The organism is Aurantimonas sp. A3-2-R12 (assembly GCF_036016755.1).
GTDB classification, from domain to species: Bacteria; Pseudomonadota; Alphaproteobacteria; order Rhizobiales; family Rhizobiaceae; genus Aurantimonas; species Aurantimonas coralicida_A.
In genome coordinates, this window is sequence record NZ_JAYXIH010000035.1 from 1 (window position 1) to 47,802 (window position 47,802).

The 47,802-nt window shown below is 65.3% G+C and carries 39 protein-coding genes and 6 pseudogenes; 21 read left to right on the plus strand and 24 right to left on the minus strand.

The features are described from left to right. Positions 1-190: 190 nt before the first annotated feature. Together VSX60_RS16465 and VSX60_RS16470 are read right to left on the minus strand one after the other, a co-directional pair. Complete coding sequence (locus VSX60_RS16465) at positions 191-802, minus strand: hypothetical protein (RefSeq protein WP_327625352.1); 612 nt, start codon at positions 800-802, stop codon at positions 191-193. Positions 803-968: 166 nt separating this feature from the next. Next, a complete protein-coding gene (locus VSX60_RS16470; protein WP_327625353.1) occupies positions 969-1,181 on the minus strand; it encodes a tautomerase family protein in 213 nt (70 codons plus the stop codon). 172 nt (positions 1,182-1,353) lie between these two features. Between VSX60_RS16470 and VSX60_RS16475 the strand changes: the two genes are divergently transcribed. Next, on the plus strand, positions 1,354-2,919 hold the full coding sequence (locus VSX60_RS16475) for a winged helix-turn-helix domain-containing tetratricopeptide repeat protein (protein WP_327625354.1): 1,566 nt from the start codon (positions 1,354-1,356) through the stop codon (positions 2,917-2,919). Here the strand turns inward: VSX60_RS16475 and VSX60_RS16480 are convergent. The 4 genes and pseudogenes from VSX60_RS16480 to VSX60_RS16490 form a co-directional block, all read right to left on the minus strand. Continuing rightward, entirely contained in the window at positions 2,914-3,276 is a 363-nt protein-coding gene (locus VSX60_RS16480; RefSeq protein WP_442873116.1) for a dimethylsulfonioproprionate lyase family protein, read from the minus strand. The two genes, VSX60_RS16475 and VSX60_RS16480, sit on opposite strands and share 6 nt — an antisense overlap. Beyond that, positions 3,257-3,382: pseudogene (locus tag VSX60_RS22605) on the minus strand (3-oxoadipyl-CoA thiolase); the annotation flags it as partial. The gene VSX60_RS16480 and the pseudogene VSX60_RS22605, both read right to left, overlap by 20 nt. A 107-nt stretch (positions 3,383-3,489) precedes the next feature. Then, complete coding sequence (locus tag VSX60_RS16485; protein ID WP_327625355.1) at positions 3,490-4,467, minus strand: CHAD domain-containing protein; 978 nt, start codon at positions 4,465-4,467, stop codon at positions 3,490-3,492. A 31-nt stretch (positions 4,468-4,498) separates the two neighbouring features. Then, positions 4,499-4,966, minus strand: a complete 468-nt coding sequence (locus VSX60_RS16490) for a CYTH domain-containing protein (protein ID WP_327625356.1) — start codon at positions 4,964-4,966, stop codon at positions 4,499-4,501. A 113-nt stretch (positions 4,967-5,079) separates the two neighbouring features. On the opposite strand from VSX60_RS16490, the gene lepA reads away from it, so the two are divergent. The 8 genes and pseudogenes from lepA to VSX60_RS16530 form a co-directional block, all read left to right on the plus strand. After that, positions 5,080-6,900 carry a translation elongation factor 4 gene (gene lepA, locus VSX60_RS16495; protein ID WP_442872980.1) on the plus strand — a complete coding sequence of 607 codons (1,821 nt, stop codon included), beginning with the start codon at positions 5,080-5,082 and terminating at the stop codon, positions 6,898-6,900. A 476-nt stretch (positions 6,901-7,376) separates the two neighbouring features. Beyond that, positions 7,377-8,669, plus strand: coding sequence for an Hsp70 family protein (locus VSX60_RS16500; RefSeq protein WP_327625358.1), 1,293 nt, complete (start codon positions 7,377-7,379; stop codon positions 8,667-8,669). Between the two features lie 81 nt (positions 8,670-8,750). After that, positions 8,751-9,746, plus strand: coding sequence for a DUF808 domain-containing protein (locus VSX60_RS16505; RefSeq protein ID WP_327625359.1), 996 nt, complete (start codon positions 8,751-8,753; stop codon positions 9,744-9,746). Between the two features lie 724 nt (positions 9,747-10,470). After that, positions 10,471-12,015, plus strand: coding sequence for a site-specific DNA-methyltransferase (locus VSX60_RS16510; RefSeq protein WP_327625360.1), 1,545 nt, complete (start codon positions 10,471-10,473; stop codon positions 12,013-12,015). Continuing rightward, positions 12,015-12,425 carry a DUF5681 domain-containing protein gene (locus VSX60_RS16515; protein WP_327625361.1) on the plus strand — a complete coding sequence of 137 codons (411 nt, stop codon included), beginning with the start codon at positions 12,015-12,017 and terminating at the stop codon, positions 12,423-12,425. Before VSX60_RS16510 ends, VSX60_RS16515 begins: the two co-directional genes overlap by 1 nt. A gap of 17 nt (positions 12,426-12,442) precedes the next feature. Next, entirely contained in the window at positions 12,443-13,960 is a 1,518-nt protein-coding gene (locus VSX60_RS16520; protein ID WP_327625362.1) for a hypothetical protein, read from the plus strand. A gap of 371 nt (positions 13,961-14,331) precedes the next feature. Further along, positions 14,332-14,415 (plus strand): annotated as a pseudogene (locus VSX60_RS16525) (IS6 family transposase); the annotation flags it as partial. Positions 14,416-14,561: 146 nt separating this feature from the next. After that, positions 14,562-15,080, plus strand: a pseudogene (locus VSX60_RS16530) (IS6 family transposase); the annotation flags it as partial. 131 nt (positions 15,081-15,211) lie between these two features. Here the strand turns inward: VSX60_RS16530 and VSX60_RS16535 are convergent. Next, positions 15,212-16,313, minus strand: a pseudogene (locus VSX60_RS16535) (IS5 family transposase). A 49-nt stretch (positions 16,314-16,362) separates the two neighbouring features. Here VSX60_RS16535 and VSX60_RS16540 point away from each other — a divergent pair. Continuing rightward, the gene (locus VSX60_RS16540) at positions 16,363-16,485 is read left to right on the plus strand and encodes a hypothetical protein (protein WP_327625363.1); all 123 of its coding nucleotides are present in this window, start codon (positions 16,363-16,365) and stop codon (positions 16,483-16,485) included. A 99-nt stretch (positions 16,486-16,584) separates the two neighbouring features. Here the strand turns inward: VSX60_RS16540 and VSX60_RS16545 are convergent, their stop codons facing one another. The 5 genes from VSX60_RS16545 to VSX60_RS16565 all read right to left on the minus strand — a co-directional run bounded on the left by VSX60_RS16545 (position 16,585) and on the right by VSX60_RS16565 (position 22,955). Continuing rightward, positions 16,585-18,678 carry an ABC transporter permease gene (locus VSX60_RS16545; RefSeq protein WP_327625364.1) on the minus strand — a complete coding sequence of 698 codons (2,094 nt, stop codon included), beginning with the start codon at positions 18,676-18,678 and terminating at the stop codon, positions 16,585-16,587. After that, entirely contained in the window at positions 18,678-19,718 is a 1,041-nt protein-coding gene (locus tag VSX60_RS16550; protein WP_327625365.1) for a quaternary amine ABC transporter ATP-binding protein, read from the minus strand. The genes VSX60_RS16545 and VSX60_RS16550 overlap by 1 nt, the downstream gene beginning before the upstream one ends. 92 nt (positions 19,719-19,810) lie before the next feature. Then, positions 19,811-20,788, minus strand: coding sequence for an ABC transporter substrate-binding protein (locus VSX60_RS16555; RefSeq protein ID WP_327625366.1), 978 nt, complete (start codon positions 20,786-20,788; stop codon positions 19,811-19,813). Positions 20,789-20,934: 146 nt separating this feature from the next. Further along, positions 20,935-21,975, minus strand: a complete 1,041-nt coding sequence (locus VSX60_RS16560) for a GlxA family transcriptional regulator (protein WP_327625367.1) — start codon at positions 21,973-21,975, stop codon at positions 20,935-20,937. A gap of 104 nt (positions 21,976-22,079) precedes the next feature. Continuing rightward, positions 22,080-22,955, minus strand: coding sequence for a cupin domain-containing protein (locus VSX60_RS16565; protein ID WP_327625368.1), 876 nt, complete (start codon positions 22,953-22,955; stop codon positions 22,080-22,082). A gap of 198 nt (positions 22,956-23,153) precedes the next feature. Between VSX60_RS16565 and VSX60_RS16570 the strand changes: the two genes are divergently transcribed. Both VSX60_RS16570 and VSX60_RS16575 read left to right on the plus strand, forming a co-directional pair. Further along, positions 23,154-23,333, plus strand: a complete 180-nt coding sequence (locus tag VSX60_RS16570) for a helix-turn-helix domain-containing protein (protein WP_327625369.1) — start codon at positions 23,154-23,156, stop codon at positions 23,331-23,333. Between the two features lie 454 nt (positions 23,334-23,787). After that, a pseudogene (locus tag VSX60_RS16575) lies at positions 23,788-23,985 on the plus strand (ATP-binding protein); the annotation flags it as partial. Positions 23,986-24,057: 72 nt separating this feature from the next. On the opposite strand, the gene VSX60_RS16580 reads toward VSX60_RS16575, so the two are convergent. The 4 genes from VSX60_RS16580 to VSX60_RS16595 all read right to left on the minus strand — a co-directional run bounded on the left by VSX60_RS16580 (position 24,058) and on the right by VSX60_RS16595 (position 27,940). Beyond that, complete coding sequence (locus VSX60_RS16580) at positions 24,058-25,419, minus strand: aspartate aminotransferase family protein (protein ID WP_327625370.1); 1,362 nt, start codon at positions 25,417-25,419, stop codon at positions 24,058-24,060. Between the two features lie 23 nt (positions 25,420-25,442). Further along, positions 25,443-25,907: an NAD(P)-dependent oxidoreductase gene (locus VSX60_RS16585; protein WP_327625371.1), complete on the minus strand. Its 465-nt coding sequence runs from the start codon at positions 25,905-25,907 to the stop codon at positions 25,443-25,445. A gap of 2 nt (positions 25,908-25,909) precedes the next feature. After that, positions 25,910-26,032, minus strand: a complete 123-nt coding sequence (locus tag VSX60_RS16590) for a hypothetical protein (RefSeq protein WP_327625389.1) — start codon at positions 26,030-26,032, stop codon at positions 25,910-25,912. 255 nt (positions 26,033-26,287) lie between these two features. Continuing rightward, a complete protein-coding gene (locus VSX60_RS16595; RefSeq protein ID WP_327625372.1) occupies positions 26,288-27,940 on the minus strand; it encodes a thiamine pyrophosphate-binding protein in 1,653 nt (550 codons plus the stop codon). A 290-nt stretch (positions 27,941-28,230) separates the two neighbouring features. On the opposite strand from VSX60_RS16595, the gene VSX60_RS16600 reads away from it, so the two are divergent. Next, positions 28,231-29,139, plus strand: a complete 909-nt coding sequence (locus VSX60_RS16600) for a VOC family protein (RefSeq protein ID WP_327625373.1) — start codon at positions 28,231-28,233, stop codon at positions 29,137-29,139. Here VSX60_RS16600 and VSX60_RS16605 read toward each other — a convergent pair. The 4 genes from VSX60_RS16605 to VSX60_RS16620 form a co-directional block, all read right to left on the minus strand. Next, positions 29,064-31,082: a TRAP transporter permease gene (locus VSX60_RS16605; RefSeq protein WP_327625374.1), complete on the minus strand. Its 2,019-nt coding sequence runs from the start codon at positions 31,080-31,082 to the stop codon at positions 29,064-29,066. The genes VSX60_RS16600 and VSX60_RS16605 overlap by 76 nt on opposite strands. A 78-nt stretch (positions 31,083-31,160) precedes the next feature. Continuing rightward, positions 31,161-32,189 carry a TAXI family TRAP transporter solute-binding subunit gene (locus VSX60_RS16610; RefSeq protein ID WP_327625375.1) on the minus strand — a complete coding sequence of 343 codons (1,029 nt, stop codon included), beginning with the start codon at positions 32,187-32,189 and terminating at the stop codon, positions 31,161-31,163. A gap of 85 nt (positions 32,190-32,274) precedes the next feature. Then, positions 32,275-33,972, minus strand: a complete 1,698-nt coding sequence (locus VSX60_RS16615; RefSeq protein ID WP_327625376.1) for a thiamine pyrophosphate-binding protein — start codon at positions 33,970-33,972, stop codon at positions 32,275-32,277. Further along, positions 33,969-34,718 (minus strand): GntR family transcriptional regulator, encoded by a 750-nt coding sequence (locus tag VSX60_RS16620; protein ID WP_327625377.1) that lies wholly within the window; start codon positions 34,716-34,718, stop codon positions 33,969-33,971. Before VSX60_RS16620 ends, VSX60_RS16615 begins: the two co-directional genes overlap by 4 nt. A gap of 74 nt (positions 34,719-34,792) precedes the next feature. Between VSX60_RS16620 and VSX60_RS16625 the strand changes: the two genes are divergently transcribed. From VSX60_RS16625 to VSX60_RS16645, 5 genes are all read left to right on the plus strand, one after another. Beyond that, positions 34,793-36,631, plus strand: coding sequence for a gamma-glutamyltransferase family protein (locus VSX60_RS16625; protein ID WP_327625378.1), 1,839 nt, complete (start codon positions 34,793-34,795; stop codon positions 36,629-36,631). A 16-nt stretch (positions 36,632-36,647) separates the two neighbouring features. Next, positions 36,648-37,430, plus strand: a complete 783-nt coding sequence (locus VSX60_RS16630) for an SDR family oxidoreductase (RefSeq protein WP_327625379.1) — start codon at positions 36,648-36,650, stop codon at positions 37,428-37,430. Positions 37,431-37,436: 6 nt separating this feature from the next. Beyond that, positions 37,437-37,751 (plus strand): hypothetical protein, encoded by a 315-nt coding sequence (locus tag VSX60_RS16635; RefSeq protein WP_327625380.1) that lies wholly within the window; start codon positions 37,437-37,439, stop codon positions 37,749-37,751. Between the two features lie 35 nt (positions 37,752-37,786). Continuing rightward, the gene (locus VSX60_RS16640; protein WP_327625381.1) at positions 37,787-38,482 is read left to right on the plus strand and encodes an IS6 family transposase; all 696 of its coding nucleotides are present in this window, start codon (positions 37,787-37,789) and stop codon (positions 38,480-38,482) included. Between the two features lie 103 nt (positions 38,483-38,585). Beyond that, on the plus strand, positions 38,586-39,815 hold the full coding sequence (locus tag VSX60_RS16645) for an MFS transporter (RefSeq protein WP_327625382.1): 1,230 nt from the start codon (positions 38,586-38,588) through the stop codon (positions 39,813-39,815). Positions 39,816-39,993: 178 nt separating this feature from the next. On the opposite strand, the gene VSX60_RS16650 is transcribed toward VSX60_RS16645, so the two are convergent. Together VSX60_RS16650 and VSX60_RS16655 are read right to left on the minus strand one after the other, a co-directional pair. Then, the gene (locus VSX60_RS16650) at positions 39,994-40,479 is read right to left on the minus strand and encodes a hypothetical protein (protein ID WP_327625383.1); all 486 of its coding nucleotides are present in this window, start codon (positions 40,477-40,479) and stop codon (positions 39,994-39,996) included. Between the two features lie 51 nt (positions 40,480-40,530). After that, entirely contained in the window at positions 40,531-40,788 is a 258-nt protein-coding gene (locus VSX60_RS16655) for a hypothetical protein (RefSeq protein ID WP_327625384.1), read from the minus strand. A gap of 362 nt (positions 40,789-41,150) precedes the next feature. On the opposite strand from VSX60_RS16655, the gene VSX60_RS16660 reads away from it, so the two are divergent. Both VSX60_RS16660 and VSX60_RS16665 read left to right on the plus strand, forming a co-directional pair. Further along, positions 41,151-43,346, plus strand: a complete 2,196-nt coding sequence (locus tag VSX60_RS16660; protein WP_327625385.1) for a glycosyltransferase family 4 protein — start codon at positions 41,151-41,153, stop codon at positions 43,344-43,346. Positions 43,347-43,349: 3 nt separating this feature from the next. Continuing rightward, on the plus strand, positions 43,350-44,417 hold the full coding sequence (locus VSX60_RS16665; RefSeq protein ID WP_327625386.1) for a glycosyltransferase family 4 protein: 1,068 nt from the start codon (positions 43,350-43,352) through the stop codon (positions 44,415-44,417). On the opposite strand, the gene VSX60_RS16670 is transcribed toward VSX60_RS16665, so the two are convergent. Beyond that, positions 44,418-45,472 (minus strand): IS630 family transposase gene (locus VSX60_RS16670; RefSeq protein WP_327625387.1). Its coding sequence is split into 2 segments (ribosomal slippage): positions 44,418-44,986 and positions 44,986-45,472, totalling 1,056 coding nucleotides; the frame shifts between segments, so codons are not numbered across the junction. Between the two features lie 115 nt (positions 45,473-45,587). On the opposite strand from VSX60_RS16670, the pseudogene VSX60_RS16675 reads away from it, so the two are divergent. Further along, a pseudogene (locus VSX60_RS16675) lies at positions 45,588-46,569 on the plus strand (IS5 family transposase). A gap of 17 nt (positions 46,570-46,586) precedes the next feature. On the opposite strand, the gene VSX60_RS16680 reads toward VSX60_RS16675, so the two are convergent. Next, a protein-coding gene (locus tag VSX60_RS16680) for an IS3 family transposase (RefSeq protein ID WP_327625388.1) occupies positions 46,587-47,695 on the minus strand; the annotation gives its coding sequence in 2 pieces (ribosomal slippage) (positions 46,587-47,491 and positions 47,491-47,695; 1,110 coding nt in all). Positions 47,696-47,802: the final 107 nt, after the last annotated feature.

Genomic DNA, 47,802 nt, shown 5'->3' on the forward strand with positions numbered 1-47,802 from the left:
GCCGGTCGCCGCCAACGAAACCGATACCTGGGAAGAGTTCTGACAAGGCCGCGAACGCGGCTGAAACAGCACAACATTCCCATGCCAATCAGGGCGGTCCGGTCAAACCAGGCCGCCCTTTTTTCGTGCCGAGGGGAAGGGATTTTCGGGCCGACACACGACCCAGGCTACGTTCCCAATATGAACCGCGCTATTTTTGCGCGACTTTTCGCTGATCCGGCCGTGCTCCCACAGGGATCATGACGTGGGCGTATGGGGTTCCGGACCACATCACGTAGGGGCCGTCGGTCTCCATGGTGACCGGCAATCCCTCGAGATCGGCCGGATCCGGCGATATCACCATGATATGCGGCCCCTCGACGACCCACTCGTTCTGCGAGGTGGGAGTGGCCGCAGCCGGGTCGATGTTGCTCGCACCGCCTTCCGGGCTGTCGCCTGCCATCATATAGGCAACACCGACCGATTTGGCGGTGAACGGCTTCTGGTTCATCCAGGCGTCCATCCAAGTCAGCCATTCGGCGTCCATGCACATGGGCCCGGCGATGCCGGTGGGGGCCGGAAAGCACGTGTAACCGCCACTGCCCTTGCGCAGGACCTTCCCCGCCAGATCCGAAACGGTGGCGGTCTCCGAAATGCCCGGAGGCGCAGCGCGCAGCGCATCCACGATCATTTCTTCGTCGCTTTGAGCAGCCGCGCCGACCGGCACGAATGCGACCGCCAAGAGCACTGCGGCACCGACTCCCCACGCGGTGGCTCGGAACCGGGTGGCTTCATTGGAACGGAATGACGAGATCGAAAACATGGCGGGGTCCTCCTGGGCATTGATCGAGTCGAGCACCGCGGACGGCGCGGTCGACCCTTTCGGCGATCGGCGCCGGGCCGGTTGGCGGGCTGTGCGAAAAATCTCGCCGCGGGCCGCGACCGAACGCGGCGACGCGGGAAGTCCTTGATGCGAGGGTCGCGGGCAATCAGGCTTGCAGGGCCTTGACGTCCTCGGTGGTCAGCGCCTTGCCGCCGATGCCCCATTCGCCGCTGGCGAGTTCCTGGACCCGCACCCAGGTGACGCCGCGCATGGCCTCGCCTTCGATCTTGACCATGGTGTCGGTGACCTTCTCGATCATTTCCTTCTTCTGCGCCGCCGAGAAGACGCCTTCGATCAGCTGAATGTCGACGAGTGGCATGATCTTGCTCCCTTGGTTTGAATCTGCCGGTCGCCCAGCATGTCCGGGCCGGCAATAATGGCGTAGCCCATTCCCTTGCGTGATGCTGGGAGGCCAGAGGGAGAGATCGGGGAGAATTCGTGGAGATATGCTAGGCTCGCCAGCGGAGCATGCGCTCTACGGCGGTTGGACGATGCTTTATGTTTTCGAACCCTTCGAACTGGACGCCAGCCAGGTCGAGTTGCGACACAACGGCACGGTCGTGCCGGTCGAGCCACAAGTCTTCGCCCTGCTTGTGCTGCTCGTCGAAAATCGCGAGCGCATGATTTCCAAGGACGAGATCGTCGAAAAGATATGGGACGGACGCATCGTGTCCGACTCTGCCATCACCAGCCGCATTAAATCCGCCCGCCGCGCGCTTGGCGACGATGGCAGGACGCAGTGCTTTATCCGCACCGTGCATGGTCAGGGTCTACGTTTCATCGCGGAGGTCAAGACCGTCGCGTCGCAAGGCTCGCGGCTACCCGCCTCACCTTGCCGGAACGAATGGCCGATCAAGATCGCGGACGACGCCCGCCCGTCGATCGCCGTCCTGCCCTTCCGGTTGCTCGGGGTCGCCGGATCGCATGGCGCCATCGCCGATGCCCTGCCCCACGACCTGATTGCCGCCCTGTCGCGGCTGCGCTGGCTGTTCGTCATTGCGCGCGGGTCCTCGTTCCGCTTCCGCTCACCCGATCCCGACGTCGGCGAAATCGGCGAGATTCTCAATGTCCGTTACTGCCTGTCGGGTATCGTCGAGATATTCGGGAACGCCACCACCGTCGTGGTCGAGCTCGCCGATACACGCACTGGCGGCGTCGTCTGGGGCGACCGCTTCGCCGCCAGGCTCGACGACATTCACGAGATCCGCTCCCAGATCGTCGCGAACATCATCGCCGCCCTCGAAATTCAGATTCCGCTCAACGAGGCCAATCTCGCCCGATTGGGGGCACCGGAAAATCTGGACGCGTGGTCCACTTATCACCTCGGGCTTCAGCATCTTTATCGGTTCAACAAGAAGGACAACGCGGTCGCCGCGGGCCTGTTCGAAAGTGCGATCGCCAAGGAGCCCCGCTTCGCGCGCGCCCATGCCGGCCTGTCCTCGACCGCGTTCCAGAACGCCTTCCTGCGCTACACGGACGACCCGCCGAGGGCCGTCGCGACGGCGCGCAAATTCGCCGAGCGCAGCGTCGAACTCGACCCGATCGACCCCTTCGCCAATTTCACCATGGGGCGGGCCTTTTGGCTCACCGGCGATATCGATGGCAGCCTGTCCTGGTTGGACCGGTCCACCGGGCTCAGTCCGAATTACGCGCAAGGCTTCTATGCCCGCGCCTGGGCGGACACGATTTGCGAACGCGACATGAAAGGCACGGAGAATGCCCGGATCGCTTTGTCACTCAGCCCGCTCGATCCGTTTCGCTATGCCATGCTGGGGACGCGGGCCTTCGCCTGCCTGATCCGTGGCGATACCGCCGAGGCCGTGGACTGGGCAGACCGGGCGGCGCGGTCGCCGGGCGCCCACGTACTGATCGCCATGATCGCCATCGTTGCCCATGCCTTGAACGGCGACGAGCGCCGCGCGGCGCTGTGGGCCGCGGATGCGCGCGCCCGCCGCGACGACATCTCGCAGACCCATTTCTTCAGTTCGTTTCCGTTCGCGGATGGCCCGCTCCGGCGCCGGATCTCGAAAACCCTCGCGGATCAAGGCTTCTCATAAGACAAAGGGGGCGTTTCGATCGGTGCGTGTCCCGGACGGCGCATAGCCCTTACGGACCGACTTGGAAAAGCGCATTTCCGGCGCGGCCAGTCGTTCCGCCGGCCCGAGCCAAGCATAAGCCAACAGACACGGGTCGAGACCGCCAACGGTCATTCTGTGTTCGTGGCCGGATCGATTCCGGATCGATGATCCGGGCGCATAGACGGCCACGTCGTTCTCCGACCGGGCACTCGAGACGGACACATAGCTCTCTTCAATTTCATGATGGCTGTGCTGGGGGTAGGTCGTGTTCGGCGCGAACAGGACGAGGCCGATGATGAGGGAATCAGTGCGGGCCGGGCCCTGCGGCCCCAGCAACTCGCATCGGCACCGCGCCGAGATCGTCGGCCCGCACCGACGCCAGCGCCCCGGCAAAGCACCCGAACGGGCTGCTGATGTAGTCGCAGATGAAGGCGTCGGTCATGGCAGACCTCCATTGGGCCGAACAGTTGTGCCGCGCGCGTCGCCGAAAGCAAATACTGCCTTCGGATGGTTTGCCGACAAGCGAGGGGCCAGAGCGTGTTGGAAATCTCAGCTGGCGGCGACACGCCGCCGGCCGGCCTCCGGGGCTTCGGCCGGGGCATCCGGATCACGGCCCGCGACCGTCGCTGCCGCCTTGACGAGACGCCGTATCCTCCGGCCGGCCGCCTCCGCTTCTTCCGCCAGAAGGCGGCGCGCGGCATCGAGCCCCGATTGCCGCAATTCGCTCTGGCGCCGGTCCATCAGCGCCAGCACCACCGAAAGTTCGGAGGACGACCCGAAGTCTGTGGGCGTCTCGGCCGCCTCCGCCCGGAAGACGGCGTAATCATGGTCGAGGCCGAGATCGTCGGCGATCGTCTTGGCGGCTTCCTGCAACGGCGCGAATGCCTCGGGCCAGACCGGAGCGAGCAGCCGCAGATGCATCCAGTGATATTTCACCCGCTTACGCAATTCGTGCAGGGATTCGGCGTCCCGACGCTTTTCGGCCTGTTTGAGGGCCTGTCGCGCACGCGCATAGGTCCGCCCGAACCCCTTGGCGGCCAGCGCCGCACCGTTCCCGTCGGGCCGCCGGACGACAAAGCCGTCAAGGCGCCGCCGCGCCTCGCCGAGACTGCTCAACGCCATCTCGACCGCGGCCCCCATTTCAGCCTCGCTAGCCGCCGCGGCGTCGCGCCGCTCGATCAGCCGGGCGTGGATCGTCGCGAAGGCCTTGGTCTCGACCTCCCCGGCAAAGCGCTCCTCCAGGGCGTCCAGTGCCTCGATCTGTGCCGCCGTATCGCGCACCGCCGACAGCTCCCGCGCGGTATCGCGGAACCGGGGATTTTCCTCGGCGTAGAAATCCGCATCCGCGTCGCGCACGAGGCGCAACAGGCCGCGCAGCTTCTTCAGCCGCTTGCGGGCGCTGTGGACGGCCGCGTGCCGGTCGCCGCCCGCCTCGCCCAACTCGCGCTCGGCCTTGCGGAGCTGTTCGCCGGCGATCCGGCGAAACTCCGCGTCGAGCGCCTGTCCCGGATCGATCCTGAACGCCATCCACTGTTCCCCTTCGCACCGTCGCCCACGCTCAAGCGTCGTCCGGCCGGCCGTCGATGGCAAGTCGGGCATTGGTGAAGCGCGCGTCGCCCGTCACCTCGCGGCCGAGATATGCCGGCAGCGTGGGCGCGTCGCTGGTGTCCTGAAGCTCGATCTCGGCCATCACCAGCCCGGCCAGCGCGCCGTCAAAGACGTCGATCTCGACCCGGAATGCGCCGAGCGGCACGATGTGGCGGGTCTTTTCGACCACGATCCCCACCCGGCTCGCCCGCAGCGCCTCGGCGTCGACGAGCGGAAAGTCATATTCGAACTCGCCGCGATCCATGCCGCTGCCGGTCTTGATCGTCAGCCGCGCGCTCGCCCCATCCCGGATTCGCACCCGCACCGAGGCATCCTCGCGCACGAACAGATAGAACTGCTCGAGACGATGCGTCTCGCTGACCTGGCCGCGCCAGTCCTCGCCGGTCACCCGGAATTTGCGTTCGATCTCGCGTCCCATACCAACAAAGACGCGCCCGCCGCCCGCCGGGTTCCGCCGCCGCCCGGCCCCATTGTCGCCGCGGCGCGAAACGGTGCTTCCAAGAACCGTTACAAGTCTCTATATCGCCGCCCATGAGCACCATGCCCGCGAACACGCCCCTCGACCACATCCGCAACTTCTCGATCGTCGCCCATATCGACCACGGGAAGTCGACGCTTGCCGACCGCCTGATCCAGTCGACCGGCGGGCTGGAGCTGCGCGACATGAAGGAGCAGGTGCTCGATTCGATGGACATCGAGCGCGAGCGCGGCATCACCATCAAGGCCCAGACCGTGCGCCTGCACTATACGGCGAAGAACGGCGAGACCTACGTCCTCAACCTCATCGACACGCCCGGACATGTCGATTTCGCCTATGAGGTCTCGCGCTCGCTGTCGGCCTGCGAGGGCGCGCTGCTCGTCGTCGACGCGGCGCAGGGGGTCGAGGCGCAGACGCTCGCCAACGTCTATCTGGCCCTCGACAACGATCTCGAGATCGTGCCGGTCCTCAACAAGATCGACCTGCCCGCCGCCGAGCCCGACAAGGTCAAGGAGCAGATCGAGGAGGTGATCGGCCTCGACGCCTCGGAAGCCGTGATGATTTCCGCGAAATCCGGCCTCGGCATCGAGGATGTGCTGGAGGCGATCGTCCACCGCCTGCCCCCGCCGAAGGAGGGCGACCGCGCCGCGCCGCTGAAGGCGATGCTGGTCGACAGCTGGTACGATTCCTATCTCGGCGTCGTCGTGCTCGTGCGCGTCATCGACGGCGAGTTGAAGAAGGGCCAGGTGATCCGCATGATGGGCACCGACGCCAAATACCCGGTCGACCGGGTCGGCGTCTTTACCCCCAAGATGGTTCAGGTCGACGCACTCGGCCCCGGCGAGCTCGGCTTCATCACCGCCTCGATCAAGGAAGTCGCCGACACCCGCGTCGGCGATACCATCACCGAGGACAAGCGCCGCACCACGACGATGCTGCCCGGCTTCAAGCCGGCCCAGCCGGTGGTCTTCTGCGGCCTGTTCCCGGTCGATGCCGCCGATTTCGATGATCTCAGAGCCGCCATGGGCAGGCTGCGGCTCAACGACGCCAGTTTCTCCTTCGAGATGGAATCCTCGGCCGCGCTTGGTTTCGGCTTTCGCTGCGGCTTCCTCGGCCTGCTCCATCTGGAAATCGTCCAGGAGCGGCTGTCCCGCGAGTTCGACCTCGACCTCATCGCGACGGCCCCGAGCGTCGTCTACGACATCAAGCTGACCGACGGCACGACCATCCAGCTGCACAATCCGGCCGATATGCCGGACATCATGAAGATCGAGCGGATCGACGAGCCCTGGATCAAGGCGACGATCCTCACCCCGGACGAGTATCTCGGCAACATATTGACGCTCTGCCAGGAGCGGCGCGGCGTCCAGATCGATCTCTCCTATGTCGGCAAGCGCGCGCTGGTGGTCTACGAGCTGCCGCTGAACGAGGTGGTGTTCGACTTCTACGATCGGCTGAAATCGATCTCCAAGGGATACGCCAGTTTCGACTACCAGATGACCGACTACCGCGAGGGCGACCTCGTCAAGATGGGTATATTGGTCAATGCCGAGCCGGTCGACGCCCTGTCGATGCTGGTCCACCGCAATCAGGCCGAGCGCCGTGGCCGGGCCATGTGCGAGAAGCTGAAGGAACTGATCCCCAACCACCTCTTCAAGATCCCGATCCAGGCGGCGATCGGCGGCAAGGTGATCGCCCGCGAGACCATCTCGGCGCTCCGGAAGGACGTCACCGCCAAATGCTACGGCGGCGACGCCACCAGAAAGCGCAAGCTGCTTGACAAGCAGAAAGAGGGCAAGAAGCGCATGCGCCAGTTCGGCAAGGTCGACATCCCGCAGGAAGCCTTCATCGCCGCGCTGAAGATGGACAGCTGAGCTTCCGCATCCCCGCGCGCAGCGTGTGGATGCGTGCCACTGCCTGCACCGAGACGAACGGAGCGCGCCCCTCTGGACGAGAGGGAACGGCCTTCATCCAAAGTCGTCATCCCGGCCTTGAGCCGGGACCCATTCCAAATCATCCGAGCCCCCAATCCGTCGCCGGACAGGATGGATAAAAGTCGCGGCATGGGTCCCGGCTCAAGGCCGGGATGACGAGGTTTCAAGGGCAGCGCGCTCCCAAGAAACCGCGCCGCCCAAAAAATCTCTCACCCCCCTCGTAACCTCGCGCATAATCCTCTGCCCGCTGGCCCATCCTGGGCGAGTCGATGGAACGGGCGCGGAAACGCGCGGTGATGCCTTCATCTTGCCCGCCGCTTCGGCTAAGCACCGCGGCTCCACATTCTCCCCGTCCCTTTCCATCTCCGGACGTCCTCGCCCGCCCGGCGCGTTCCGCCTGTTTCCAGAGCCTTTGCATGACGACGTTGTTTCCCGGCCTCGATTTCGGCACCACCAATTCCACCCTGGCGCTCGCCGCCCCCGGCGCGGCGCCGCGGCTGGTGCCGCTGGAGGACACCCATCTGACCATTCCCTCCGCGCTGTTCTTCAGTCTCGAGGACGGCGAGACCTATGTCGGCCGCGCCGCGGTGTTCGAATATCGCGACGGCGCCGAAGGGCGCTTCATGCGGGCGCTGAAGTCGATCCTCGGCACCTCGCTGATGGCCGAGACGACGCCCATCGGCCGCAGGCGCATGAGCTTCGAGGAACTGATCGGCCGGTTCCTCAAGCATCTGCGCGAGCGGCTGGAAGAGGCCGTCGGCGCCGATCCGGCCGTCGCCGGCGCCGCCCTCGATTCGATCGTGCTCGGCCGCCCGGTGCGCTTCGTCGACGAGGACGACGCGGCCGATCGCGCCGCCCAAGGTCAATTGGAGACAGCCGCCCGCGCGCAAGGGTTTCGTCATATCGAGTTCCAGTACGAGCCGGTCGCGGCCGCGCTTCATTACGAACGGACGGTCACGTCCGAGCAACTCGCCCTCGTCGTCGATATCGGCGGCGGCACGTCGGATTTCTCGCTCCTGCGCCTGGCGCCGCGCACCGCCGGTGCGGCCGCGAACCAGGTCGACCGCCGCTCCGACATTCTGGCCACCACCGGCGTCCATGTCGGCGGCACGGATTTCGACCGCCTCCTCAACATCGCGGCGGTGATGCCGCATTTCGGCCTCGGCTCGACCACCGCCGACGGCAAGCGGGCGATGCCGGTCTGGTATTTCAACGACATGGCCACCTGGCACCGGATCAACACGCTCTACACGGCCAAGAACAGCCGCGACATCCGTAGCCTGGAGCGCGAGGCGGCCGAGCCGGACAAGCTCGCCCGCTATGCCCATCTCCTCGCCCACCGTTCGGGCCATCGCCTCGCTGGCGCGGTGGAGGCGGCAAAGATCGCCCTGACCGAGGATACCCAGGCAGCCGTCACGCTACACGAGCCGGGGCTGGCGCTCGACCTGCCGGTGACCCGTGCTACCTTCGATGCGGCGACGGCCGAGCTCAACGGCCGCATTGCCGGCGCGATCGATGCGGCCCTCGCAAGCGCCCAGGTCGCGGCCGGATCGATCCAGACCGTGATTCTCACCGGCGGCGGCGCGCTGGTGCCGGCGGTGCGCGCCGTCGCCACCCGGCGCTTTCCCGGCGCGGCCATCGCCCAGGCGGACGAATTCGGCAGCGTCGGGCTCGGGCTGGCCGTCGATGCCGCCCGGCGGTTCGCCTAAGCGGCGTTCGCTAAACGGCACGCGCGACCTATAACGTTTCGAATGGCGGATTGACGCTGGGCTGAACCAAAGGACCGGATCGTGAGCATCGGACTGATCGCGCTTCTCGACGACATCGCGGGCCTCGCCAAGGTGGCGGCCGCCTCTCTCGACGACGTCGCCGCGCAGGCCGCCAAGGCGGGCACCAAGGCCGCCGGCGTCGTCATCGACGACGCCGCGGTGACGCCGCGCTACGTCACCGGCTTCAAGCCCGAACGCGAGCTGCCAATCATCTGGCGGATCACCCTTGGATCGCTCAAGAACAAGCTCGTCTTCCTGTTGCCGGGCGCGCTGTTGCTCGGCTATTTCGCGCCCTGGGCGATCACCCCGCTGTTGATGCTCGGTGGGCTCTATCTCTCCTACGAGGGCGCCGAGAAGGTCTACGAGGCGCTGTTTCCGCACAAGGCCCATGCACATGAGGCCAAGCTTACCGGCGCCAAGACCGATCCGAAAGCGCTGGAGAATCAGAAGGTCGCAAGCGCCGTCAAGACCGATTTCATCCTCTCGGCCGAGATCATGGCGATCACCCTTGCCGGGCTTCCGCAGGGTGGCCTCGCCATGCAGGCGGCGGTTTTGGCGATCGTCGCGGTCGGCATCACCGCGGTCGTCTATGGCGGCGTCGCGCTGATCGTGAAGGCCGACGACGTCGGCCTCGCCATGGCCAAGAGCGACACTCCGTCCGTCGTTGGCTCGGCGATCCGGGGAATCGGCCGCGGCCTCGTTATCGGCATGCCGGTCTTCCTGAAGGTGCTGGCTGTCGTCGGCACCGCAGCGATGATCTGGGTCGGCGGCGGCATCATCGTCCACGGCCTCGAGGAATACGGCTTCACCACCATCGGCCACACGATCGAGGTCGGCGCCGAGGCAGCCGTCCATGCGATCGGCGAGTTCGGCGGCTTCGTCCATTGGCTGGTGGCGGCGGCCGGCGCGGGAGTCGTCGGCCTCATCGTCGGCGCGGCGCTTATCCCGCTCGTCGGGGCGGTCGTCGCGCCGCTCTGGAATGCCGTCAGCGGCAAGAAGGACGCGCCGGCGCATTGAGAGATCGGCGGGAGCCGCGCGGCCCGGCTTTTTGCCGCAGCTGGCGGAAACCAGAACCCAGGCCACCGCCGTCTTCCAGCTGGAGATCCCGGCAGTCCTCGCGCTGGTCGGCCTGCACGGTGCTGGTCGGCCTGCCCGCATCGTCATCAAGAAATGAGCAGACGTGGCTGTGCTGGCAGTCTTGCGCGAACCCGTCTCAGGCCTCGCGTCGTTTTCCCTGCAAACAGCGACTTTAACAGCGAAAGCCCGGGTCGGAGAGTGGATTTTTCCGCTCTGTAAGTGAGCCAAGTCCCTGCATCCGCTACTAATTTCTGTCTTGGTCAGGCGATACCATCTCGCTTGGAACAGGGAATTACAGCGAAGCAGATGTGTAAGCTGAGTATCATTGCGGCGGTATCGACGGTAATCAGCGCAGCTGATTCGGGTTGGATGGTCTCCCGATCCCACCTGTCAAGTGCCCCGGTTTCGGCGCGCATCCGGGCAGAATTTCGCGATCAGAGCCCCCGGTCTTACAACTGGACCATCCTGCCGCCAGCCCCTTGCAAACTCAGCGAGCGCATTGCACCTTGGCAATCGGACGCTTCCGCTTTCGGGCTGAGGTCGTCCAGGCGAGCCGGAAGCCATGGAGGGCAGAAGTCGGCGGCGCTTTCGATGCCTCGACGCTACGCAGCACGCATGCTGCGTAGCGTCGAGGCGGCTGGAGCGCTGAAGACACTGCCCTCGCTTGGCGATCGCTTCTCCGACGATGGACGCGCCCGTCCTTTATCATCGGAGACAGCCGGTCATGCCAAAACACTCTTCATCGCGCCGCGGTCAGATAACGCCCGCCACGGGAATATTTCCTGAGCTTCAGGAGAAATCACGCATTCGCCGTGAGACCCAGCGCACCTTGACCGCCTTGCGGGATGTCGTGCCACCACCGCGCAATGATCTCCAGCCCTCCTTGCAGATCGAGTATGTTCCGATCGAAAGCGTGAAGCCCGCCTCTCGCCGGGTGCGGCGGGCGGAGGTGGCGCAGGCTGCCCGTTTGGATGCGAGCTTTCGACGGTTTGGACTGTGTGAGGCGATCCTGGTCGACGAGGATCGTCGGATCGTACACGGCCACGGCAGGTGGGAAGCCGCGCGCCGGGCCGGGCTGACCGAGATGCCGGTCATCGAGATCACTCACCTCGATCCGGCCGAGCGTCGTGCCCTCTCAATCGCGCTTAACCGCCTGGGCGAGACGGGGAACTGGGATGAAGACGCCCTGAAGCTCGAGGTTGTTGAACTCATGGACCTCGGCGAGGACGTGCTCGTCACCGGTTTCGACGCGGCGGAGATCGACGCGCTGCTGCTCGACGATGAGGGTGAAGCAAGTGATGAGGAGGCGCTCCCCGAACTGCCCACTCTTGCTGTCTCGCGCTCTGATGATCTCTGGGCACTTGGCGATCACCTGCTCCTGCAAGGCGACGCCCTCGAAGCAAGATCTTACGAGAGGCTGCTGGAGCCGACAGAGCACGTGCGCCTGGTGCTGACCGATGTGCCCTATAACGTGCCGAACAAGGGCCATGTCACCAGCCAGGCACACCATCGCGAGTTCGCCATGGCGCATGGCGAACTGTCGCGGGATGAGTTCGCCGACTTCAACGTCGCCTGGATGAGGCATGTGGTGGCCCGTCTCGGCAATGGTGGGCTCCTGGCCACCTTCATCGATTGGCGAAGTGTAGAGCTCGTACTGGCCTGTGGCCGTGAGCTCGATCTTAACCTCCTGAACGTCGTCGTCTGGGCCAAATCGAACGGCGGCATGGGTAGTCTCTGGCGATCGCAGCATGAGATGCTGCCTGTCTTCAAGAAGGGCAAAGGTTCTCACATCAACAATGTGGCGCTCGGCCACCATGGCCGTTGGCGCTCGAACCTGTGGACATACGCTGGAGGCTCCAGCCTCGGATCGGATGCGCGCGAGGCATCGGCGGACCATCCGACCGTTAAGCCCAAGGCACTTCTCGAAGATGCGCTGCTCGACGTGACGAATCGGGGCGAGACGGTGCTCGATCCTTTTGTCGGATCAGGCAGCACCATCCTGGCGGCTGAGAGCACCGGACGGGTATGTCTGGCGATCGAGATCGACGGACGCTACTGCGATGTCGCGATCAAACGCTGGGAATCCCAGACCGGCGAGGCAGCCGTGCTGGTCGAAAGCGGCGAGACGTTCGAAGAGGTAGCCCGGCGACGCGAGGCCGAGGCTGAGGCCGAGAACCAGAATGAGAACGACATCAAGGGAGGCGCGTGATGGCGAAGAGCCCGAAGCACTCCTCAGGCGGCAGCACCGCCGTTGGGTATCGTAGGCCACCCAAGGCTCACCAGTTTAAGCCCGGCCAATCCGGTAACCCGAACGGGCGACCAAAGGGTAAGCCGACGTTTCAGGAGGTGATCGCGCGCGAGGCACAGCGCCTCGTCAAGATGAAGGTCGGAGACGAGATCGTCCGTATCCCAAAGCAGGAGGCACTCGTCCGCAAGCTCTTTGCGCTCGCGCTCGAGGGCAATCTTTTAGCCGCCCGGCTGCTGCTTCAGCAAAGTGAGCTGGCGGAACGAGCAAGCCAGACTGACGATCCCGATGAGGCCGAGACCGGCCTAGGATGGATGCCGGATGATGAAGAGCTAAAGCGCATGCTGTCACGCTTTGATCACTTGCGAAACTAGTGTGATCGAGCGCCAGCATGCCTGATAAGCAATACCCCGACCATCATATAGCCACCGCTGGCGTCGGCGATATGCCGCGGCCGACGCCAGATCAACTGTGTCTCCTGGCACGCGCGGACTTCTGGTGCTTTGTGGAACTGACGTTCGGGATCCTGCATCCGGGTCAAAAGCTGGTCTATGCCGAGTATCTCGGCCTGATGACCCTGCTGATGATGAGGGTTCAGCAGGGCAGGTATCGCCGCGTGGTCATCAATCTGCCGCCACGGCACATGAAGTCGTTGATCGTTTCGGTCCTCTACGTCGCATGGCGGCTCGGTCGCGATCCCGGCGCAAAGTTCATCACGGTCTCCTATGGCGACGATCTCGCGCACGATCATTCTGGCCTCACCCGCACCGTGATGATGTCGAAGCGCTATCGCCGGATCTTTCCGGGTACAGTTCTCGACAAGAAGGCGGTCGACTATATTCGCACGACGAAGGGCGGCTATCGCTACGCTACTTCGGTCGGCAGCGACATCACCGGATTCGGCGCCGACGAAATCATTATCGACGATCCCATGCAGCCGGACGCGGCGGCTTCGGAGCGCGCGAAGGAGCGGGTCCGCTCCTGGGTGCAAGGCTCCGTGATAACGCGCTTCAACGATCCCAGGCGGGGCGCACTTATCCTGGTCATGCACCGCCTCGCGCCCGACGATCTCTCGGCGACGATGGAGCCAGAAGCCGACTTTGTGCTGAAGCTGCCGATGATCGCGGTGAAGGAGGAGAGCTTCCGGCACAATGGCAAACTCATCATGTGCCGGACCCCCGGCGAGGTGCTGAACCCGGTCCGCTTGCCCCGGGCCGATGCGGGGCGGCTGAAGACAAGCCTACCGCCTCACGTGTGGAACGCACAGTATCAGCAACATCCGACACCCGGAGGGTCGGGCATGCTCTCCATCGAGCGCTTCGCCCGCTACAATCCGACCGAGACTCCCGCGTTCGAGCTGACGATCCATTCCTGGGATATCGGCGCGACGATCAGCGGCAATGCGAGCGTCTGCACGAAGTGGGGGCTCGTGCGGGATGAGGACCGGGGCGAGGTTGTTTATCTGATCGATGTCGTCACAATCCGGGCCGAGCTCCCGGAGGTGCGGGCCGCGATTAAGGTGCAGGACAAACTCGATAAGCCGGCCTTGATCATTCTCGACGAGCGCGGTGCGGGCCTTGGTTTATATCAGGAGCTGTTGCGCGAGGGTTATCGCCATATCACCGCCTCGACGGCCACTGACGAGCCGATGGAGCGGGAGGGCTCATCCGGCACGCGGCCAAGCGCATCGAAGATCGAGCGCTTCGGGCGGGCCATCCTCATGATCGACGACCGCAAGGTCCTCATCCCTACGGATGCGCCTTGGCTCGACCGCTTTCTTTATGAAGTGAGCGCGTTCCCGAACATTGCGGACAAAGACCAGGTCGACAGCATGAGCCAGTTGGTCGGAAATCTTGGAGAAGCGGCGCGGCTGGCGCGTCAGAATGCGGACCGTCGGCTTCTCTCTTAGACGCGGCGATGCCGGGCGATCTCCTCACCGGCGCACAGGATCACCACCTCGTCGACGAAGCCCTTCACCAGGATGTTCCGGAATCTGATTTGCGCCCGAGCTTCAACACCATGATTGGGTATCGACCCTAACCACTGGCCGGGTTTTGCTCCGGCGCGGCCGTGCCAATCACCGCCGCTTCGTGACCTAATTTGTCACCGCCGTTCTCAGGAATGATCAGCGTGGATTTAATAGGCCAGATACGGCGTGCGTTTCACGACCAAGGCCGGGGGATCAAGACGATCGCCCGGAATTCGCACGGGAGTTTTCGGTGTCGCGGAGGCGTTGACACGTTAACTGGATCCGAAGCGAAAGCGGAGTAGGATAGGGGGATGTCGAGCATCAGCTATAGCCGCCATCGTTTCCCGCCCGAGATCATCCAGCACGCCGTCTGGCTGTATTTCCGCTTCCCGCTGAGCTGGACACCCGCAATAACCTCTCGTCTGAATTTTTTACCTGCTTCGGAGACGCATTTGATTCCGGTCTGTTCGCGATCCGATTCCGAAATGTTCACGCCGACGGCGGATGGCGTGAGAGGCCTCCGAGGTTAATGCGGGTGACCAGCTACCGCAATGTCGAGGACCTGCTCGCCGAACGCGGTGTCGAGGTCTCCTACGAAACCGTCAGGCGCTGGGCGCTGAAGTTCGGGATGCTGTACGCACGCAAGCTGCGCCGGCCGCGGCAGCGGCCGAGCAGACGCTGGCACCTCGACGAGGTGTTGGTCTCGATCGGTGGCAAGCCCATGTATCTGTGGCGGGCCGTCGATGACGAGGATGAGGTGCTCGACATTCTGGTCCAGGCCAGGCGGGACAAGCGTTCGGCGCTCAGGCTGATGCGGAAATTACTGAAGAAGCATGGCGCTGCGCCGGAGCACTGGATCACCGACAAGCTGCCCTCCTATGGTGCCGCCCTGCGGCAACTCGGGGCGAACAGGCGCCATGTGACGGGCGGCCGATTGAACAACCGCGCGGAGAACTCGCATCTGCCGGTGCGGCAACGGGAGCGACGGATGCAGCGCTTCAAGTCGCCGCGGTCGGCCCAACAATTCCTCTCCACTCACGCCGCCATCTACAACACCTGGGCACCTCGAATTACCGACGAGATTGCGCTTTTCAGGGTGGGGGTCGGCGCTGACCATGGTGCAAGCCGACGATGTTGGTGATTTTTAGTTTCACGTGACGCGGGGTGACGTCCTCGACGGCGATTTCGCCGTCATGCAGGCGCACCTCGCCCCTGATGCCAGACGAGTCGCGTGAGATTATAGGCAAGGTTTGCCATGCCGATCTTCACCTCGGCGCGCACGATGCCGATGGTGCGGATAAAGAGCCGCATCGGTCCCTTCTGGCGGGCAAAGACGTGCTCGACCTTCGAACGGATCGCCGAGCGCCGGCCATTGGCACGCGATGTCTGCTTGCTCATCGGCCGCCCCTTCGGCTTCTTGCAGTGAATGTCGGAGATATAACCGTTCTTCTCCAGCCATTCCTCGTTCTTGGCCGACCGATAGGCGGTGTCGGCCCAGACCGTCGAGCCGGTGTTCGATCGGTTGACGACGTTGGAGAGTTGGGCGCCGTCGTAGGCTGACGCGCTCGTCGCCGACCACCCGCGGATGAAGCCAAAGCGCCTGTCGATCGAGACGTGGTCCTTGTAACCGAAGCTCGGCACCGCAATGTCGATGTGCTGCGGCTTTCCCGGCGCCGCCGGCTTGGCCTTGGAGAACTTCACCGTCCAGGGGGCGTCGCGATCCTTCTGGCGAAGCTTGGCGGGCTTGTTCTTCCAGGCCTCCGGAACCTCGCCAGCCTTGATCGCGGTCTTCTCGTCCTCGGTGTTGCGCTGTTTCGGCGCCGCGACAATGGTCGCGTCCACGATCTGGCCGCCCATCGCCAGGTAGCCGGCCTTGTCCAAGTGCTTGTCGAAACGGGCGAACAGGTTCCCGATCGCGCCGGCCTCGGCCAGATGCTCGCGGAACAGCCAGATCGTCTCTCATCCTGAGCCTGCCGAAGGGGGCGTCCGGCACCTTCTCAGCGATCCCGAGACCGAGGAAGCGCATGAAAAACAACCGGTCCTGGATCTGGAATTCGGCCTGGTCGTCCGAGAGGTTGTAAAGCGCCTGCAAAACCAAGACCTTGAACATCAGCACGGCGTCGTAGGGCGGTCTGCCGCCCTTCGCCCCGTCCGAGCGCTTCAACGCTTTCGATAACGGCTTGCGGAACACCTCCCACGGCACGATCGCGTTCAGCTTCTCCAGCGGATCGCCGGCCACGCTCAGCCGGACATATCGCTCGTCGACGTCCCAGAACCCCGGCTGTCCCCGCATGACATCCTCCCGATCTCGGTCAGGACGATGGAATCATAAAACGAGACGAATGAGGAGGTTTTTCGAGGTCTCCACCTTCAACATCCAGCGTCACCTGATTTCCCGCCGCACGATGCGTCAGTTTCGCGGTGATGCGATCGACGCATGGCACCTTGCGACTTGCGCCGCCTGATCTCCGGCATCGACGCCTCCGCTGCGCCTGCGTCCGGACAACGTGACAATACCTCATTCATTGCGCTGAGTGGGCAAACGCCGATCACGTCAGCCTCGATCATTGAAGTCCCAGCGCGCGTTTTCGCTCGGCACTCCAGGCCTGGACGATGCGGTCGAACACGATCGCCAGCGCGGCGATGCTGAGGCCGGCGACTAGGCCGCGGCCGGCGTCGCCGCGGCTGAGGGCGATCAGCACGTCCTGGCCCAGGCCCGGGGCGCCCACCAGCGAGGCGATCACGACCATCGTCAGCGCCATCATCACGGTCTGGTTCACACCAAGCGCGATCTCCGGCAGCGCCACCGGCAACTGCACCTGCCAGAGCATCTGCAGGCGCGTCACTCCCATCATCCGGGCTGCCTCGGTCAGCTCGGGCGGAACACCGCGGATGCCGAGCTCGCCATAGCGGATCGGCGGGACGATGGCGTAGAGCACGATGGCCACCAGCGCGGTGAACTCGCCGACGAGAAACACCATCACCGCGGGGATCAGAAAGACGAAGATCGGCATCGTCTGCAGGGTGTCGCAGATCGGCCGCACCACCGCCGAGACGCGATCGTTCAGCGCCGCCCAGACGCCGATTGCCGTCCCCGCCAGCACCGAGACGGCGACACCGACGGCCGTCAGCTCCAGCGAGACCATCGCCCGATCCCAGCTGCCCGTCAGCAGGATGAAGAGCATGCCGAGCAGCGCCACCAGGCCGACTCGCCAGCCGCCGACCCAGCAGCCCGCGGCGGTCAGCAGGGCGATCGTGAACAGCCAGGGCGTGCCCGTCGTGCCGAAGTAATAGTAGATGCCAAGCACCCCGAGCCCCAGCGCCGGCGCCCAGTGCCGCGCCAGCAGGAGCCCGAGACTGCAGGCGGCGAGGACGGCGACATAGCCATAGGTGACGGCGGCGCTCATCTCGAAGCCCCAGACATTGGGGCGTACCGCCTGCGGCAGCCCGATCTTCAGCGGCAGCAGCACGAAATAGGCGGTGTAGGTCTTCAGCGCCGAGGTGACCGGAAACGAGACCACGGTGAACCAGTCCAGCGCCGCGTCGAGCAGCGGCGCCGGGCGCAGCACCCAAGCCTCGGGGTAGGTCCGCAGCGCCGGCACCGCCCAGGCGGCGGCGAGGCTGGCGCCGGCGGCGGCGAGCAGCACGAGCGCCGCGCCGCGGGTGGCCAGGGCCACCGGCTCTCCGTCGCCGCTCCGCCCGGCGAAGCCGCGGCTGACCCGGTCCATGGTCATCGCCAGCAGCGCGATCACCAGCCCGGCCAGGATGCTGCGCCCGAACTTCGCCTGCTTCATCGCCTGGTAGACCTCGATGCCGATATCGCTGACGCCGCCCACCATCGAGGCGATCACCACCATGCTGAGCCCGGCCATGATCGTCTGGTTGAGCCCGAGCAGGATTGTCGGCATCGCCGAGGGCACCAGCACCCAGGCCAGCAGTTGGCGACGGTTCGAGCCCGACATCAGCCCCGATTCCACGATCTCCGGCGGGATCCGCTGCAGCCCGTGCACCACGGCGCGCACCATCGGCGGAATCGCGTAGATCGCGCTCGCCACCACCGCGATCATCGGCCCGATCCCGAACAGCGCCAGGATCGGCAGCAGGTAGGCGAGCGTCGGGATCGTCTGCATCAGGTCGAGCAGCGGCTGCAGCAGCCGCCAGATCGGCGGCCAGAGGAACGCGGCGATGCCGAGCAGGAGCGCGAGCAGCGCCGACAGCGGCACCGCCACTGCGATCAGCGCCAGTGTGACCGCCGTCGGCTCCCAGAGCCCGATGGCGATGATGTAGAGGAAGGTGAGCGCGCAGAAGGCCGCCAGCCTCCGCCCGCCCGCCATCTGGCCGATCGCCGCGGCGGTCAGCACCAGCGTCGGCCAGGGCAGCCATTGCAGCATCGCCCGGATCTGCTCAATCGGCCAGGCGAGCAGCAATGACAGCGCCCGGAACAGCGCCTGGAAAGTGTCGGAGAACCAGGTCAGGAACGCGCTCAGCCAGTCGGCCAGCGGCACCACCGCCTCGGCCGGCGCCGCGGCGAGCCGCCCGGTCTGCCCGGCGGCGAGGATCGCCGTCGACGCCCCGGCCACCAGCGCCAGCCGCAGCAATGGCAGCCGGTTCGGGCGGCGGCGCAGGTCGGGCAGGACGTCTTGCGCCATGCTCGCCATCAGCCCATCCTGCGCAGCGCCCCGAGCGCGCGGTCGAGCGTCACCCGGCCGAGCACCCGGCCCGCCTCGTCGACGATCGGCAGCGGCTCGCGGCGGCCGCAGAAGCGCTGCAGCAGCCCGTCGAGGGTCTCGCCAGCGGGCACGCCGTCCTCGGCGTCGACCGGCCCGGCGGCAGGCTCCAGGATGTCGCGCGCGGTCACGATCTTCTCGCGCGGCACCTCGCGGGTGAAGTCGGCGACGTAGTCGTCGGCCGGGCTGAGCACCAGTTCCGCCGCGGTACCGATCTGCACGACCTCGCCGCCGCGCATGATGGCGATCCGGTCGGCCAGCCTCAGCGCCTCGAGGAAGTCATGGGTGATGAACACGATCGACTTCTGCAGCATCGACTGCAGCCGCAGGAACTCGTCCTGCATCTGCCGCCGGATCAGCGGGTCGAGCGCGCTGAACGGCTCGTCGAGGAACCACACGTCCGGCTTGACCGCCAGGCTGCGGGCGATCCCGACCCGCTGCTGCATGCCGCCCGACAGCTCGCGCGGGTAGCTGTGCTCGCGCCCCGCCAGGCTGACCAGCTCGATGGTCTCGCGCGCCCTCGCCAGCCGCTCGGCCCGGCCGACCCCCTGGACGCGCAGCGGGTAGGCGACGTTCTCCAGCACCGTCATGTGCGGCATCAGGCCGAAGTTCTGGAACACCATGCCCATGCGGTGCCGGCGCAGCTCGATCAGCTCGGCCTCGGAGAGGTCCACGATATTCTGGCCGTCGACCAGCACCTCGCCCGCGGTCGGCTCGATCAGCCGCGACAGGCAGCGCACGACGGTGGACTTGCCCGACCCGGAGAGGCCCATGATGACGAAGATCTCGCCGGGCCGGACGTCGAAGCTGACATCGCAGACGGCGGGCACGCAGCCGCGTTGCCGCAGCGCCTCGGCCACCGCGGCTGTGCTCCCGGGCGCCGCCTGACACGATGCGCGCAGCTGCTCGGCGGCGTCGGCGCAGAACACCTTCCAGATATGGCGGCAGCTGATGCGCGGCTCGCTCGGCATCGGGCTCATCGGTGGGATGGGGGCAGCAAGGGTCGCCGCGGCGACCGGGGCGGGGCGCCCCCGCCGGCTGTGCAGCGGGGCGCCCCGGGGGGTCACTTCTGCGTCGCGGCGTCGACCCAGGTCTTCCAGACGGCCTCGTTCTGGTCCACCCATTCCTTCGCCACGTCCTCCGGCTTGCGGTCCTCGGTCTCGATCGCCATGGCCATCGGTCCCTGCATCGTGTTGGTCATCTGATAGGCTTCGAGGAAACGATAGGCGGCGGGCCACTTCTCCTCCAGCCCCGGCCAGGCGAGCTTGGCGATCTCGATCGTGCCGCCGGTGCAGTCGAACGACTTGCGGGTCTCGATACCCGCCTGCTCGGCCGCGGTGCAGCCCTCGGCGCCCTCGTCCAGCATGACCCGCTTGAGGTCGAACTCGGTGGCCACCCAGGTCGGCTCCCACCACTGCAGCAGGATCGGCTCCTCGCGCAGCGTGGCCGAGCGGAGCTCGGCCGCGGTCGAGCCCTCGCCGCCGGAGGGCAGCGCCACCACGTCGAGCCCGAGCGCGTCGATCCAGTTCTGCGCGTCGGGGTTCCACTCGGCCGGGTAGTCGAGCAGCCGGCCCTTCGGCGCGGTCTCGGGCGTCGCGAAGATGTCGGCGCAGTCCTTCAGCGCGTGCCAGTCGGGCAGGCCCTGGCACTTCGCCTCGACATAGGCCGGGTAGTACCAGCCCTCCGAGCCCTCGAGGCCGGTGGGGCCGAACTTGACGATCTCGCCGGCCTCGGTCGCCGCCTGGTATTGCGGCGCCAAGGCCTGGTACCAGTTCTCGAGCGACGCGGTGATCTGGCCTTCCTTCATCGCCTCGATCATCGGCACCTGGGTCGTTTGCAGGATCTCGACGTTGTAGCCCATGCGCCGCAAGATCTCGGCGGCGACCTCGGTGGTGACGAACTGGCCGGTCCAGTCGAGCTTGCTGAGCACGATCGGATCGGCGGATTCGGGCACGCTCTGCGCCGGCGACGGAGACGCCGAGAGGGCGGCCGCCGACAGCACGGCGGCGAAGGCGGCAACGGAGAGTGTCTGGTGCATCATCGGTGTGGTTCCTCCCTCCGGCCCTGTCTGGCGCCGGGGCGTTGATTCGGCGGGCGGGACGCCGCCCGGCTCCTTGTATTCTCCCGAGTATCTCACCTGCGCCCCACCGCGCTTGCTCAAATGCGCCACGCCGATGACTTTCGAGTTCAACGCGGCGCGCCCGGACCGAGGAGGGCCGGGCCGGGACCGAGCGTACCGGCGGTTTCGACCAGCGAGTAGTCGAGCCGGCGGTCGCTGCCGGGCTGCCGGCGGAACCGGCGCTTGTAGGTCCGGCAGAAATACGACATCGAGGAAAAGCCGGAGGCCAGGGCGACCTCGCGGATCTTCATGTCGGTGTTGCGCAGGAGGCCCTGGGCCTGCGCGAGCCGGCAGTGCAGGTAGACCTGGCTGGGCGTCCGGTCGAGCACCTGCCGGAACTTCCGCTCGAGCGTGCGCTTCGAGACGTTCGCCGACCGGGCGATCTCGACGATGCTCACCACCGTTTCGACCCGTGCCTCCATCGCCTCGATCGCCCGGATCACGTCGGTATCGCTGACCGGCGCCGGCTCGGCCGCCGCCGAGAACACCCGATGCGCGCGGTTCAGCCCGCCGGCATGCATCAGGCGGTCGGCAACGCCCGCCGCCAGCGCCGCGCCGTGGGTCCGCTGCAGCAGCGCGATCATCATGTCGAGCACGGCGGCGCCACCGGCGCAGAGCAGGCGCCGCTTCTCGATCTCGTAGAGGTTCTCGGACAGCGTCAGCTCGGGGAACATCTCGAGCAAGGCGTCGGCGCTCTCCCAGTGCACCGCCGTGCGGACCCCGGCGAGCAGATCGGCCGAAGCCAGCAGGAACGCCCCGGTATCGACCGCGCCCAGCATGGCGCCGCGGCGGTCGAGCCGCCGCAGCCAACTCTTCAGGCGCCGGTCGGGCTGCGGCCACGGGTCGAAGCCCGAGACCACTATCAGGCAGGCCGGGTCGTCCTTGGGCGGCACGGCCGCCGCGGCCGCATCGGCGGGGATCGTCATGCCGCAGCTCGCCCGGGCGGGCGCGCCGTCGGGCGTGTAGATCCGCCAGCGGTGGTGGCGGTGGCCGAGCAGGATGTTGGTCAGGCGCAGCGGCTCGATCGCGCCGAACAGCGCCAGCATCGAAAAGCCCGGGAGCAGCAGGAAGCCGGTGTTGCCAGGCAGGCCGCCGTCACATTCCGCCATCGCCGATGGTCCCGTCGCCGATCCGCCCGTGCCGCCGCCAGCGCGGCGGAGGGCATTCTAGGGAAGCGCGGCCGGGCGGTCAATCTGCCGCCGCGGCCGGCCGGTCAGCGGTAGTCGGGGGCGACGCAGAATGCCGCCTTGGCCGGCACTGCGCCGTTGTTGCAGTAGCGGTGCGGCGTGCCGCCCGGCAGGAACAGGCAGTCGAGCGGGTGAAGCTCGTACCAGTCGTAGGTTTCCGGCAGGTAGACGTGCACGCAGCCCTCGAGCGCGAACAGCACTTCGTCGCCGGGGTGCTGCTCGGCCTCGGCCATGATCGAGGGCCTGAGCGCGAAGGTGCCGGCCGTCAGCGCCTCGGTCGAGGCGTAGAGGTTCATCAGCACCGGGTCCTGCTCGCCGAGGATGAAGTGCAGGGCGGTGTCCTCGCCAAGCCTGACCATGCGGCCCTGCTCGTAGCGGTCATGCAGGTCCTTCAGCGCGTCGGTCGGCCACCTGCCGAGCAGGTCGGTCCGTCCCTCCTGCCGCCCGGTCATGGCGCGCTTCTTCACCGAGGTCTCGATCTCCGGCACGTTGGCCGCCCGCTCCTGCGGGGCGTACCAGTCGAGCACGAACACCTCCTCGGTGCCGAAATTGTAGCCGTAGTGGTAGCGCATCCCGCGCCAGTAGACCGCCTCGCCGGCGCGGGCGACGGCGACGTCGCCGGATTCGGGGTCCTGGATCGTCAGCTCGCCCTGAGCCACGTAGTAGTAGCGATCCTGGTCGTAGAGCGGCCGCCAGGTCTTCGACGAGCCGAACGATTCGCCGGGGGCGAGCTTGTAGACCAGTGCCGCCAGCCGGTCGCCGCGGCCATAGACGAGGTCGGCGACGAAATGCGAATCCTCGTCGCCCCAGAGAAACCGCACCGCGTCGCGGCGGGTCACGAGGGTCGGTTCCTTGAAGTAAGTCGCGTTCTTCGGAGCCTGAACTGGAGCACTGGCTGTCACTGTCTCTCCCTCCCGGAGCGGTGGCTCATCATGATGGCCAATGGCATAGGCAGATTTCGACGGCGCATGATGCACAGAAGCGCCGGACCAGTGGCGCTTTTGAACAGGAGGCGGAAGTGGGAGTGAGTTCCATCGTGAAGCGCAACACCGCAGGCGGATGATGTATCCGTCTGTCTCGAAACGGAGAACGGTGTTGCCATGTCAGGATACAGCCACCTCACGGTCGAGGAGCGTGATCGGCTCGCGGATCTCAGGGCCGATGGCCTGTCGCTTCGGGTGATCGCCAAGGCGCTCGGCCGCGCGGCGTCGACCATCTCGCGCGAGGTCCGGCGCAACGCGCTGGAATCCACCGGGGCTCCTGGAAGTGGTCCGTCTTGACGGATGGAGATCTGCGTCCCGGCGGCGCTGTCACGTTGTTTGAAATATAGCCGCGTGAAGTTGGCGCCGCGCTTGTTCAGGCGAGCCGTGCACTTACGGTTTGGGCCGCTGAGCGACACGGATTCGACTGGACGTTCATCGCGAATCACCTCCTTGATAGGAGAGGCAACCTTGCTGTTCAAATGGCGCATCAATGTGAGCAGCGTTCGGACGCTGACACGGGCCATGGCGCCCGAGGCATCCGGACCCGCCGACGTTTCGCTCCCAAGGTCGGTTACCGAACGCCGGATTGAGCGACGGCGTCCGTCAGGCAACCGCACCACGACGAACGCCGGACCCCGCGCCGATTGGTCCGAAACGAACTCGAGGCGCTGCCCCGCAAGGCCGTGATGCGCATCGACAACCGTCAAATGAGACACCACCCCATCGAGAATGGGGGTAGCCTGTGATGTTTGGTTCGGAGCGGCTGACAGGCGCGCTGCTCGATCGCCTGACGCATCACGTCCACATCCTGACGATGAACGGCGACAGCTACCGGCTCAAGCAGTCGTCGGGCCGGCGCCGCTCCCCTGCGTCCGATAAAAGGGCGGAGCAAAACCAGGCCATCGACGACGCCGCCGATCCGGAAACCGGCGAGATCTCCGCGACCTGATCCCCAAACCCGATAGCCGACGCACGAAGGGGCCCCTTCGTGCGTCTTGCCTGCCATCGCCGTGGCCTGATTTTACTCCGCCCCACTGGCCTGGATTTGCTCCGTCGTTGACAAAGTTTTCATCGTGGCGATCTTTGGGGCGATTTCGACCAAAGTCTGGCTCACGATGGCAATCGTCTCGTCCACCACAGCTTCGTCGTGCTCTGTCGACATGAACCAGGCGCCCCGTTCCAGTGCTCGCACGCCATTGCCCAGAAGGGCCACCGTGAACATCCGGTAGCCCGCACGGTTCATACGTGCCAACCCGCGAAAGTTGCGTGCAGGCTCCGTCAGCCCGAGGGCGACAGTGAAGATTTGCGAAAACCCGGTAACGGTCGCGGTCAATCCGGCGTCGGTGAAGGCATCCGCGATGCCGTTCTTCAACCGGGCGCCGTTACGTTCCAGCGCCTCGAAAGTGGCCGGCTGGCACAACCGGTCCATGGTCGCGATGGCCGCCGCCATGGCAATGGGCTGGGCATTGTAGGTGCCGCCATGCATGATCCGCCCCGTGCCCAGATGATCCATCATGTCAGCCCGTCCCGCCACAGCGGCCACGCTGAATCCGTTAGCTATGGCCTTGGCGAAGATGGCGAGATCGGGTGTCACGCCGAGGCGCGATTGCGCACCGCCCGGAGCAACGCGAAATCCGGTGATGACCTCATCGAAGATCAGAACCGTGCCGGATTTCGTGCAGGCCTCGCGCACTGCTTCCAGATACCCCGGCTCTGCGAATATGCCACCGCTGTTGCACATGGCCGCCTCCATGATGACGGCGGCGACATCTCCTTTCGCGATCCGCGATAACAGCGGTTCGCGCCGGTTCCACGACATGACTTCCAAGTTGACCGATGCCTCCGGATCCTGGCCGGCGCTGGCCAACCATTTGCAAGGCGTATCCTCGCATCCGGCCTGCTCCATCGGCGTTGCCGTACTGACCAGGACACTGTCGAGCCAGCCGTGATAGTGTCCTTCGAACTTGATCACGATCTTCCGGTCGGTCACGCCCCGGGCTAGGCGCAGGGCGAGTTGTACCGCCTCGGACCCGCTGCCGGTAAAGCGCACGCGCTCGGCGCAAGGGATCATCTGTGTCATGCGCCGGGCAGCCTCGTACTCCAGCTCGCTCTGGCCACCGTAGAGCAGGCCGGTGTCGAGTTGGTGACGCGCGGCAGCGATCACGTCGGCAGGGCTGTGCCCCAGGATCATGGGCCCCAGTCCCAGGTAATAGTCGATCAGCTGGTTGCCATCGATGTCGAAAAGATACGGCCCCTCTCCCTTCTCGAAAACAAGGGGTGTGGGCGCGACGTCAAGCCGGAAGTTGCTATTGACGCCACCCGGGACGACCGACTTGGCGGCTTGGACCCGGTCGGCGGAACGGGAAAAGTCGAGTTTGGTCATCGTGTCGAACTTTCAGTTGACGGTCAGCTGGAACGTGCGCGGCACGCGGCGGCCTCACGGTCGAGACTATCCAGGTTCACGCAATCGCGGGAACACCCTGTTTGCAGATAGCCAAGGGCGGTCGCGGCGGATTTCCGGCGCAGATCGATCAGGCTGGAGGGGCTGTAGAAGGCCGCGTGAGGCGACAGCACCAAACGGTCGCGGATCGTCGAATAGGGCGCGCGCCAAGCCGTCATCAACGCACTGTCGGGCGCGGGCGGCTCGTGTTCCAGCACGTCCAGCCCCGCCGCGGCGATCTGTCCCGACTGAAGCGCACGGGTCAGGGCGTCGAGATCGACAAGCCCACCGCGTCCGGTGTTGATCGGGATCGCATCGCGTTTCATCTGCGCGAATGTCTCGTCCGTCATCATGTGCCGAGTTTCGGATGTCAGCGGAGTATGCAAGGAGACGATGTCTGACCCGGTCAGCAGCGCTCCGCGATTGTGCAACCTCAGGTCTGGAATTTCACCGACGCCGTCAGAGCGATGGTCAAAACTTCCAGCAGATCATGGCGCTTGGCATTGCCCGTCCGCGGATCGGTGACTTCGGCAAAGCTGGCGGCAAACCAGGACATCGGCGGCTCCTTTCGCAAAGGCCGACATCCGAATCCATTTCAGCTCAAAGCGATACGCCAAATCCCAAATGCGATTCCCCTGGGCGGGAAACGATGGCGGCTATAGCTGATGCTCGACATCCCCCTATCCTACTCCGCTTTCGCTTCGGATCCAGTTAACGTGTCAACGCCGGCTGGAGGCCGATCGCGGGGTCCACCGCAAGCAGCGCCACACGGCGAAGCGGGTGTTCGAGCGGCTTCGGGATGAGCACGGCTTCAAGGGCGGCTATCGCCCCCTTTCCCCGGCAGGATTGCCTCGACGCTCGTCTCCACGAGGATCAACTCGGGTCCGGCCGCCGACAGGAGCGACGGGAGCGCCGACAGATCGCTTCGCGACCGCATGCGCGTGACGTGGAAGCCGAACGCCTCACCGATGAGCTCGAAATCGGGATTGGTGAAGCTCGTCCCGACCGTCCTTCCCGGATAGTCGCGCTCCTGGTGGATCCGGATCGAGCCGTATATTCCGTTCTCCGACAGGATCACCTTGAGCGGAAGCTTGCGCTCCATGGCCACCGATAGCTCGTGGCCGGTCATGAGGAAACCGCCGTCTCCCACGAAGCAGATGACTTGGCGACCCGGCTCGCGCAAGCTAGCCGCGACGGCGGCCGGCACGCCGAATCCCATGGCGCCGGAGATCGGCGCCAGCAGCCGCTGCGGCGGAGAAAAGGGCACGATGCGGTAGACCGGCGCGCTGAAGGTCCCCGCATCGAGCGTGACGATGGCGTCGTCGCTTAGACTCCGGCCGACGATATCGACCAAATCCTCAAAACAGATACCGTCATCGACCTCGATGGATCGTGGTGCCGCGATCTTCCGGCGCTCCACCGCCAGCCGCTCGATCCACGCGTCCCGAACGTTTCTCGGGCTGCTGGGCGAGGGGGAGCCCACCGCTTCTATCAGGGCTCGCGAATCACACGCGATCGCAAGGTCGACTGCGAAATGTGTACCGATCACCGAGGGGTCCGGGTGGACGTGGACGAGCTTCATTTCCGGGCGGACGAGGTGCGGAAAGCTGTAGCCCTGGGTGGTGATATCGCTCAGCCTCGCGCCGAGGACCAGCACGAGGTCGGCATCACGAAGAACGGCCATCTGGCTTGCAGGATTGGCAAGCCCCAGGTCGCCGGCATAGAGTCGGTGAGCATTCGCGAAAAGGTCGTGGCGCCGGAAGGACACCATCAGCGGGATGTTCCAGGCTTCGATGAACTTCCGCAGTGCTTCGCGGCCGCCGGGGCGATCCAGATTGCTGCCCGCGACGACGAGCGGCCGGTCGGCGGTGCGTAGCCACTCGCGCAGCGCAGCGGCATCGGCGGCATCGGGTGCCGCCTTGATCGGCGCTTGCGGACCGACGGGACGAGAATGCGTGACGGAAGTGAGAACATCCTCCGGCACCGAAATCACGACGGGACCCGGAACGCCGGCAGTCGCTACCTGGACGGCACGCAGGATGGTTTCCGCCATTCTGGCCGGATCCGTCACCTCCGCGGTCCACTTGGCGATCGAGCCGAACATGTGCCCGTAATCGATCTCCTGGAAGGAGTCACGGCGAACATCGTTGGCGGCGACCTGGCCGACGATGAGGATGAAAGGTACGCCGTCCTGCTGCGCGGTGTGGACGGCGATGGCGGCATTGCTGGCGCCGGGCCCACGGCTTACCGCGGCGACAGCTGGCCTGCCCGTGAGACGTGCGTCGGCAAGCGCCATGAAGCCGGCCCCCGCCTCGTGCCGACAGACGACCGGGTCGATGTCGTCGCGGCCGTAGAGCGCGTCCAGGAGACCCAGATAGCTCTCGCCGGGAACGCAGAAGAGCCGGTCGATCCCGTTCGAGACGAGACTTTCTACGATAAGCTGGCCAACACTCGCCATTTTCATTCCAATCTCTCGGACGCTTTTCGGAGGAGGAGTGCGGCGCGCCGCAGCGCCTCATCGACAGACAATGCCGGCACTTTCGGGCCGCCGAGCGGGCAGTCGACAGGCATGCAATCCGGCGGCATCGCGAATCCGACCACGACCATACGAACCTTCAGCTTGACATCTCGGGAAAGGAGCGCGGGGCATCGCCATCCGTGATACGGCCTCGACGGGCGCGGCAGGCCGCTCGCTCTGGAGAAAGGCCGCGACGCGACCGTGAGCGGGTTCGAGATCATCAGCGGAGAAGCTCCATGAGCAAGCAGGTGCCGGATCGGGCCGAGACGTTCCTCGACCATGTCGCGCACTTTGTTCCGTCGCTGGATGTCGGGGCAGCCACGCTGGAGCGGCTCGGCTTTCGTCTGACGCCGTTCACGGCGCAGCAGAACTGGACGCCGAACGGCATGGTGCCTGCCGGAATGGCCAATCACTGCGTCATGCTGCGCGAAGGCTATATCGAGTTCCTGACGGCGGTGGCGGATACCGAACTGGCGCGACAATTCCGGGCGGCGATCGCCCGGCATGTGGGACCGCATCTCATCGCCTTCAGCACTGGCGACCTCGATCTGGCGCACGGGATTCTGGAGAGCAACGGATTTCGCCCACAGCCGCCGGTAAACCTCGTTCGACCGGTGTCCGATGCCGACGGACAGCTTCGCGAGGCGCGCTTCTCGGTGCTTCGCGTTCCACCGGAGACGATGCCAGAAGGTCGAATACAGCTTCTGAAGCACCACACGGAGGACATCGTCTGGCAGCCCCGGTGGCTCGGGCATCCCAACGGCATCGTCGGGCTGAAGGCGGTCCTTCTCGCCACTGCGGATCCTGAAGAGTCCGCACGCCGGTTCGGGTGCTTCGTGGGGCGGGTGCCGGTCCGGCGGTATCAGCGGTGGGTCCTGCAGCTCGACCGGGGTGCGTGCGTCTTCATCGAGCATTCTGCGCTGCACCAGGTCGTGCCGTGGGTCCATGCGGCAAAGCCCGCCCCCTGGATCGTCGGCATGGCGCTTGAGAGCGAGGATACCGGCCGGACACGCGAGCACTTCGCGGCCGGCGGTCTTCAGCCGCACGAGACAGCGCCGAGCGAAGCCGTCTACGGTCTGCCGCCGGAACTGGGCGGGTTCGCCACCGTGCTTCCGGCGGGCGCGGACGTGTCGTGGGCCGCCTGAGACCTCCTCCAGCCCATCCACTGCCATCCCAATAGTCCAGCGAAGATGGTAATGCCGAACAGCGATGCCCAGAGGCTGGGATGCAGCAGGCCGAGCGCGGCCGGCAGCAGGACCAGCCGCTCGAACCAATTCAGCGGCCGCAGCAGGTAGCCTTCCAGCATCACGTTGAGAGCGATGATGCCCAGCAACGCCATCGCCGAGACGAATGCGGTGTAGAGGATGCCGGATCCGATGCCGAGGATCTCGGGATGCGCGACGAACAGGAACGGCAGGATGAAGCCGGGAAGGCCTAGGCGCACGGCGATGAAGCTGGTTCGAAAGAAGCTGCCTTGCGCGATCTTCGCCGCCACCAGGCAGCATACCGCGACAGGCGGCGTGATGGCGGAGATATTGGCGAAGAAGAAGACGAAGAAATGCGCTGCGAGCAGCGGCACGCCAAGGCTGACCAGTGCCGGCGCGCCCATCAACGCCACCAGTATGTAGGCCGCTGAGGTCGGCAGTCCCAGGCCGAAGGCCAGGCAGGCGAAGGCTGACATGATGAGCAGCAGAGGCAGGCTGCCGCTGGCGATCTCCAGCATCGCGAAGGATAGCTTCTGCGCGAAGCCGGTGACGGTGAGAAGATCGACGAGCACGCCGATGACCGCGACGACGATGGCGATCTGAGCGCCGGCCTGCGCGCCGCTGTAGGCGGTCCGGCAGATCAGTTGGACGACGTTCGAGACGATGTTGCCGATGCCGCGCCAGGAGAAGACGATCTCGCGCAGGACATAGAGGCCCAACAGGATTGCGGTGGCTTCGAGCGAGGTGCGCCCGGGCAGGTTGCTGTCGAGCAGAACCCAGACCAGATACGTTACGGCGATGAAGAAATGCAGGTTGCGCAGGCAGATACGCCAGAGGCTCTCGCCGGTGTCGAATTCGTCGGCCAGCACGGTGTTGGTGCTCGCGTCAAGGTTCCGCTTCACTGCCCGCAAGTGTACGGCCACCATCAGATACAGGTAATAGATGAGGGCTGGAAAGACGGCGGTGATGATGACTTCGCCGTACGGAATGCCCGTCAGCCCGACGATCAGGAACGCTGCGAGCCCCATCACCGGCGGCGTGATCTGCCCCCCGGTCGAGGCGACCGCTTCGACAGCACCGGCGAACTCGGGCTTGAAGCCGAGCCGTTTCATCAGCGGGATCGTCAGAGCGCCCGTCGAGGCGACATTCGCGACGCTGGAGCCCGAGATCATTCCCATCAGGCCGCTCGAAATGATCGCGATCTGCGCCGGGCCGGCGCGGGTGTTACCGCCGATCCGATAGGCGACGTTCATGATAAAGTCGACGCAACCGGTCGCTTGAAGCGCCGCGGCGAACAGCATGAACGGAAAGATCGTGCCGGCGGAAAGCTCGGCGAGGCTGCCGAGCAGCCCGCTGAAATACGGTATGGACGTGTAGCCGATCAGGCGCGTCAGGTTGATGCCGCCGTGATACAGCAGGCCCTGCGGCATGTGATCGCCGAAATAGCCGTAGAGCAGGCCGACGACTGCGATCAGGCTGACGACCCAGCCCCATTCTCGCATCGAGGCGTAGAGGCACAGCAGCAGGAATCCCGCCGCGACGATGAAGTCGGTGGTGTTCGGCAGGAATGCACGCTGCGACGTCAGAAGATCGTGCTCGCTGAAGACGTACCAGACGACACCGGCGGCCACTGCGGCGAGCGCGAGATGGACGGCTCGCGATACCGCGCTTCCCGTCTTCGCTGCGGCGAAGAGGAAGATGAGGAGCGCCGCGCCGCCCACATGCATGATCTTGAATTGCCCGGAGGGCATGAGGTATTCGAAGATTTGGACGACGTGGCCGAAGACATAGACGAGCGAGACCAGGCCGATGAGCAGGATCAATCGCGGATCACCCTGCTGATCGGTAAAGTAGCCGGCAAGTCGATTAGATCTGGTCCGCATCATCTCGATTCCCGGAAAGCGACGGAAGATTCTCGCAATTGCGGACCGGCTTCGGCCCGGCCCGCAGTGCGACCTGACTTATTGGGCTTCGACCATGTCGTCGGTCCAGACGCCCTTCTCCTTGTAGTATCTCGCGGCGCCCTTGTGGACGGGGAAGCCCTCTACGAGGTATTCGGCGCCGAATTCGAGGTCGACGTCCTCGAACTGCGTGCCGAGGGCGCGGACGTCTTCGGCATTGTCGAAGATCGCCTTCATCACCGTGTAGGCGATCTCCTCCTCGACGTCGGGCGAGGCGGCGAGTACGCCCGAGAAGGACGCAGCCTGGGTTTCTTCCGCGATGCCCTCGACGGCCCCTGCCGGGATGATGCCGAGCGAGATGCCGGGATTGAGCTGCCTGGCCTTGTCCATCACCTCTTGCGGAATCGGCAGGATGCGGACCGGGGTCGTGGCGACCAGTTCCGACAGGATCGGCGACGGGCGGCCGTTCGTCAGCAGCGAGGGGATGCAGTCGACCGCTTCGGCGCGCAGCGCATCGTAGCTCTCGCGCCAGGAGCCGTAGGTCCACTCGATGTCGTCGAGAATGCCCGCGGCCTCGAACAGCACCTCCCACATCGTGGCGGTGGAGCTGCCGGCGGGCGAGGGCATGCAGCGCGTGCCGCGGAGATCCTCGAGCGTCTGAATATCGCTGTCGGCACGCACCATCGGCGTGCAGTTGAACAGTGTATATGCGAACATCTGGTGCACGGTGATCGGCGCGGGATATGGGTTCATCCCCTCCGCCGCCGGTTTCCAGTCAGTGGAGGTGGTCTGGCCGAGCTGGATCACGCCTTCGGCGAAGAGCTGCATGTTCTCGGCGCCGCCGCTCGTGGCCATCGAGGCGTTCTGCAGGTCCGAATGGCGGTTAACCGTGTTGGCCAGACCCTCCATGATGACGTAGCCGGTCGATCCGATGGAGGACGAGCCCCACTGCAGGCTCTGCTGCTGCGCCAGCACGCTGGTGGTGCGGAATGCGGCGGTGCCGGCAGCCAGGCCGGCGAGGCCGAGCCGCAGCGCATCGCGGCGGGAGAGTGGCGGAAGCGAAAGATGCCCCTTGAGATTACGAGTCATTTTGCAGTCCTTTCTGTTCCCTGGTTGATGGTCATTCCTCCGGCAGTTGTCGCCAGGCCCGGCGGCAACTGCCGGCACGTCCGGATCATGCGATCCACTCCGTCACCGGTGCGGCCGCTTCGTGGAGCGGCTGTGTGACGACGTCGACCAGGCTCGGACCGCCGTGCTCGATGGCCGCCGCCAGCGCGCTCCGCAGTTCCGATGGATGCTCGACCCTCCAGGCCTTCACGCCGAACGCCTCGGCGACGCGCGCATGGTTGGTCTGGCTGAAGTCGACCGAGAAATAGCGCTGCCCGAACCCCGAATCCTGGCCGGCCTTGATCCAGCCGAACACGCTGTTGGAGAACACCACCAGCGTCACCGGCGCGCCGGTGCGAACCAGCGTCTCCATCTCGCCGGCATTGAAGCCGAAGCTGCCGTCGCCCATAACCGCGACGCATTTGGCCGAGGGACGGGCATAGTAGGCGCCGAGCACTCCGGGCAGCGAATAGCCGAGCGCCCCATGGGCGCGGTTGCTGATCAGCCGGGCGTTGGGATTGGTCAGCTCGAAATAGGCGGAGAAGTAAGGGCAGGGCGTGCCGGGATCAGCGACCACCACCGAATCCGCCGGCAGCAGCGCAGCAAGGTCGCGAACCACGCGCTCGGGCCGAATCGGCTGTTCGTTGGATTCGGCAAGCGCGTGGAAGCGCGCGAACTTGGCAGCCTTGGCCCGGGCGACCGTTGCCTGTGCTTCCTCGGGCGAGCGTTTCACGCCTCCCAGCTTGTGGTCGACGGCCTCGACCAGCTCCGCCAGCGCCAGCTTCGCATCGCCGACGATTGCCACTTCGGTCGGATAGTTGGCGCCGATAACCGTCGGATCGGCATCGATATGGATGATCCGCTGCCCGAGTGGCGCCGGGTGCCGCCAGCGCTCGGTCGTGACCGATCCGGCGCGGCAGCCGACCAGCACAATGAGGTCGGCCGCATCGACCGCCGCCCGCGTCTCGTAGGAACCGCCGTTCGAGCCGACGACGCCGAGCGCCAGAGGATGGTTGTCGAGGATCGCGCCCTGGCCGCTGATCGACGTCGCGACGATGGCGCCGAGTCGCTCGGCGAGCGCTGTGACCTCGGCGCGCGCGCCCGCGATGACCGGCCCGCCGCCGCAGATCAGCATCGGACGCTTGGCGCCGGCGAGGGCCTCGGCAGCGGCTTCGACGTGTTCGGCGGAGGGGGCGGCGCGCAGCGAGGGGAATTTCCCCAGAACCTTGTCGCCCCACACGTCTTCGGCGTCTACGGGGCCTTTCTGGACGTCGAACGGAAGACCGAGATGCACGGCGCCGGGGCGGCCGGTGGTCATCTGGCGGAACGCGGCCCGCAGCGTGCGCGGCAGCGAGCCGCTCGTCTCGATCACCTTGTTCCACTTTGTCAGCGGACGGAACAGCGCCTCCTGGTCGAGCTCGGTCAGTGCGAACCTGCCACGTGAGCCGACGCCGATATCGGTGGTGATGGCGAGGAGCGCGATGGAGGATTCGTTCGCCTCGACGACCCCGGGAAGAATATAGGTTGCGCCGCCGCCGCTCGGCCCCTCGCAGACGCCGACCTTGCCGGAGACGCGTGCATAGACGTCCGCCATGTAGCTGGCCGAGCGCTCATCGCGCGTCAGCACGTGCCGCATGCCGTGATCGAGCCGGTAGAGCGCGTCGTAGAATGGCAGGCTGGTGTCGCCGCACAGGCCGAAGATGACCTCGACATCGTGCAGTTCGAGCATGCGCACGAGCGCTTCGGCACCGGAAAGCTGGTTCATCGTTTCTCCTCTGACACGGCAACGGGTCTGAGGTCGGCGACCTTCGGTCCATCGCCCATGAAGAGCCGCGCATAACCTTCGCGAATGACCTCGACGATCTGGTCCTGGCGGCGGGTGATGTGGATTCGCGCTACCTCGGCCGCGCGCGCGCTGTCGCGCTCACGGATGGCGTCGACCAGCGCGCGGTGCTCGCTCTGCGTACTGTCTCGGCGGCCCTGCATGTCGACCCAGCGGAAGAAGTGGATGCGGGCATTGATGCTGCCCAGCATGCGCAGCAGTTCCGCATTGCCGGTGACCTCGGTGACCCGCTCGTGAAACCCTTCATCGAACTGCAGGAGTTGCTCGACCGGCGCGGTCTCCTGCGCCTTCACGCTCGCCACGAGATAGGTGTCGATCGCTCCGAACCACTCCTCGTCCGCCCGCTCGCAGGCCAGCCGGGCGACCGTCGTCTCGAGCGCGAGCCGGGCCTCGTAGAGATCGAACACCTCCTTCACGTCGAGCGGCCGAGCATGGAAGCCGCGCCCCCTGACAAGGACGAGCAGCCCTTCCGACGTGAGGCGGTGCAGCGCCTCGCGCAGCGGCGTGCGGCTGACGTCGAGTTCGCGCGCCAGCACACCCTCGTTGAGCCGCTGTCCCGGCTGGAAACGATACGTCATCGCCATCTGTCGCAAGGATGCATAGGCGCGTTGCGACAGATGCAGGTGCGATGCGGCGCCGTTTTGGACTGGATTGGCATTTGGAGCCATGTGGTCATCCGGTATACAGCGATGTATACAGGTCACTATACAGCCGGATCCACACCACGCAACAAGGATCGATCATGACGACGTCCGGAATATTCACGACCCGTCCGGAACTCAAGGGCACGTTCGGAATGGCGGCCTCGACGCACTGGCTGGCGAGCGCGGCGGCGATGGGGATCCTCGAGCGCGGCGGCAATGCGTTCGACGCGGCGGCGGCAGGAGGTTTCCTGCTGCAAGTCGTCGAGCCGCATCTGAACGGCCCCGGCGGCGAGGTGCCGATCCTCGTCTACGACCGACGCGTTGGCAGCATCCAGAGCATCTGCGGGCAGGGCGTCTCGCCGGAAGCGGCGACGGCTCGGCGCTTGCGCGACATGGGTCTCGACCTGGTGCCGGGGACCGGGCTGCTGCCGGCCTGCGTGCCGGGCTCGTTCGGCGCGTGGCTCTTGATACTGCGCGACCACGGCACGATGAGCGTCGCCGATGTGCTGGCCCCTGCGATCCACTACGCCGAGAACGGGTATCCGCTGGTTCCGCCGATCGTCAACGCGCTGCAGGCGGTCGAGGTGCTGTTCTGCGACGAATGGCCGAGTTCCGCCGAAATCTACTTTCCGCGAGCCGGCGTGCCGAAGCCGGGCGACCTGTTCCGCAACCCTGCCATAGCCCGGACCTATCGCCGCGTCATTGCGGAAGCCGAGGCCGGCGGCGGCGACAGGGAACGGCAGATCGAGGCGGCGCGGCGCGCTTGGTACGAAGGCTTCGTGGCCGAAGCGATCGACAGCTTCTACCGCACTGCCGAGCTCATGGATTCAAGCGGCGACAGGCATCGCGGCCTGCTGACCGGCGACGACATGGCGCGTTGGCAGGCGAGCGTCGAGGCGCCGGCGACCTACGACTATCACGGCTACACCGTTGCCAAATGCGGCCCGTGGAGCCAGGGACCGCTGCTGCTGCAGCAACTGGCGCTGCTGCGCGACCTGCCGCTCGCCGAGATGCCGGCGGAGGGGCCGGATTTCGTCCACGCGGTGGTGGAGGCGGCCAAGCTCGCCTTCGCGGATCGCGAAGCCTGGTACGGCGACAGGAAGGATTTCGACGTTCCGCTCGAAGCGCTGCTGTCGGAGCGCTACAATGCAGAGCGCCGCAGGCTGATCGGCGATCGCGCGTCGGTCGAGTTCCGGCCCGGACAGCCGGACGGACGCACGCCGAAGCTGCCGAATTACCGGGTCGCCGACGAGAGCAGCCTGAACATCAACGCCATCCTGGGCGTCGGCGAGCCGACGGTGGCGGAAGCCGGCGAGCCGGTGACGGACCGGGCGGGCGCGTTGCGCGGCGACACCTGCCACATCGACGTCATCGACCGCTGGGGCAACATGGTGGCGGCGACGCCGAGCGGCGGCTGGTTCCAGTCGAGCCCCGTCGTGCCCGGGCTTGGCTTTTCACTCTCGACGCGGGCGCAGATGTTCTGGCTCGACGAGGGCCTGCCGAGCACGCTCATGCCGGGCCGGCGGCCGCGGACCACTCTGACGCCTTCCATGGCGCTCAGGGAGGGACAGCCCTATCTCGCCTGGGGCACGCCGGGCGGCGACCAGCAGGACCAGTGGTCGCTGATATTTTTCCTCCGCCACGTTCATCATGGCCTCAACCTGCAGGAGGCGATCGACGCGCCCTCCTTCCACAGCGAGCATTGCCCGAGCTCGTTCTGGCCCCGCGAGGCCAAGCCGAACGTCCTGGTTCTCGAAGGGCGGTTCCCGCAGCGGACGGTCGATGCGCTGAAGGCGTCGGGTCATGAGGTGACGGTCGGCAAGGACTGGTCGGAAGGGCGTCTGGCAGCCTGCTCCCGCGAGGATCACGGCGGCACGCTTTATCTGCGTGCGGGGGCCAATCCGCGCGGCATGCAGGGCTACGCTGCCGGGCGGTAGACAGGAAGGAGCGGTCATGGACCTCGGATTGAACGGGCGGCGGGCGCTGGTGCTCGCTTCGACGCGCGGCCTCGGCCGCGCCATCGCGACGGCGCTGGCGGCGGAGGGTGCGGTCGTTATGATCTGCGGCCGGACCGGCGCCAAAGAAGTGGCTGCGAGGATCGCCGAGGAGACCGGCGCGGCAGTGCACGGACGCGATTGTGACCTGCACGACCGTAGCGCCCTCGATGCGCTGATCGACGATGCTACCGTGAGAATGGGCGGCATCGACATTCTCGTCCTCAACGGCGGCGGCCCGCCGCCTGCCCCGGCGCTGGCCGTTTCCTCGGACGCCTGGAGCCAATGGTTCGAGCGCATGGTCGGCAATCTCATCCATGCCGCGACGCGATGCCTGCCAGACATGCGTGAACGCCGCTGGGGACGTCTCCTGACAATTGCCTCGTCGGCGGCCGTGCAGCCGATCGCCGGGATGGCACTGTCGAACAGCCTGCGCGCGTCGCTTCTTGCCTGGAACAAGACGGTCGCCGCCGAGATCGCGGCCGACGGCATAACCTGCAACGTCATCCTGCCCGGTCGGATCGATACCGACCGCGTCGCAGCGCTGGATGCGGCCCAGGCGGAACGGCATGCGCGGACTCCCGACGAGGTACGGCAACAGGCGCTGACGACGATTCCGGCAGCGCGCTATGGCCGGCCGGACGAGTTCGGCGCGGTGGGAGCCTTCCTCTGCTCCGACAAGGCCAGTTACGTCACCGGCACTGTACAGCGCGTCGATGGAGGCCAAATTCGCGCGATATAGGCAGTGATGGGACAAGCTAAATCAATTGATCTTCGGTATCGCGGTTTGGACAGCGGCGAACAGCGTCGTGGTGCCGTTCCGCTTGACGACGCCGAGCGCGCGCTGGACACGATGCGACGGCTGCTGGAAGCGGTGAGCGCCAAGGATGTGGCCGAGAAGATCAGCGCGGCGCGCGATACGATCCTGCGCACGAAATACGCTGAGCTGGCCCGCAACGAAGAGCGGCGGAAAATGCAACGCTCCGACATCTCGGTCGATACCGTGGCAGGGCTGATTCCATGGCGCGAGGTCGTGGAGGCGTTGACAGGCTTGACACGTTAACTGGATCCGAAGCGAAAGCGGAGTAGGATAGGGGGATGTCGAGCATCAGCTATAGCCGCCATCGTTTCCCGCCCGAGATCATCCAGCACGCCGTCTGGCTGTATTTCCGCTTCCCGCTGAGCTACCGCAATGTCGAGGACCTGCTCGCCGAACGCGGTGTCGAGGTCTCCTACGAAACCGTCAGGCGCGGGGCGCTGAAGTTCGGGATGCTGTACGCGCGCAAGCTGCGCCGGCTGCGGCAGCGGCCGAGCAGACGCTGGCACCTCGACGAGGTGTTGGTCTCGATCGGTGGCAAGCCCATGTATCTGTGGCGGGCCGTCGATGACGAGGATGAGGTGCTCGACATTCTGGTCCAGGCCAGGCGGGACAAGCGTTCGGCGCTCAGGCTGATGCGGAAATTACTGAAGAAGCATGGCGCTGCGCCGGAGCACTGGATCACCGACAAGCTGCCCTCCTATGGTGCCGCCCTGCGGCAACTCGGGGCGAACAGGCGCCATGTGACGGGCGGCCGATTGAACAACCGCGCGGAGAACTCGCATCTGCCGGTGCGGCAACGGGAGCGACGGATGCAGCGCTTCAAGTCGCCGCGGTCGGCCCAACAATTCCTCTCCACTCACGCCGCCATCTACAACACCTTCAACATCCAGCGCCACCTGATCTCCCGCCGCACGATGCGTCAGTTTCGCGGTGATGCGATCGACGCGTGGCACCTTGCGACTTGCGCCGCCTGACCTCCGACGTCGACGCCTCCGCTGCGCCTGCGTCCGGACAACGTGACAATTCCACGATGCGTCCTGCATCGGTTCCCCGCGTTCGAAAGATGGACGGTCCGAAATGAACACCGCCTCCGCCATGTCCCTAAAGCCCAGGACCTACATGGGGGTTCTGGCAGTTCTGGGCATCGCGCATCTTCTCAACGACCTCATGCAGTCGCTGATCCCGGCCATCTATCCGATCATCCAACGAAGCTACGGGCTCGACTTCTGGCAGATTGGCATGATTACCCTGACCTTCCAGATCGCGGGCTCTCTCCTGCAGCCACTGGTCGGCTTCTATACGGACCGACGCCCGGCGCCGTACTCGCCCGTCGTGGGAATGATGTTCACCCTGTCGGGCCTGCTCGGCCTCGCCTTCGCGGCGAGCTACGCGTCCATTCTCTGGGCCGTGGCGCTGATCGGCATCGGCTCCTCGATCTTCCATCCGGAAGCCACGCGAATGGCCCGCTATGCCGCGGGCGGACGGCAGGGGCTGGCGCAGGGCATCTTCCAGGTCGGCGGTCAGGCGGGCGGCGCCCTCGGCCCGGTCTTCGCGGCGCTCGTCATCGTTCCCATGGGGCAGCCGAGCCTGACCTGGTTCACCGCCGCAGCCCTGGCAGCCATGCTGCTCCTGATCTGGATCGGGAGACAGCAGGCGACGATCAGCCGCCATTTCTCGGAGCTGCGAGCCTCCCTGGCCGGACATCATGCCGACCTTCCGCGGCACGGAATGGCGACGATCGCCGTCGGGCTCGCGGTGCTGACGCTCCTGATGTTCTCTAAGAACGCCTATGCCGAGAGCTTCCGGTCGTTCTACACCTTCTATCTCATTGAGCGGTTCGGACTTTCCATTCCCGCCTCGCAGATGATGCTGTTCCTCTTCCTCATCGCCGCGGCAGCAGGAGCCCTTATCGGCGGGATCGTCGGCGACAGGATCGGCCGCTACCGGATCATCTGGATCTCGGTGCTCGGGCCACTCCCGCTGACCCTCCTCCTGCCCTACGCCGACCTCTTTTGGACGGGTGTGCTGACGATCACGATCAACCTTATAATGGCGAGCGCCTTCGCCTCGATCCTGATCTACGCCATGGAATTGCTGCCCAACCGCATCGGTCTCATCGGCGGCTTATTCTACGGCCTGAACTTCGGTCTGGGTGGCATCGCCGCCGCGATCCTGGGTAGCCTAGCCGACAGCTACGGCATCGAAGCCGTCTACCGTTTCTGCTCATTTCTCCCGCTGGCGGGTCTCCTGGCCTGGTTTCTCCCCAGATTGGATCACGAGCGTCATAGCGCGACGGTCAAGCGTTGACAGCCGCGGCGAGGGTCGCCGCTGGCAAAGCAGCGAGAGCCAAACCCTGCACTCGCAGGGGCCTTCCAACGCGGGAACCGCTTACCCACGCAATCCATCTCCGAGGGCCGTCGGTCCGCTTCTCCCCTAAAGCCGCGGATGCGATTATCTGCTATGAAATATTCTGGGACCGATCGGGTCAGTTGCTCAGTTTCAGATTTATGCTGGTCGCCCCGCAACTGCACCGCAGCGCCTCGGCCTTGCCCTTGCGCAGCGAGACGTAGATATACGATTTGCAGCTCTCGTTCTCGCATCGAAGGTTCTCAAGCAGCATCCTGAACGCATCCACAACCTCCTGAAACTCGTTGCGCTGGAGGTTCGCCCAGGCGTTAAAATGGACGGCAGGGTTGATCGCCCATTGTTCGCTGTTGCTCTTCGCGACAAGCTCCTTCGCCCTGGCGCGCGCCGCCCCGAGAGCGGCTTTCTTGTCATCGAGTTTCCAGTGGATGGCGGACTTTTCGCCGTCGTCCAATCTCTTCCGCCACTCCTTGAGGACGTGAGGCATGAGATCCCCGAGATCATAGTGACCGTCGCCCCGGAATTCGACGGGAGCCCTGAGATTGTCCGCGAGGATCGTCGCGGTGTATTCAAGGTAGCGCCGCAACAGCCATGCGGCCTTGGCCACGTCATCCCTGTCCAGCTCGTGCCTGATCTCCGTCCAGATGTCGTGGTCGTCCTAGACCCTCGGACCTGAATCGACCGTCCAGCCGCCGAATGACTGGCTGCGGATCACCAGGTTTTCGGTCTTCATATATTGAAGCCACACCTTATCATGGGTGGTGAGGATGAACTGCGTATCGGGAAACTCGGTCTTGAGCAGGCGGCACACCTCGCGGCGGTGACCGGTATCGGCCGACATGAGCACGTCATCGAGCACCGCGAACGTGAACTTTCCGCCGAGCGTGTGCTTCATGAGGGCGAGGTAAAGGCACATCGTCTCTCCTGATCACGGCCATCCTGGCCGCCTTCAGACAGACAATCCACTTAGCCCGATGTGCAGATTTGCCGAACCACCTCTATCGGCGCCGCATGACCCACTTCGTGCGCCGAACTGCGCCCGTCACCCTTCCACCACGACGTTGATCGAAGCGTCCAATTGCGTTCCTCGCCGCCGTCGGATCATTCTGGTAGCCCGAGATGCGTGCTTGATAATCGGCGCCTACCGCGCTCGCCTTGAGACCCCTCGATCATTCGATCTTCGGGCCAGCGTATCTATATGTGATCAGCACCGGCACCTTTCGTGGCCGCGGCGCTCAATCTTGAAGGAAATTGGCCATGACAGCCCGCCGGGTCGCCTTGATCGGCACCTACACGCCGCGCCTATGTGGCATCGCCACCTTCACTCACGATCTTGCAGAAGCACTGGCCGAAGCGCCGCCGAGGACCGAGGTCCTGGTCGTCGGCATGAACGACGGACAGACATATCCCTATCCGGCACGCGTGGCTCTGACGATCCAGCAGGACGATGTCGCCGCGTATGAGACCGCCGCGGACGCGTTGAACGCCCTCGCCATCGACGTCTTGAGCGTGCAGCACGAGTTCGGCATCTTCGGCGGCCCCGCCGGCAGCTATCTCCTGACATTCCTGAGACGCGTGCGCGCGCCGATCGTGACGACGCTGCATACGGTGCTGGAGCAGTTCACGCCTGAGCAGTTTGCTGTGATCGAAGAACTTGCCCTGCTTTCGGCCAAGCTTGTCGTCATGAGCGAGCGCGCCGTACATTTCTTAGTTGCCCAAGGCGTGCCGCGGCAGAAGATCGGCCTCATCCACCATGGCATCCCCGATGTTGGGACCGATCGTGAGACCGCAAAGGCGAGCCTCGGGCTCTCCGGGCGATCGGTGATCTTCACCTTTGGGCTCTTGTCGCCCAACAAGGGAATCGAAACCGCTCTCCGGGCGTTGCCCGCCGTAGTGCGCGATATTCCGGACGTGACGTATCTGGTGCTCGGCGCCACCCACCCGCACATCCGTGCGCAGAACGGCGAAGCCTACCGAGAACAGCTCACACAGTTGGCCTCCGATCTTGGCGTGGAGGACCATGTCCGTTTCGAGGATGGCTTTGCCGAGCTCGACCTGATCACCTGCGCGCTGGCCGCCGCCGATCTTTATCTCGTTCCATATCTGAACCGCGAGCAGATTGCCTCGGGCACGCTCGCCTATGCCTTCGGTAACGGCAAAGCGGTGGTCAGCACGCCATTCTGGTACGCCGAGGAGCTCCTCGCCGAGGGACGCGGCGTCCTCGTACCATTCCGCGACTCGCAAGCGCTCGGCACGGTTCTGTCGGACCTGCTCCGGGACCCGGGCCGGCGCGCTGCCATGGAGGATCGTGCTCGGGCCTATGGCGAGCAGATGCGCTGGCCGAACGTCGCGCGGACCTACGCGGACGTCTTCAGCGCGGCGATTCATTTGCATACTCGTCCTGCCCCGCTCTCTTTCCGGCCATTGCCGACGCTTACGCTCAACCACGTAGCCGCGCTCACTGACGGAACCGGAGTGTTGCAGCACGCCACGGTCGCCGTGCCCAATCCGTTCGAAGGCTATGCCACCGACGACAATGCGCGGGCGCTGCAGCTCGCCGTCCTTATCTGCGACGACCCGCAGGCACCGGCGATCGCCCGGCGAACCCTCTCATTCCTCCACTACGCCCTGAACCCCGTCACGCGGCGCTTCCGCAATTTCATGTCCTACGACCGTCGCTGGCTCGACGAGGATGGCGGCGACAATGCCCAGGCCCGCTCCGTTCGCGCCTTGGTCACGGCGGCGCACGGGCTAAAAGGCGCCCTCGGCAGCACGGCGCGGGAGATCCTCGGCCGTTCATGGGCGGCCCTGGAGCATCTCGAAAGTCCGCGCGCGCAGGCCATCGCCCTTATAGCCATTGCCGCGCGGGCCGAGCACGAGCTGATTCAGCCGGAATGGGCAGCCCTGGCCGATCGGTATGCGGGCAACCTGTTGCGCCTTCATGGCGAAAGCGTCACGCCGACCTGGCCTTGGTTCGAGGCCTATCTCAGCTACAGCAACGCCAAGTTGCCGCACGGCCTGATCGCCTATGGCCGAGTATTCGGGCAGCGTGACGCATTGGCGACGGGGCTGGACGCGCTCGGTTGGCTGGAGGAGCAGCAGACGGCGCCCGACGGCGCGTTCCTGCCCGTGGGATCAGAGCGCGTGTACGGGGCCGGCGAGGCCAGGCCGCTGTGGGACGGGCAGCCCATCGAGGCATATGCGACCGTCGCCGCCGCCCTGGAGGCACAGCGCGCGACGGGCAATGCCGTATGGCTCGCCGCCGCCCGACGCGCGTTGGAATGGCTGCTCGGCCGCAACGCCCTGAAGACGCCGCTCTACGATCCGGAAACGGCCGGTTGCCGCGACGGGCTGCACCGGGACCGCGCCAACGCCAACCAGGGCGCCGAAAGCAGCTTGGCGCTGTGGCTGAGCGTTGCGGAGTACAATCGAGCGGCGCGCTTAACGATCAGAAGCCGCGTCAGCGGCCTCTGAAGGTTGCACCCGCTCGCCAGTCATCCTGCGCACGACCGGCCGCTGCGTATCGGGATGCTCGCGCCGATCGCTTGGCGAGTGCCGCCGCGGGCTTATGGGCCGTGGGAGCGGGTCGTTTCCCTACTCACCGAAGGCCTCGTCGCCGCCGGAGCGGATGTGACGCTGTTCGCTACCGCCGACTCCTGCACAAGCGCCCGTCTCAGCGCCGTGGTGCCCTCGCCTTACGAGGAAACGCCGGGGCTGGATGTGAAGGTGTGGGAGGGACTGCATCTGGCGAACGCCTTTGGCCAGGCGGCAAGCTTCGACCTGATCCACAATCACTACGACTTTCTTCCGCTGACCTATGCGAGCCTGGTCGACACCCCCACGATTTCCACCATCCACGGCTTCTCGAGCGATCGTATCTTGCCAGTCTACCGTGCCTTCAACGGGCTGGCGGCGTATGTGAGCATTTCGGATGCCGACCGGCACCCGGACCTCACCTATCTCGCGACGATCCATCACGGTCTTGATTTCGGGGAGTTCACCTTCCGCGACTTGCCGGGCGACTACCTATTGTTCTTCGGTCGCATTCATCCGGACAAAGGCGCGGCGGACGCCATCCGGGTCGCCCGCGCGACCAACCGACCTCTCGTGCTGGCCGGCATCGTTCAGGACCAGGGGTATTTCGAGCGCGAGATCGAGCCGCACCTTGGCGAGCGGGTCCGCTATGTCGGCCCGGTCGGCCCGGAGGAGCGGGACGCGTTGCTGGGCGGAGCGCTGGGCCTGCTCCACCTCATCCATTTCGACGAGCCGTTCGGGCTGTCCGTCGTTGAAGCCATGGCGTGCGGGACGCCGGTGATCGCCTATCGGCGCGGCAGCATGGCGGAGGTGATCGCACCCGGTGAGAGCGGCGTTCTCGTGCCGGACGAGGCCGCCGCTGCCGAAGCCGTTGGATTGCTTCACACGTTCAACCGCTGGACCGTGCGCGCTCATGCGGAGAGGTTTTCAGTCGCTCGCATGGTGGAGGCTTACCTGCACGCCTATCGCGCTGTTCTAGAGCGTCAGGCAATTAATACCAGCGGGCGCTGATCAGAACCTGTGTGCCCAGTCACGCATTCCGATGGAGATAATTTTCCAGGGCTGATCGACAAGCTTGTTCCATGCGGCACAGCAGTGATCGACGATGTCGTCGTAATCGAGGAAGATGCGGTTCGACAGCCAGTTGTCGCGCATGAACTGCCAGATGTTTTCGACCGGGTTCAATTCGGGCGCCTTCGAGGGCAGAAAGAGGAGGGTGATGTTGGCCGGCACCTTCAGCTTCGGCGTCGTATGCCATCCTGCCTGGTCGAGGATGAGGACGGCGTGGGCGCCGGGATCGACGGCTTGCGCGATCTCTTTCAGATGTTCGTTCATCGCGCTGGTATCGCAGTAGGGCAGGACGAGGCCAGCGCCCTTGCCCTTCTTGGGACAGATGGCTCCGAAGATATAGGCCCATTTGGTGCGCTGATCGCTCGGAGCCGAGGGACGCGTGCCGCGCCGAGCCCATCGCCGTGTGATTTTGTTTTTCTGGCCTACACGCGCCTCGTCGGCCCACCCGAGTTCGATCTCGGTGCCCTGTGGGAGGCCCGCCTGGATCGCTGCCAGTTCCGCCGGGAAGCTTTTTTAAAATCTTCCACTTCGAACTCGTTCTGGGCGTGGTGGCGCGGGCGCGCCGACAGCTTGGCAAAGCCCATGGCCCTCAGCTCGCGGCCGACGGTCGTCTCGTCAACCTCGATGCGGAATTCTTCGAAAAGCCAGCGCGCCAGATCTTTACGCCGCCAGCGAACAACGCCGTGGATCGCCGGGATGGGGCCACGGTCGACCACATCGGCCAAGGCCCGGCGCTGGGCTTCGTTCAGCTTCGGGCGGTTGCCCGGCGCCTTGCCGGTGATAAGGCCGGCAGGGCCGTGGGCATTGAAGCGCAAGACCCAGTCACGGATGATCTGCAAGGTGACGCCGCCGATCCGGGCCGCGTCGCTGCGCGAGCCGCCATCGTATATCACGGACACCGCCAGCAGGCGCCTGGTCTGGGCTGCATCTTTCGTGGCCTTCGCCGTTTTCCTCAGCGTTGGCCCGTCAAAATCCGTGCAAAGCGGGACGGGTATCTGGTCGGCCCCCACCGAGTGGTCCGGGGCAAATCTTAGAGCCTGAGCGAAAAGGAGTTGAGCGATATCAGCAGGTTGTGATTCCCCTACGTTGTCGAGACGATGAGGAATCGAGATGGCCTGGGATGATACCGCTCGGCTTGAGCATAGCCGCAGATGCGTTCGCTATCCAAGCGATTTGACGGATCGGGAATGGGCGTTGATCGGGCCGATGCTGCCACCGGCCAAGCGCGGCGGCAGGCCGCGGACGACATGTCTGCGGGAGGTGATGAACGCCATCCTCTACATCGCGTCGAGTGGTTGCCAGTGGCGCATGTTGCCCACGGATTTTCCACCAGCCTCCACGGTTCGCGGCTATTTCTACGACTGGCGCGACAGCGCGCTTCTTTCAACGATCAACGGCCTTCTGGTGATCGACGCTCGTGAACTGGAAGAGCGTGAGGCCANGGATTTTCCACCAGCCTCCACGGTTCGCGGCTATTTCTACGACTGGCGCGACAGCGCGCTTCTTTCAACGATCAACGGCCTTCTGGTGATCGACGCTCGTGAACTGGAAGAGCGTGAGGCCAGTCCGACAGCGGGGGTGATCGATAGCCAGAGTGTCAAAACCACCGAAAGCGGTGGCGTTTGCGGTTATGACGCGGGAAAGAAGGTCAAGGGCCGCAAGCGCCACATCGTGACCGATACGCTCGGTCTGATGCTGACGGTGGTCATTCATTCCGCCGACGTCCAGGACCGTGACGGCGCCACGACGGTGCTGAAGTCCCTGCGCTATCGCTTGCCGTGGCTGCGCCACATCTTTGCCAAGCCTGCCCCGGACTTGATCCGGGGGCGGCTATGCCGGCGACAAGCTGAGGCGCTCGCTGCGCGGACACGGCGACTGGACGATCGAGATCGTCAAGCGATCGGACACGGCCAAAGGGTTTGAGGTTCTGCCCCGCCGCTGGGTGGTTGAGCGAACCTTCGCCTGGCCCGGCCGATGCCGCCGTCTCGCAAAAGACTGGGAACGATCAATCGAAAGCGCGACCGCCTGGACCCTCATCGCCAGCATCCGCATGCTCACGAGGCGCATCGCAAGATATTGGATCTATTGCTGAACTTTTGAATCAGGCTCTTAGTGCATGACAGGCCTTGGCGCCAAGGCTGGCGTGGCCGGTGAAGCCGGGCCGGATGGCGAAGCCGGCCATTGCACGACCTTGGGTGCCGGCGGACGGTAACCCAGCGATGAGTGCGGGCGTGCGGTATTGTAATGGCGCCGCCAGCTTTCGATCACCACCTTGGCCTCGGCCAGCGAGTAGAAAATCTCGCCGTTCAGGAGTTCGTCTCGAAGTCGGGCGTTGAAGCTCTCGCAATAGCCGTTCTCCCAGGGGCTGCCAGGCTCGATGAACGCCGTCTTGGCGCTGACGGCGAGGATCCATTCGCGCACTGCCTTGGCTATAAATTCCGGCCCGTTGTCCGACCGGATGTGGGTTGGCACGCCGCGCAGGATGAACAGGTCGGTCAGAGCGTCGATGACGCTGATCGAATTCAGCTTGCGGTCGATCCGGATCGCCAGGCATTCCCGGGTGAACTCGTCGATGATGTTGAGCATGCGGAATTTCCGTCCATCATGGGTTCGGGCCTCGACGAAGTCGTAGGACCAGACATGGTCGCGATACTCCGGCCGAAGACGGACACAGGATCCGTCGTTCAGCCAGAGCCGACCCTTCTTCGGCTGCTTTTGCGGCACTTTCAGCCCCTCCCGTCGCCAGATGCGTTCGACCCGTTTGACGTTCACCGTCCATCCGGCCTCCTGCAGCAGCGCCGTGATCCGGCGATACCCATAGCGGCCATACTGGGTGGCGAGCGCGATGATATCGGCGGTCAATTCCGCCTCATCTAATCTGCCGGTCGGCGTCTTGCGCTGCGTCGAGCGATGCTGCCCGAGCACACGGCAAGCAAAGCGTTCGGACACATTGAACGTTGCCATGACGTGGTCGATACAGCGCCGGCGGCGGGCGGGGCTTAGAAGTTTCCCGAGGCAGCCTCTCGAAGGATCAGCTTTTCCAGGGTCAAATCCGAGACCGCCTTGCGAAGTCGCTCATTCTCCTTCTCCAGATCCTTCAGCCGTTTTACCTGGCTGCCCTTCAGGCCGCCGAACTCCTTGCGCCAGCGATAATATGTGAACTGTGTCACGCCAATCGCGCGGACGGCCTCGGCGACCGATCGGCCTTGCGAAACCAGGGAATGTCCCGGTCTCTGTTGAAACTCTGAAGTGGGCGGCGTTGCCCGCCTTGAGCCGTTAGGCTCGGGGTGCCGATTCCACTGAGGAGAGCAACGCCATGAAGAAA

Coding starts and splice junctions, on each gene's coding strand:
- VSX60_RS16465 (WP_327625352.1), bottom strand. CDS start 802: ATGTTTTCGATCTCGTCATTCCGTTCCAATGAAGCCACCCGGTTCCGA.
- VSX60_RS16470 (WP_327625353.1), bottom strand. CDS start 1,181: ATGCCACTCGTCGACATTCAGCTGATCGAAGGCGTCTTCTCGGCGGCG.
- VSX60_RS16475 (WP_327625354.1), top strand. CDS start 1,354: ATGCTTTATGTTTTCGAACCCTTCGAACTGGACGCCAGCCAGGTCGAG.
- VSX60_RS16485 (WP_327625355.1), bottom strand. CDS start 4,467: ATGGCGTTCAGGATCGATCCGGGACAGGCGCTCGACGCGGAGTTTCGC.
- VSX60_RS16490 (WP_327625356.1), bottom strand. CDS start 4,966: ATGGGACGCGAGATCGAACGCAAATTCCGGGTGACCGGCGAGGACTGG.
- lepA (WP_442872980.1), top strand. CDS start 5,080: ATGAGCACCATGCCCGCGAACACGCCCCTCGACCACATCCGCAACTTC.
- VSX60_RS16500 (WP_327625358.1), top strand. CDS start 7,377: ATGACGACGTTGTTTCCCGGCCTCGATTTCGGCACCACCAATTCCACC.
- VSX60_RS16515 (WP_327625361.1), top strand. CDS start 12,015: ATGGCGAAGAGCCCGAAGCACTCCTCAGGCGGCAGCACCGCCGTTGGG.
- VSX60_RS16520 (WP_327625362.1), top strand. CDS start 12,443: ATGCCTGATAAGCAATACCCCGACCATCATATAGCCACCGCTGGCGTC.
- VSX60_RS16540 (WP_327625363.1), top strand. CDS start 16,363: ATGAGGAGGTTTTTCGAGGTCTCCACCTTCAACATCCAGCGTCACCTG.
- VSX60_RS16545 (WP_327625364.1), bottom strand. CDS start 18,678: ATGGCGAGCATGGCGCAAGACGTCCTGCCCGACCTGCGCCGCCGCCCG.
- VSX60_RS16550 (WP_327625365.1), bottom strand. CDS start 19,718: ATGCCGAGCGAGCCGCGCATCAGCTGCCGCCATATCTGGAAGGTGTTC.
- VSX60_RS16555 (WP_327625366.1), bottom strand. CDS start 20,788: ATGATGCACCAGACACTCTCCGTTGCCGCCTTCGCCGCCGTGCTGTCG.
- VSX60_RS16560 (WP_327625367.1), bottom strand. CDS start 21,975: ATGGCGGAATGTGACGGCGGCCTGCCTGGCAACACCGGCTTCCTGCTG.
- VSX60_RS16570 (WP_327625369.1), top strand. CDS start 23,154: ATGTCAGGATACAGCCACCTCACGGTCGAGGAGCGTGATCGGCTCGCG.
- VSX60_RS16580 (WP_327625370.1), bottom strand. CDS start 25,419: ATGACCAAACTCGACTTTTCCCGTTCCGCCGACCGGGTCCAAGCCGCC.
- VSX60_RS16590 (WP_327625389.1), bottom strand. CDS start 26,032: ATGTCCTGGTTTGCCGCCAGCTTTGCCGAAGTCACCGATCCGCGGACG.
- VSX60_RS16595 (WP_327625372.1), bottom strand. CDS start 27,940: ATGAAAATGGCGAGTGTTGGCCAGCTTATCGTAGAAAGTCTCGTCTCG.
- VSX60_RS16600 (WP_327625373.1), top strand. CDS start 28,231: ATGAGCAAGCAGGTGCCGGATCGGGCCGAGACGTTCCTCGACCATGTC.
- VSX60_RS16605 (WP_327625374.1), bottom strand. CDS start 31,082: ATGCGGACCAGATCTAATCGACTTGCCGGCTACTTTACCGATCAGCAG.
- VSX60_RS16610 (WP_327625375.1), bottom strand. CDS start 32,189: ATGACTCGTAATCTCAAGGGGCATCTTTCGCTTCCGCCACTCTCCCGC.
- VSX60_RS16615 (WP_327625376.1), bottom strand. CDS start 33,972: ATGAACCAGCTTTCCGGTGCCGAAGCGCTCGTGCGCATGCTCGAACTG.
- VSX60_RS16620 (WP_327625377.1), bottom strand. CDS start 34,718: ATGGCTCCAAATGCCAATCCAGTCCAAAACGGCGCCGCATCGCACCTG.
- VSX60_RS16625 (WP_327625378.1), top strand. CDS start 34,793: ATGACGACGTCCGGAATATTCACGACCCGTCCGGAACTCAAGGGCACG.
- VSX60_RS16630 (WP_327625379.1), top strand. CDS start 36,648: ATGGACCTCGGATTGAACGGGCGGCGGGCGCTGGTGCTCGCTTCGACG.
- VSX60_RS16635 (WP_327625380.1), top strand. CDS start 37,437: ATGGGACAAGCTAAATCAATTGATCTTCGGTATCGCGGTTTGGACAGC.
- VSX60_RS16640 (WP_327625381.1), top strand. CDS start 37,787: ATGTCGAGCATCAGCTATAGCCGCCATCGTTTCCCGCCCGAGATCATC.
- VSX60_RS16645 (WP_327625382.1), top strand. CDS start 38,586: ATGAACACCGCCTCCGCCATGTCCCTAAAGCCCAGGACCTACATGGGG.
- VSX60_RS16655 (WP_327625384.1), bottom strand. CDS start 40,788: ATGTGCCTTTACCTCGCCCTCATGAAGCACACGCTCGGCGGAAAGTTC.